This window comes from Mesorhizobium sp. ES1-1 (assembly GCF_020164785.1).
GTDB lineage: Bacteria > Pseudomonadota > Alphaproteobacteria > Rhizobiales > Rhizobiaceae > Mesorhizobium.
Window position 1 is genome coordinate 111899 of record NZ_JAIUGX010000007.1, and the last position, 55148, is coordinate 167046.

Below are 55148 nucleotides of genomic sequence, written 5' to 3' on the forward strand. Positions count from 1 at the left end.
TCCGATCATCAGATCCGCCGGACCATGGACGAACTGATGGCGCAGGCGATCGAGCAGATCAAGAACACCTGATAAGCACCACTGGACCAATCGACCGCCCGGCCTACCCGGGCGGTTTTTCTTTGCCTTCGCGGCAGTTTCCGGTTGAACTGCGCTTCCTCAATTAGGAAAGACACGGATGTCCCTCAAAACCCGCCTGGCGGCCGACGAAACGCTGCTTACCGCATGGTCCGGCGTCCCGGATGCCCTGACCGTCGAGATCGTCGCAAAGCAGGGCTTTGACGCCGTCACCCTCGACATGCAGCATGGCGGCCACCACGAGGACAGCGTCCTGCGCGGTTTGGCCCCCGTCCTTGCGGCCAACAAGCCGGCCCTGGTGCGTATCCCGGTCGGCCGCTTCGATATGGCGAGCCGCGCCCTCGATTTTGGCGCTGAGGCCGTCATTGCGCCGATGGTGAATTCGGTGGCCGATGCCAAACTCTTCGCCGCGGCCATGAAATACCCGCCGCTGGGCGAGCGCTCATGGGGCCCCACCTACGCGTTTCCGCGCCATGGCAAGGGCGACCAGGCCGAATGGCTGCGCGACAGCAACCAGCGCACCATGGCCTTCGCGATGGTCGAGACGCGTGCAGCGCTCGATGCGCTCGACGGCATCCTCGACACGCCGGGCATTGATGGCATCTTCCTTGGGCCGTCCGACTTCTCGATCGCATGGACCAATGGCGGGACTGTCAATTCGACGCTGGAAGACATGATGGAGACGGTGGCCTCGGTCGCCGCCCGCACCCGCCAAGCCGGAAAACACGCGGCGATCTATGTCGTCGAGCCGGAGATCGCCGGCCGGGTCGTGGCGATGGGCTACCGGCTGCTGGCAATGGGGTCGGAGCACGCGCTGATCGGGCTCGGCGCCAAGACGCTCATCAAGAGCGTACGCGACTCGCTCGGCTCCTGAAGCGGTTCAGGCTTTCAGGTCAGTCATGAATTTGGCGAAGGTCATCGAGCCCTCGGGCCATGGCCCGAATCCAGAATCCGCGTTGAGGTGCCCCGTTTCGCCGGCGTCGACGAACAGCGAGCCCCACGCGGCGGCAATGTCCTCGGCGACATCGAAAGCGCAGAACGGGTCGTTGCGGCTGGCGATCACCAGCGACGGGAAAGGCAGCGGGTCGCGCGGGTAGGGACCGAAGGTCATCAGATGCCTTGGCCTGATCTCGGGATTGGCGACATCCGGCGGTGCCACCAGAAATGCGCCGGCGACAGGCTTCTGGAACCGGGGAATAGCCTGTATGACGGCGGCTACGCCCAGGGAATGGGCGATAAGGACTACTGGCCGTTCCGCCTCGTTGACAGCCTTGGCGACGTTGGCGGTCCAGTCCTCGCGGACCGGTTTTGACCATTCGGCCTGCTCCACCCTGCGGGCGGTCGACAGCTTGGACTGCCAGCGGCTCTGCCAATGCTCTGGTCCCGAGTTGGTGTAGCCGGGGACGATGAGAATATCCGCGTCTTTAACTTTCATCGCGCTGAGATAGCGATCGGCGTCGCCGCGTGCAACGGCCACAATCGGCACCCCTGATCATAATAGTGAACACCATGTTCGCTTATTGCCATCTTGTGTGAACGATCTCGATGGATGATTTGTTCTAGGAGCAGAAACAGCCGTGCGAGAACCCTGATTTGGAGCTTACACGACGGACAATCATCGGCGGCGCGGGACTTCTCGCACTAGGAGTTTCACCGCTTGCCGGCCGAACGGAGCATCTGATGACTGAATTGCCTTTTGCCGCTACCACCCCTGTCAGCGTTTCCCGAGTCGGGTTGAAGGCGCGCGATGCCGAAAGCCTCGCTGCCTATTATCGCACTGTCGTCGGATTGCAGGAGCTCAGCCGCGCCGATGGCGCGATCACACTGGGCGCCGCAAACCGTCCGTTGTTGGTTCTAGAGCCGGACGCGGCCGCAAAGCCCGACGACCCGCGAAGCGCCGGGCTCTTCCACACCGCGTTCCTGCTGCCCAGTCGCGCTGATCTCGGCCGCTGGATCAATCATGCCATTGCAAACAAGATCGCCATCGAGGGCGCTTCCGATCACCTCGTCAGCGAAGCGCTGTATATGACTGATCCCGAAGGCAACGGCATTGAAATTTATGCCGACCGCAGCCCGCGCGACTGGAAGTGGAATGGCGACAAGGTGGCGATGGCGACAGAGCGGTTAAACATACCAGCAGTTGTCGGCAGCGTGCCCGCTGGTGATGCCGGGTGGCAGGGCGCTCCTGAAACCAGCATTGTCGGCCACGTCCATCTCCGCGTCGGCAGGCCGGAAGACGCCGAAGCGTGGTGGAACCGGGAGTTCGGCTTCAGCACGGTGGCCAGATATGGCGGCCAGGCCGTGTTCCTCTCATCGGGCGGTTATCACCACCACATCGGCGCCAACGCCTGGCAGAGCTCGGGCGCGGGCCGACGCGATCGAAGCCGCTCCGGGCTGGCATGGGTCGAAATGCGTTCGGACAATGTGGCTGGAGAAACGACCCGCGAGGATCCCTGGGGCACAGTGATCAGGACTGTCCCCGGCAAGGCGTGATTGCGGCTTGCTTCACAAGTGGCGGTATTGGCGAAAAGCATTCTCCCGGCAGGTGACGGGAGAGTGTAAGCTTGCGCTACGCCTCGCCGAATACCCGCCTGAAGATCGTGTCGACGTGCTTGGTGTGGTAGCCCAAGTCGAATTTCTCACGAATTTCCGCTTCCGGCAGGGCTGCGGTCACTTCCTTGTCTGCCAGCAGTTCCGCCAGAAAATCAGCGCCTTGTTCCCAGACCTTCATCGCGTTGCGCTGCACGAGGCGGTAGGAATCCTCACGCGACAGGCCGGCTTGCGTCAGCGCCAGCATGACGCGCTGCGAATGGACGAGGCCGCGGAACTTGTTCATGTTCTTCAACATGTTCTCGGGATAAACAAGCAGCTTGTCGACTACACTGGTCAGCCGGGACAGCGCGAAATCGAGCGTCACCGTCGCGTCCGGGCCGATCATGCGCTCGACCGACGAGTGCGAAATATCGCGCTCGTGCCAGAGCGCCACATTTTCCATCGCCGGCAGCGCCATCGAGCGAACCATGCGCGCAAGGCCTGTGAGATTCTCGGTCAGCACCGGATTGCGCTTGTGCGGCATTGCCGACGAGCCCTTTTGCCCGGGGGAGAAATACTCTTCCGCCTCCAGCACCTCGGTGCGCTGCAGATGCCGGATTTCGATCGCCAGCCGCTCGATGGACGAGGCTATGACGCCAAGCGTGGCGAAGAACATCGCGTGGCGGTCGCGCGGGATGACCTGGGTCGAGACCGGCTCTGGCTTCAACCCGAGCCTGGCGGCCACATGCTCCTCGACATAAGGGTCGATATTGGCAAAAGTGCCGACCGCCCCGGAAATAGCGCAGGTGGCGATGTCTTCCCTGGCGTGGACGAGCCGCTCGCGGCAGCGCGAGAATTCGGCATAGGCCTGCGCCAGCTTGACGCCGAAGGTCGTCGGCTCGGCGTGGATGCCGTGGCTGCGCCCGATGGTGACGGTGTCCTTGTGCTCGAAGGCGCGCCGCTTGAGCGCCGCGAGCAGGCCTTCGATGTCGGCGAGCAGGATGTCGCTCGCCCGTGTCAACTGCACCGCGAAGCAGGTGTCGAGAACGTCCGACGACGTCATGCCCTGATGGATGAAGCGGGCGTCCGGTCCGACGAATTCGGCAAGATGGGTGAGGAAGGCGATGACGTCATGCTTGGTGACACGCTCGATCTCGTCGATAGCGTCGACATCGAACTCCGCGGCCCCGCCCTTTTCCCAGATGGTCCTGGCGGCCTCTTTCGGGATCACGCCGAGTTCGGCCAGCGCGTCGCAGGCATGGGCCTCGATCTCGAACCAGATGCGGAACCGGGTTTCTGGCGACCAGATGGCGACCATTTCCGGCCGGGAATAACGAGGGATCATCGGTCAGTCCTGACGTGGCGAGGAGTTTGCCCGCCTCCTAACAGAGGCCGCCGAAATGCTCAACGCCACTGCACACAAACCATATGACGGTACTATGGGTAGCCAACGTCAAAGGCGGCCGGTCACCGCGATCCAGCGATAGTCAGGCCCTTCGAAGCCATATTGGCGCACCGCGATCAACACCGCATAGCCTCTGAGATTGTCCGCCGAAAACGTCTGAACCGCACCGATGCTATAGCCGTTCGGGCAATTCCGGCTCTTTGGGATAGACTTGTCCTCATGCAGCGTCTTGGTGGCGCCGCCATTCTGCGCCTCGATGCGCAGCAGCCGGAAGCCGTTGGTCTCGCCCTGGCTCTCGCAGCCGGTGCTGTTCATGGCGATTTCTTCGAGCCGAAACTCGAGTTGCGGGTCGATCGGCGGAAAAATGGGCCGTGGATTGACCGCTATCCGGTGCGGATCGGCGGAAAGCTCTGTCACCGGATTGAAACCGGCAGTGATGCCGCGATTGGCGCTCAGTTCAGCCTGGCTGACAATCGCTTCGCCTTTCTGCCGCGCTTGAAGGCGCGCGGTCTCCGGTTTGGCGTTCTCATCGTCGAGCCGGACCCTGATCGGCGTGCCCTTGAGGAAGCTGTCGTTGCTCGTGTCGATGTAATAGCGGTTGGCATAGGGAAACCCAGATCCGTCCTGGACGCCATACTCCTCGAAGGCGAAGATGCCGCCGTCGCGGCTGAAACCCAGGATTCCGAGCTGGGCGGCGTCGCCGGCGCGGGCCAAGGATGGTGTGATGATCTGCGCGAACAGGCAGAGCGCGGGCAGGAAAATCATTCGCATGGGTGGTGCTCCTCGGCGGATGTCATGATCCTAGCATGATGAATACAAAACGTATCGCAACCGAAAGACCATGCATCCAATCTGCCCGTCATTTGTTATTGTCGGCAATCCCCACTGGAGAACCACAATGACCGACACCAGCAAGATCCGTGAGCATATGGAAGTCGTCGGCGCCGATGGCGTGCATGTCGGCACTGTCGACAAGATCGACGGTGAGCGCATCAAGCTCACAAAAAAGGATAGCGGCGAGGGCTCGCATGAAGGCCATCACCATTACATTCCCTTGAGCCTGCTTGCTGAGGTGCAAGGCGACAAGGTCTGGTTGTCGGCGAACTCCGATGTCGCGGTCTCCTTCGAGGAAGAACAGTCCGACCCGACCTGACTTGGCTCAAATCCGCCGCGACGACCATACTGGGAACAGATCGTTTTCGGCGGGAGTCGCGGCGAACACGCCGCGGCTTATAGCTCGTGCCATGGTGGCTCCGGCGGCGGCATAAAGGTGGATGGCGGCGTCCGCCGTCAGTTCTATCCCGCTCATCCCTGTAGCCAACGCAAACACCAGGTCGCCATCGGCGGGTGTATGCGTTGGCCAGATCGCGCGCACGAAGCCGTCATGTGCGGAGATTGCCAGACGTTTGGCTGCCGCCTTGGTCAGAACCGCGTCCGTGGCAATAATCGCGATGGTGGTGTTGCTGCCCGAACGCGTCTCGCCGGCCATGGATTTGTCACGGTATTTCAGGGCTATGCGTCGCGAATCGCCCGGCATGGGCGAGGGATAGCCGAGGCCACCGAATTCGTCACCGATCTCGAACGGAGCCGCCCAGAAATATCGGCTTTGGCCGATGGTCACCGACCCTGTCGGGTTGACGGCCGCCAGCGCCCCGACCGTGACGCCGCTTTCCAGCATGGTCGAGGCCGAGCCCAATCCGCCTTTCAGCCCTGCAGTCAAAGCACCTGTGCCGGCTCCTATCGTCCCTAATTGGAAATCGGCGGAGGCGGTTTGCGCTGCTTCGTAGCCGAGATCACGATAGGGCGGGTAGCGACCCCAATGCTTGTCGCCGCCATTGCGCAGGTCGAACAGGATGGCCGCCGGCACGATCGGGACGCGGAAGCCGCCCACCTCGAACCCGACGCCGCGTTCACGCAACGCCGCCTGCACCCCGGACGCCCCGTCGAGGCCGAAGGCGGAACCGCCGGAAAGCACCACGGCGTGGACCGTCTCGACCGAATTGTGCGGTTCCAGCAGATCCGTTTCGCGGGTGCCTGGCGCGCCGCCGAGAATTTGCACTCCGCCCACTGCCGGTTCATCGCAAAGGACGGTCGTGACGCCGGATTTGAGCTTCGCATCGGAAGCGTTGCCCACGCGCAAGCCGGCAACGTCGGTGATCAGGTTGCGCGGGCCGGTGCGAAACATCAATTCTGTGCCAGCGGTGCGAAATGCGTGCCGTCAAACCGGAAGACGCGGTAGGGGCTCTGGCTCAGGTCGCCCTTTTCATCGAAGCGGACCGGCCCGATCGCGGTTGCGAACTCCTGACCAGTCAAGGTTTCGGCCATCGGCTTGCCGAAGGTTTCGGACAAGTCCGATGCCGCCTTGGCGATCTCGACCGCCGCATAGGCCGGCAGCGTGTAGCCGTCCGGAACGATCTTTTGCGCGGCGAAGCTCTGCAGCGCTTTCGGTTCGGCGATTTCGGCCCATTCAGGCGGTGCAATCAGCAGCGTGCCTACACTATAAGGCACCTCTCCGGCCGGGACACGCAGATTTTCGCCGCCGGCGAAGGTAATGCCGGCTCCGATTTGTGCCGCGTCTCGACCCATGATGGCGATGTCTTCGCCGTCACCGCCGGCAAAGACATGCGTCGCTCCAGCCTTCTTCAGGCGGCCCACCATGCCGATCTGGTTATCCAGCTGCGGGCGGAACGTGTCGACGAAAACCGGCTTCAACCCTGCCTGCTCGGCCGCCGCACGAAAGGTTTCGGCGATCTCGCGGCCATAAATGGTGCCGTCGTCGATGATGGCGAACAATTCCTTCCGCCACAGATGGGTGAGGATCGAGGCAACGGCGTTACGCTCATCGTCGCCTCTCGGTCCGAGGCGATAGACAGGCCACCCCGTCTTGGCTCGGCGATCGGTCAGGCTCTCGGTTCGCACGCCAACGGTGATCACCGGAATCTTGGCGTCCTTCAGGATCGGCATCGCCGCCTCAATCGCCTCGGTGCACAGGAACCCGACGACGATGTCGACCTTGGCGGCCACGAAGTCCCTGGCCGCGGCAGCGCCGCCCGCGGCCGTGCAGGCATCATCCACGGTCTTGAGGCCCACGCCGTTCGTTTGCGCTGCCAGCCCGGCTCCCGCTGAAATCTGTTCGCCCAGGAGAGCCGATGGGCCCGACAAGGGCGCGGCGACACCGACAAACTGGGCCTGGGCATGGCTGCCCCCGGCCAGAACCAGCCAGAACAGCACCGCTATCGTTCTTGTCCCAGGTCGCATTGGAGCGATGGAATCCCCTGTTCCGGCCTTATGCTCATGGCACGATTGTCGCCAAGACCTAAAGGCTGGTCGGCCTTGGCGCAACATGCGAATTCAGGGAGATGGCTAGGCTCGGCGTCGCCTTGCTTGCCGCAAGTCCCGGGGCGCAATATATGAAGACAGGGTTCTGGCTATGGAAAGTTTGCGGTGCTGAAGAAGAATGACATTGGGCCGCAGGCCTATCGCGACGCGATGAGCCATTTTGCCGGCCACGTTCATATCGTCACCACCGACGGCCCTGCGGGCAAGCGGGGGACGACCGTGATCGCGGCCTGTTCGGTGTCGGACACGCCTCCAACCATCCTGGTCTGTCTCAACCGTGAAAATCCCAGGAATGAGGCGTTTGTATCGAATGCCAGGTTTGCGCTGAATACCCTGGCTTCTGACCAGGAGCCGCTGTCGATCGGTTTCTCCGGAATCACCGGCCTGACGCTCGAGGAGCGTTTCGCGCTCGGCGAATGGGATGTGATCTCCACCGGAGCGCCGACATTGAAGGGCGCGCTCGCCGTGTTCGATTGCGAGTTGATCGACACCAAGGACCTGGCCACGCACCGTGTGCTCTTTGGCAAGGTGACAGGCCTGCGCATCGGCGATAATTTGCGGCCGCTGATTTACCATGCGCGCGCCTACCATGTGCTGGAGGGCAGGGCGCCTGCCGCCACGGAGCTAAAATGAGCGAGCTGACCCCGCGCACCGTGCCGCGGACGATAGATGATACGCTCGATCTTCTGACCGGCGCGGACTATGTGGCGGACCGGTCGCTGGCGACCGTGCTTTTCCTGTCGCTGCGCATGAAGCGCCCCCTCTTTCTGGAGGGTGAGGCAGGCGTCGGCAAGACGGAGATTGCGAAGGTGCTCGCGCGGGCGCTCGGCCGCCGGCTGATCCGCCTGCAATGCTATGAGGGCCTCGATGTCTCGTCCGCCGTCTACGAGTGGAACTATGCCGCGCAGATGATCGAGATCCGCATGGAGGAGGCCGCTGGCAAGGTCGACCGCTCCGACATGGAGCGCAATGTCTTCTCCGAGAAATACCTGATCCGCCGCCCGGTGCTAGATGCGCTGACCGGCAAGGCGGGCGCGGCTCCGGTCTTCCTGATCGATGAACTGGACCGAACCGACGAGGCATTCGAGGCGTTCCTGCTTGAGATCCTGTCCGATTTCCAGGTCACGGTGCCTGAGCTTGGCACCATCAAGGCGGAAGAGCCGCCGATCGTCATCATCACCACCAACCGCACCCGCGAAATCCATGATGCGCTGAAGCGGCGCTGCCTCTATCACTGGGTCGACTATCCCAACGCCGAGCGCGAGCTGGAGATCGTGCGCCGCAAGGTGCCGCTGGCCAATCAGCGGCTTTCGGCCGAAGTGGTTTCCTTCATTCAGAAGCTGCGCCAGATCGAGCTTTTCAAGGTGCCTGGCGTTGCCGAGACCATCGACTGGGCCGGCGCGTTGACTGAACTGGACAAGGTGGCGCTGGACCCGGAAACCGTGTCCGACACGATCGGCGTGCTGTTGAAATACCAGGACGACATTGCCCGGATCGAACAGGGCGAGGGCCGGCGCATCCTCAACGAGGTGAAGGCCGAACTCTCGGCGGCGGAATAGGGCCAGGGGTCATGCAGGTATCGCGCCCCGAACCCAAGGAAGCCCGGCCGGACGGCCGGATCGCCGACAACATCGTCTATTTTGCCCGCACCTTGCGCAAGGCCGGAATGCGGGTTGGACCCGCCTCGGTGAAGGACGCCATCGAGGCGGTGCTGACGGCGGGCATCGGCTCCCGCGACGATTTCTATTGGACATTGCATGCCGTGCTGGTCTCGCGGCACGAGGACCATGTCATTTTCGACGAGGCTTTCCGACTGTTCTGGAAGTCGCGCGAACTGATCGAGAAGATGCTGGCGATGTTTTCGCCGGTGGCGCTGGATAAGCGCGACAAGCAGAAACCACGTGCAGCCGAGAATCGCGTCAGTCAGGCCATGTTCGAGGGTCACCAGAAAAACCAGCCGGTCCAGGAGATCCCCGAGATCGAAGTGGATGCGCGTTTCACTTTCTCAGGCAACGAGGTGTTGCGGGGCAAGGATTTTGCCCAGATGAACGCGGCCGAAATCAGCGATGCCAAGCAGGCCATCGCGCGGCTGCAACTGCCATTCGACATGGTGCAGACGCGGCGCTTCAAAGCCGATGCGCATGGACGCCGCATCGATCCGCGCGCCATGATGCGTTCGGCCGCGCGAACCGGCGGCGAACTGATCCTGCCGAAATTCCGTTCGCCTCGCGAGGTTCATCCGCCGCTCGTGGTGCTGGCCGACATTTCCGGCTCGATGAGCCAGTACACGCGCATCTTCCTGCATTTCCTGCACGCACTGACGGAAAAGCGCCGACGCGTCCACACCTTCGTCTTCGGCACCAGGCTGACCAATCTGTCGCGACAGATGCGCCATCGCGACCCCGATGCGGCGCTGGCTGATTGTTCGGTGGCGGTCCGGGACTGGTCCGGCGGCACGCGCATCGGTGACACGCTGGCGGAATTCAACAGGCTTTGGTCACGGCGCGTGCTGGGCCAAGGGGCGGTGGTGCTGCTGATCACGGATGGGCTCGAACGCGACGATGTCGATGGCTTGTCGGAGGAGATGGAGCGGCTGCACAAATCCTGCCGACGCTTGATATGGCTGAACCCATTGCTGCGCTTCGACGGTTTTCAGGCCCGCGCCCGTGGCGTGAAGGCGATGCTGCCGCATGTCGATGAGTTTCGCTCGGTGCATAACCTCGCTGCCCTCGCCGATCTATGCGCATCCCTGGACAAGAAATCGGCACAGTCTGTCGATCCTCGCCGATGGATGGAAGCTGGCGCCAGGCGTGCAGCATAACCATATATCTTGCCCATTCCCATCTAGAACCAGACTCTGAGAGAAGCAGCCATGAGCGACAGTCTTTATCTTGATGAGGCCCGCGACCCGCTTGTCATAGCCGAGGGCTGGATGAAGGAGGGCAAGGACGTGGCCATTGCCACTGTGGTCGAGACCTGGGGGTCGGCGCCGCGTCCGGTCGGCAGCCATCTGGTCATCGACGCCGACGGCAATTTCCACGGCTCCGTCTCGGGTGGCTGCGTCGAGGGCGCCGTGGTGAACGAGGCCGTCGACGTGATCGACACCGGCAAGGCCAGGATGCTGGAGTTCGGTGTCGCCGATGAAACCGCCTGGCAGGTTGGCCTGTCCTGCGGCGGCCGCATCAAGGTTTACGTGGAAAGACTGGGCTGATCTGCGATGGATCCCTATGCGCTGAAAACGCTCAACGCCGAACGACGCGCCCGCCGCGCCGCGATCCTCGTTACCGATCTGGGCGACGGCCGCGACCGCGTCGTGCGTGAGGGCGATCATGTTGCCGGCGATCTCGGGCACGCGATAGCGAGGGCGTTCCGGACCGGCAATTCGGGTTCGGTCGAGGCCGAAGGCCGCACGTTCTTTCTCAACGCGCATCTGCCGCAGCCGCGCCTGGTGGTGATCGGCGCCGTCCACATCAGCCAGGGTCTGGCCCCGATGGCGAAGATCGCCGGCTATCCCGTGGAGATCATCGATCCGCGCACGGCTTTTGCCACATCGGACCGCTTTCCCGATGTCGCGTTGCATGCCGAATGGCCCGAGGACGTGTTGAAGCGCCAGCCGCTCGACAGTTACACGGCGCTCGTCGCCGTCACCCACGATCCTAAAATCGACGATTTCGCGCTGAAAGCGGCGCTCGACGCCAACTGTTTCTATGTCGGCGCGCTCGGAAGCAGAAAGACGCACGCCAAGCGCGTCGAGCGCTTGCTGGCGCTGGGCGCGAGTGCCGACCAGATAGCCCGCATCCATGCCCCCATCGGCCTAGACATCGGTGCGGCGAGCCCAGCCGAAATCGCCGTCGCCGTTCTGGCTCAGGTCGTTCAGGCCTTCCGATCTCGAGGTCTGGAAGCGAAGGGTGCCGCGGCGTGAAATTCGGACCCGTGCCGATCGAGGCGGCCGAAGGGTCGATCCTTGCGCATGCCACCACAGCCGGCGAGCAGCGCTTCCGCAAGGCGCATAGGCTCAGCGCCAATGATGTGTCGCTCCTAAGAGCGGCCGGAATTTCGCAGGTCGTTGCCGCGGTGCTGTCGGCCGACGACCTCAGCGAGGATGCCGCTGCCGAAAAGATCGCTGCAAGCATGCGGCACAGGAACATCGAGATCAAGGCGCCCGGGACCGGACGGGTCAATCTGCACGCCGGCGCGGCCGGGATTTTCACCGTCGACGCGGCGATGATCGACGCTATCAACGCGGTCGATCCGACCATCACCATTGCGACGCTGGCTCAGCATGCGCCCGTCGAGGAGGGGCAGATGGTCGCTACCGTGAAGATCATTCCCTTCGCGGTCTCATCCGCGCTGGTCGATGCAGCCATTCAAATCTGCGCCGGTGGCGAGATCTTTGCAGTCAACGCCTATCGGCCTGTACGTGTTGGCGTCATCCAGACGGTTTTGCCAGGCATCAAGCCGAGTGTTCTCGACAAGACGCTCCGTGTCACCGAGGCCCGGTTGGCGCGCTCCGGCGGCAGGCTGACGGCTGAACGCCGCACGGCGCATGAGATCGCGCCCGTGGCGGAAGCGGCGGCCGCACTGGCGCGCGACAATGACATGGTGGTGATTTTCGGTGCCTCGGCGATGAGCGATTTCGCCGATGTCGTGCCGGCGGCGATCGAAAAAGCGGGAGGAACCGTCATCCGTGCGGGCATGCCGGTCGATCCCGGCAACCTTCTGGTGCTGGGCACGCTTGACGGCAAGAGCGTCATCGGTGCGCCTGGCTGCGCCCGCAGCCCTAAGGAGAACGGCTTCGACTGGGTGCTCGATCGATTGATCGCGGGCCTGGATGTGACGGCCAAGGATATTGCCGGCATGGGGGTGGGCGGGCTTTTGATGGAAATCGCGACTAGGCCGCAGCCGCGCGAGCCATTGCCCGCCAGAACTCTGCTCAAGGTGGCAATTGTCCTGTTGGCCGCGGGCCGGTCGAGCCGCATGGGCGGGCCCAACAAATTGCTGGCGCTGTTCGACGGTGAGCCCCTGGTGCGACGGGCGGCCGAACGCGCTCTCGCCTCGCGGGCCTCCGGCACGATTGTGGTCACCGGTCACCAGCGGGAGCGGGTTCGCGAAACCCTGACGGGACTGGACGTGACCTTCGCCGACAATCCTGATTTTGCCGAGGGCCTGTCAACGTCTTTGAAGGCGGGCATTGCTTATTTGCCCCAGGACACCGCAGGCGTGATGATCCTGCTCGGCGATATGCCGGGTGTCGGATCGGACGACATCGGCAGGTTGATCGACACGTTCCGCGAGGCGGGGGGCAAGTCGGTGGTGCGCGCTTCGCATCAGGGCAAGCGAGGCAACCCTGTGATTCTGCCGCGCTCGCTGTTTCCAGCGATTGCTCACCTCGAAGGCGACACAGGTGCGCGCCATCTGGTCGAGGCGGAGGGGCTCGACGTCATCGACGTCGAAATTGGCGAGGCCGCCTCGGTCGATGTCGACACGCGAGAAGCGCTCGAAGGCGCTGGCGGCGTGCTTCAGGATTGACAAACCCTGACCGGATTAAGCAAGCCTACGGTATGGCTTATCGTTTCATTCCGCCTCGTTTTGCGCTTCTATTCCGCTCGCGGCCGATGGTAGGTGGGAGGCCATGCCGTGCGTTCCTTACTGCAGCGCTATTCGTCCTTTCCTCAGCTGCCAATGCCGACACGTCCTTGCTGAGACCGTTCAAAGACGATCTCTTCGCCTATCCGGCCGCGCTGTCATCCAATACTGGCGGCGCCTACACGGTCATCGACTACCGGGAGCCGCGCGACATCAACCAGCGCGACGAAGTGCCAGAAAAGCGCGTGCGTGCTCAGTACACCGACACCGGCGTGCGCAAGGTGCAGCAGGACCTGATGCTGAAGACCGATGTGGGCGATATAAGGCATATCACCGTGGGCAAGACGGAAGGTGCCCGCATCATCGTTCTTTATCTTCACGGGCAGGGCGGTAGCCGCAAGCAAGGCGTTGACGACTTTACATTCGGCGGCAACTTCAACCGGCTGAAGAACCTGATGGCCGGCAATGGCGGCCTCTATCTCAGTCCGGACTTTCCGGATTTCAGCGACAAGGGCGCGGCGCAGATCGCCGCGTTGATCGATCACTACGCCGGACAGTCCCCGGGCGCGAAGATCTTTGTGGCCTGCGGCTCGATGGGGGGCGCGCTCTGCTGGAAGCTCGCAGCGCGCAAGGATATGGGCAGCCGTATCGGCGGGCTGCTGCTGCTCGGTTCATTTTGGGACGACAGTTTTCTGGCAAGTCCCGCCTTCAAGCGGCGCGTCCCGGTTTTCTTCGCCCAGGGAAGCCATGACAAAGTCTTCCCCGTAGCAAACCAGGAGGCATTCTTCCGCTCCATCCTGTCCAAATCCAAGACCTACCCGACCCGTTTCGTCCGCTTTGAAACGGGCACGCATGGCACACCGATCCGCATGATCGACTGGCGCGGCACGCTGAACTGGATGCTGACCAAGACGCCTTGATCGCGGCTGGGCCCGGTCGGTTCAACCTTTACGGCGCGGTGTTGTAGTCGACCACCGTCTGCGGGTCCTGCTCGCCGTCATAGGATGCGTCGACGTCGTACTGGACCAGCGAGAAATCACCATTGCGAAACAGATAGGTTCCCGCGCTGGATGCATCGCCGACGCCACGCCATTTGTTGAAGGTGTTGATCGTGTGGGAGTCCGGATCATAGTTGGAATTGACCGCCCACCCAGTCGTTCGGAAGCCGACAACGTGCATGGACTCCACCTTGCCCTCGCTGTCGTCGTTCACGTAGCGGATATCCATCTCCGGTTCGGTGAATTGCAACTGCCTGACGCCGGATATGTCGTCGCTTAGGTAGTAGATGGAGCTTTCATTGTAGGCAGCGGCAGAACAGGAAAATTGGAATAGCCGTGTCTCCTTGTCGGGATCACCCGGCTGCCCATCCTTGTCCTTGTACTTGATCGAATAGAGCTCCGGCTCAGTGGCTAGCCGGTCCTTGTCGCACTGGCCGCCATAGGTCGCCAGAAAGGCCTTCTTGGCTTGCTCGAGTGCCGTGTCTTTTTTCGGCGGCGGTGGGCCGTCGCCGCAGCTCGACGGCAGAGATGCCTCGAAATCGGCCGTGGAAGGTTTCAACTCACCCTTTTCGATATGGATCGGATCGAATGGAGGCGCTGCCTGGATCCGCGCGTTCACCTGGCGCAGCGTGTAGCAGCCGGCGAATATTTTTTCGCCGCCAGCCTTGTCTGTGGCGCGGATCGCAACAGGGACACTGTAGTAGATGCTGCCGGCGGCGCCTTCATTCGATACCGCGCCGGTTTCCACCTCGACCTTGTCGGTACCGTCATAGCCCTTGACAAAAGCGTCGAAATCCTTCGCCGGCTTCGCCTCTCCGAAGTACCCCCATGCACGAGCGAATTCGTGCCGGTTGATGGCGCTGTAAAGCGAGCGGATAACTGCATCGGCGCTTGACCGATCGTCGATATACGGCGCTTCGGCCGCAGCGTCGGCATCCATCGCCGTGTGGCCTGATGTCGGGATGGTGAGAAGGGCTGCGGCTGCGAATAGGACGCGTCTCATCGGGTGACCTCCGCCTGATGGGTAGATTCTATCGTGCGGATTGCGGCAAGGTGGTGACGCCGCACGGGCAAGCTTGAAGAATCGGCCGCGGAGGCGCTACGTCCCCTACGCCGGCGTTCGGCCGGACGGGAGATTTGACGTGACGATATCGATGTACGAGGCATCCGTGCCTGTGTTTTCGGCAAGGCTGAAGGCACTTTCCAATGTGCTGGCGACGGCAGAACAGAATGCGCTCGAGCGCAAGATCGATCCGCAGGTGTTTTTGACATTCCGGCTGGCGCCCGACATGTATGCGTTGACCAGGCAGGTCCAGATTGCCACCGATCACGCCAAGGGCGCACCCTCGCGTCTGGCCCGTCGGGAAGTGCCGAAATACGAGGATAACGAGGCTAGCTTCGCCGATCTTCAGGCACGCATCGCCAAGACGACTACCCATCTAGAAACATTTTCGACCGCCGATTTCGACGGGTCCGACGACAGGATGATCGAGTTGAAGCTTGGCGGCCGCGAAACCACGTTGAGCGGCATGCAGTATCTGCTGCATCTCGCCATGCCCAATTTCTACTTCCACATCACGACGGCATACGACATCCTTCGCCACAACGGCGTGCCGCTCGGCAAGGCCACCTTCATCGGAGCGCGTTGAGATTTCAGTTTTTCACGATGTCCCGGACCCGTCCGGGACATCCTGGACTGGTTGCTCAACGTGTCGACATCTCGCGGGCGATGCGTGGGAAGTCCGCCGGCTTGATGCCGATGTCGGCTCGGTCGGCATTGCTCATCGAATGAAGCACGGCAAGTGCCGCTCTGTAACGCAGCTGTTCTTGTGGACGCGGTCTTGCGAACATTTCAGTGAAGAAACCCATATTGAGCCCCCGATCAGATCCTCCACGCCCGCACTATAGGTGAATCGTGACGATTGTGCAGTGCAACATAAGCATGCCAGCCATGTCCTGAGGGATGCAGAACTGCCGTGGACGAGATCCTCCACGGGTTGGCAATCCTGTCCTTGATCGCCAAAAGGTGCTGAGCCGAGACAAGAGAGAGGTGGGACAATGGTGGGTTTTGCAATCGAGGCGATACGGGGGAAATTTCCCGCTCTCGCCCTGACCGACAGCGGCCGCCGCCGAATTTATCTCGACAATCCAGCCGGCACTCAGGTGCCGCAGTCCGTGGCCGACGCGGTGTCGCGCTGCCTGCTCACAACCAATGCCAATCTCGGCGGCTACTTCGAAACCACGATCGCAGCTCAAGCCGTAGTCGACGGAGCGCATCAGGCGATGGCCGATTTTCTTGGCGCGGCGAGCCCCGAGGAAATCATCATCGGCGCCAATATGACGACGCTGACCTATCACATGTCGCGGACGCTCGGCAGGACGATGCAGCCGGGGGACGAGATTATTCTCACCCGCATGGACCATGAGGGCAATGTGTCGCCCTGGCTGCAACTCGCCGAGGATCTCGGCTTGGTCGTGCGTTGGTTGCCGTACGATGACGGGAGCTGGCAGGTCGAGGAAGCGACGCTTTCCGGCTTGCTGTCGCAGAAGACACGGCTGGTTGCGCTCAACTACGCCAGCAATCTGACCGGTTCGATCAACCGGGTGAAATCGTTGACCAAGCTCGCAAGGCAGGCCGGTGCGCTGGTCTATGTAGATGCCGTCCAGTTCGCGCCGCATGGCCTGATCGATGTGCAGGACCTCGGTTGCGATTTCCTGATCTGCTCGGCCTATAAATTCTTCGGTCCGCATCTGGGCATATTGTGGGGCCGGCGCGATGTCATCGCTGGCTTGGCACCCTACAAATGCCGCTGTTCATCCAATGGTCTGCCGGAACGGTTCGAGCTTGGCACGCCGCAGATCGAACTGATGGCCGGCCTGACGGCGGCGGTGGATTATTTCGCCGGGCTGGGGGAGGCAGCGGGTGAGAGTGGATCGCGCAGGCATAAGATCGCCAAGGCGTTCGAGGTCGCCATCGCCTATGAGAATCCGCTGGCGCAAAGGCTGATCGACGGGCTGTCCGACATTCCGGGCCTGACAGTCCACGGCATCACCGATCCGAAGCGGCTTAGCGATCGCGTGCCGACGGTCTCTTTTACCGTTGACGGCATCGTGCCCGAGACGATCGTCCGGCAGATGAACGCCGAGAACATCTTCCTCTGGTCGGGTCACAACTACGCTTGGGAGATCGTCCACCAGCTCGGCATTCCCGCCGAGCATGGCGTGGTCCGCATCGGCATCGCTCACTACAACACTTCAGCCGAGATCGAGGAGACGCTGGAGAGCGTTCACCGTGTCATCGCCATGCTCAGGCAGCAGCGTTCCTGACGCTGCTCGACCTTACCGCGCCGTGCCGGCGAAACCGGTCAGGAAGGCGGTGAGGTTGTCGCCAAGTTCATCGCAGAGATAGCCGCCTTCCTGGACGATCACTGTCGGCAGGCCGAGCTTGGCCACGGCCTCGCCGATGCGTGAGAAGCCCGGCGTCGTCACTGAAAGTCCGCCGAACGGATCGCCCTCGAAGGCGTCGAGCCCGAGCGCCACGACCAGCGCCTCGGGTGCAAAGGCTTGAATGCGCTGGGACGCCACCCTCAGAGCCTCCAGAAAGACCCCGTCGGCGGATTTGCGCGGCAGCGGCAGGTTGAAATTATACCCAAGGCCCGCGCCCTCGCCACGTTCGTCGGCGTGACCCCAGAAGAACGGGTAGAAGCGCACCGGGTCTGCATGCAGCGAGACGGTCAGCACATCGGAACGCGCATAGAAAATGCCTTGCGTGCCGTTGCCATGGTGCAAATCCACATCGAGGATCGCCACCCGTGCGGCCTGCTTGCGCAGAACTTCAGCAGCGACCGCCGAATTGTTGATGAAGCAGAACCCGCCGGCGACATCGGCAAAGGCGTGGTGGCCGGGCGGCCGGCACAGCGCATAGGCCGCCTGCGCGCCAGCTAAGACGCACTCCGCCGCGCCGACGGCGCTCCAGGCGCTCCAAAGCGCGCTCTGCCACGTATCGCTGGAGATGGGGCAAGCGGTATCGGCCATGTGATAGCCGGCTTGGCCGACCGCCGAGGCCGGATAGGAGCCGTTGCGCGCGATCGGATGGATGTTCGGGATCACTTCCGCGGAGGCGCCTTCTATGCGTTGCCAGCGCGTGAAGATATGCTCGAGAAAATCGAGATATTCCGGCGTGTGCACAGCGGCCACCGGACCAAGCCCATATTCGCGCGGACGTTCGATGGTGCAGCCGGCAGCTAACGCTCCGGCCAGTAACCTCGCGGCGCGTTCCGGCTGTTCCGGATTGGGCTGCGCCGCACCGCTGGAGAGAAAGGCCTTGGGATCGTGGCGCTTCTGTTCCTCGGCGAAGAACGCTTTCATTCCTGCTCCCCGGTGTTGGGCGCGTCGGCAAAGGCGAAGAAGGCCTCGCCGATGATCTTGTGCGTCTGCTCGTAGCTCGACCAGGCGATGCCAAGCCGACCATAGAAGGCCTTGGCGCCCTCATTGTCGGTATCGACCGAGAGCCTCAGATAGACACCGCCTTGCTTCCGGCACTCTGCCGCGACGGACCGAAGGAGACGCTCGCCGATCCTGCGGCCGCGAAACCGGTCCTCGACATAGAGGTCCTGCACATAGACGCCGGGCCGTCCCATCCAGGTGGAAAAGATCGGAAAATGCAGGCACAGGCCGGCGAATTCCCCGTCCACCTCTGCGATCAGGGTGGAGAAGGCCGGCTTTTCGCCAAAGCCGTAGGTTCTGAGATCGTCGGCCGTCGAGATGATCTCTTGCGGCGCGCCGATATGCGTGCCGAGCTTCAGGATCGCAGCGTGGATCGTTTCCACGTCTTCGATCCGGCCCGGGCGAAGGACGATTGTGACAGCGGTCATCGCCGGATCCGCGCCAAAGCTGCGGTGGGCACGTTGGCGCAGGCGATGACCTTTCGCGGCGCCGTTCTTTTAACCATGGGCGTCAACCGGCAGGTCGAGCTCGGATGCCAGTACCTCCAGCGAGTCGCCGATGATGGAAACGATCTCGCCGACCTGTTCGCCGGTCACGATCATCGGCGGCGCAACCATGAAATTATCGCTGTCGACGCCGCCCTTGACCCTGCGGCCGTAGATGATCAGCCCGCGCTCGTAAGCGAGGTCGAGCAACCGCTGCGTGGCTTTCTTGTCCTGGTCGATGGGCCGCAGCGTATCGGGGTCGGCAACCATCTCGACGCCGGTGAGCAATCCCTTGCCGCGGACGTCGGCCATGAATGGGAAGCGCTTGGCCAACCCCTTGAGCCCGTCCATCAGCACGTCGCCCATGGCCGCCGCATTGGCGATCAGGTCGAGGCGGTCCATTTCGCCGAGCACGGCAAGGCCGGCGGCGCAGGCAAGTGGGTTGCCTGCATAAGTGTGGCCGTGCTGGAAGCCACCTGAGGCGAGCAACGGCTCTACCAGGCGCATGGGGGCGGCGAGGGCGCCGAGCGGCGCGTAGCCCGAACCCAGACCCTTCGACAGGGCGACGATGTCGGGTTTGCAGTTCCAGTGGTCTCCGCCGAGGAACTTGCCGGTGCGTCCGGCACCGCTCATCACTTCGTCATGGATCAGCAGGATGCCGTAGCGGTCGCAGATCTCGCGAATGCGCGGATAATAGCTGTCCGGCGCCACCAGTGCCGCGGTCGCCGCGCCCCCGATCGGCTCCATGATGAAAGCGACCACGCTCTCCGGACCTTCGGCGAGGATCGTGTCCTCCAGCATGTCGGCATAGCGCACGCCGCGCTGTTCCATGGACAAATTATCGCGGTCGCGCCATGCGGTCGGCGCGGGCACCGTAGGCATCGGCCGCATCATCGGCTCGAAGGTTTCGGTCAGCGCGTCGTCGCCGGTGATGGACAGCGAACCCAGCGTGCCGCCATGATAGGAGGGAAAGCGCGTGATCACCTTCCAGCGGTTGGCTTGGCCGGTGGCCACCGCCCACTGCCGGGCCAGCTTTATGCAGGATTCCGTCGCCTCGGAGCCGCCCGAAACGAAGAAGATGCGGTCCATGCCTTCGGGGAGCTTCCCTGCCAGTTCGCGCGCGAGCTCTTCCGCCGGTTCGTTCTCGAAATGCAGTCGGTAGGCGAAGGTGGCTCGGTCCATCTGCTTTTTCATGGCGTCGAGCACGTTGCGGTTTGAATGGCCGATATTGGCGACCATCGGCCCGCTCGATCCATCGATGAAACGGCGGCCGTCCTGCGTCCACATATAGATGCCTTCGGCGCGGTCGATGAGCGGCCGGCGCAGGCTGGAAAGGTAGAACAGGTGCGATTGACGCCTTGCTTCGGGGTCTTGAGCGGCGGTCTGGACTGTCGACATGTCAGGACTTTCCGAGGTAGCGATCTAGGACATTCTGGGTGACGCGTTCGACCATGGAATCCTGCCGCAGCAGACCGGCGACCCATTCGCAGCTTCCGGCATGGAAAACCTCGCCCTTGCCGCGCGGAAAATTGACGATCATGCCATTGCCGCGTTTGACCTTTTCCAGATTGGCGTCGGTCGCCTCGCCGAACAACGTCTCGGCGGTGAAGCGGCCGTCCTCGTCGGTGAGGAACTGGTCCTCGATCGGGATATCGGCGCTTTCCTCGACCTGTGACGCCATGCCGACCGCAAGGACCTGCAGGCCCTTGGGTGCGCCGCTGTCCGCCGTCGCGTAGGGCAGGCCGCCGCGTATTTCGAAGTCGAGCCCGTCGACTTCATAGCCATAGACATGGCTGTCGGCCCCAAGCAGGTCGCCATAATAGATGCCCGTTCCGGCGAAAGCCCAGTGCTCGGGCCGGTAGACGGGGAAGCCCCGTACGCCGCGCGGCGCGCAGCCGCCCCAGCCGGCATAGACGCCGCGGGTGGCGTTCAACCCGAAGGTCGCCGAACCGGGTCGGCCGATCTCGGGCGCTTCCCAGGAATTGGTGGCTCGGGTCACGTCGCCTCCCTGGAGATAGGCCGGATCTTCCTGGCGCGCGCGATATTTGTAGCAGACCTGCCGGCGGCCTTCGTCCTCCAGCCGGGTCTGCCACATGAAATTGCCGGCGAAGCGGGCCGCATGGCCGCCGCGCTCGACATAATTGTCGACCGCGTCACGCATTTCCCAGGTCCAGTATTCATCATGGCCGACGAAGACTGCGCAATCATAGCCATCGAGGATGTCAGGCGAATAGTGCAGATCGTGCTGGCTGGCGAGATCGACGCCATAGCCCGCCTGTTCGGCGAACCGGAAAAAGTGGCTGTCGTAGCTCGCCCAGCCGGACGAGGCGTATTTTTTCGAATGGCCGGTGGCGAGCGCCCATTCCATGTGCGGGTAGCGCGGCACCGTCTTGGGCCGCACGGCGACTTCAAGCGGTACGCGCGGCGCATCCTTCGGCAGCACGACGAAGCCGCGGCACCAGGGGCGCTGCGTCGAGACGATGGGCGAGTACTGGTCGCGGTTCGGTCCGGTGATGCCCTGATAGTGGTTCGAGCCGCCCCAGGTGTTGTAGGCGAGCCAGGTGCCCGTCGCCGCCACCTGCAGCACGCGGCCGGGCTTCTTGCCAGGCTCGGGCGCGACAATGACGATATGGTGGCATTGGATCGGCTTGCCGTCCCGTCCATCAGCGGTCAACGTCACCCGGTAGGCGCCCGAGGGCCAGTCGTTCGCGATACCGAATTCGCACGACGCTTCCCAGCCGCAACCTTGCACCGAGCATTGGTCCGGACTGTCTTGCCAGCGCGCCGCAATGCCCGACCTCTCCAACACGTTCGTTTCGGTGCCGCCATCGCGAATGATCGTCATGCTGAAAGATGGAGCCGTCGAACTGACGTGCAACGTCACCGTCTCGCCGGCGCGATAGGAGAAGCGATCGCTGTAGCACCAGATTTCGCCACGCTCCCCGTCCATGCCCGGCCATTCATAGTAGTGACCGCGCACCGCGTGGCGGCGCTGCTCGGGCGTCAGTCCGAAATCGGGGAACTCGGTCGGCTGATGGTTCATGGACACCGGAAAGGTTGAGGCGAGCCATTTCGGCGATCTGGAGGCCGAGCGTCAAATGGAAACGATCATGCCAGCATTCGTTAGCCGCGCCCTTGGTGCATGTGCATAAACGGACTATCTCAGGCAAGGCGCCATTTCGCGCGCGGGGAGTGGGCATGCTCAGAGTGCAGAAGGTCAAGGTCGAGGACATCTATGTGCCGACCGCGCGCAAGAAGACTTTGCATCCCGAGACGGTGCGCCACCTGGCAGAGGACATTCTGGAAAACGGCATGAAGACGCCGATCCAGGTCCGTCATGACGGCAAGCGTCATGTCCTCGTCGAGGGGCTGCATCGGCTTGAGGCCGCAAAGTGGCTGGGCGAAAGCGAGATCGAGGCCTATCTGGTGCAGGCCAAGCGGCATTGACGCCATACCGGGGCGAAGCCGGTCAACCCCTTGACGATCTGGGGCCATGGTCCGCTGTCTCTCAGGAAATCCTTGACCCTCGTGGCGGCCTGAGATGCTTGATGCCGCTCATCTCAACGAAAGTCGTCGCTGAATCCCAGAGATAATCGCCATACAGGAACGGCTCGAACGGCTTCGCGTCGCTCAAGGGCAGCGGCGCGATCTCGGCGTCGACGCGCGGCTCATGGAAGAACGGGATGGAGAATCGCGCTGTCTTCGGCGCGATCACCCGGTGACGCGTCGCCCGCACGCGCCCGCCGGTCCAGCGCTCCAGCAACTGGCCGAAATTGACCGCCAGCGTGCCGTCGGCCGGCGGCACATCGATCCATTCGCCCGCGAGGTTCCTGGCCTGCAAGCCTTCGACGCCGTCCTGCGCCAGCAAGGTGACGAAGCCGGAATCGGCATGTTCCCGCCCAATGATGGTGCGCGTCTCGCCCTTGTGGACAACCGTGAAGTCCGGCCCGCTGATATCGATGCCGGCCTTGGGGTCGCGCAGCGGATAGCGGATCAGCCGCAGCGTCGAGATGCCGTGCTCGAAATAGGGTTCGAAGACCGTCTCCGGCAGACCGAGACCGCGCGCGATCGACCGCATCAGCGCGTTGCCCACCGTTCGCATCGCGCGATAGTAGTCCGCTGCGGCCGCGCGCCATCCGGGCACGGTAGCTTCGGCCGGCAAAGGTGTCGGCTCGCAAAGCGGGTCGTCCGCAACCGAAACTCGCGCCGCGTCGGCGAGGTCCGGGCCTATGTCGATCCCTTCCTTGTAGGAGACGGCCGCAGGTTGCAGCGGGAACCAACCGCGATAGACGTTGCTGTTCGAACTGTCGAAGTTCCAACGCAGCAGCTTCTGCTTCTCGGCGTCGGGGAGGGCGAAGATGCCGAGCAGTTGCGCCCGCTTGGCCGCGGTCAGCCATTCGTCGCCGGGAAAACACCGCACCGCCATGAAGCCGATGCCGGAGGCGGCAGCCATGACGGCGGCGTCGGTACGGTCTCGGGCAGGCGAGCGCGGGCCGAACAGCGGCGCAATGTCGATGGTTTCGATGCCCTGCGTCATGCTTGATCCGCCCCATCACCATAATCGATGACATTGTATCAAAGCTTTTCAATTGACCCAATCGGCTGTCCCGATACCCTGGCTGTCTCAGTCTCCAGACACGGATCCGGACGATGGCGAGATATCAAGGCGGCTGCCTGTGCGGAGCGGTGCGGTACCGCGCCGACGCGGCGCCGATCAACGAACGTATATGTCATTGCCGTCTCTGCCAGAAGGCAATCGGCGCCGCTTTCAACGCGCGTGTGCTGTTTCGCATCGACGATGTCACGATCGAGGGTGCCTTGGCGACGGTCGATTCCTCTCCGGATCTCAAGCGCGGCTTCTGCTCAAGCTGCGGCACGACGATGTTTTCGTGCCGCGAGTCGGCGGGCATCATCGGCATTACCACGGGTTCGCTCGACGACCCCTCGCTCTTCAGGCCGCAGATGCATATCTACACCGCCTCGAAGCAGCCTTGGGTGACGCTGGACGACGGTCTCCCGCAATATGAAGGCGCGCCGCCGCCGGTCTAGTTACCGCCCGAGGGGCGGTGGGCGGATGACCAAGAATTGATCCAAATCGTCACGAGATGGCCGGCAAAGCGTCATTGGCGGGCCATCATTGTCGTCCTAATTGTGCCGGCGGGCAGTTTCGAGGAGACGACTGATGAACGACAGAATCAGCACCCTGGACGAGCTTCTGAGCGATCCGATGGTTCAGCTTGTGATGGAGCGCGATCATGTCCGCCCAGAACAGGTCCGCATGCTGCTCGAGCGGGCTCGCCCGCGCAATGCTGGTGAGCCGGTCGTACCGCCGGCGCATGTTGTCGCCCGGACATGCCAGAAAGTCTGGCTCTGCCGGTAACCGCATCGCGATTTGCAGATGAATTGTGCTCAGCCATGACGCCGGGTTGACTGTCGGTATTAGCGCCGGTGTGAGCGCCCGGTCGTCACACCGCGAAATGGGCTATACCGGACGTTGAACTCGACTCCGGGACGCGCATGGATCTCTTCAGCCTTCTGCAATCGCTCTCTGTGCTTTTCGCGTTAGCCAAGGGCGCGATGCCGCCGGCTGCGGCACTGGCCACCGGATTTGGCCAATGGGCCATCTCGCTGCCGCCATGCCGAACCACCAGTTTCGAGGCCGCAAGCTATGTCGTCTGCGAGGTCGACCCGAAACTGTACTCGATCGAGCTGTTCTGGAAAGACCCGACGGGCAAGCCGTACCAGTCGCTGCATGCACTGCATGCCGCGCAACAGACCTCCGGGCGTCGCATGCTGCTTGCCATCAACGCCGGCATGTATCACCCCAACCTCGATCCGGTGGGGCTCTACGTCGAGCGCGGTCGCGAAATGACATCGGCGAAGACGGGATCGGGAAGCGGCAATTTTTCCCTGTTGCCGAACGGCATCTTCGCAATCGGCAACAAGGCCGCCGTGCGCGAGACCAGCGATTTTCTCAAGAGTCGCCCCCAGGTCGACTACGCCACGCAGTCCGGGCCGATGCTGGTGATCGACGGCCGGTTGCATCCGAAGTTCCTTGCCGATGGCACCTCGCGCAAGATCCGTGACGGCGTTGGTGTACGAGGTGACGGTGTCGCGGTCTTCGCGATTTCGAACGACGAGGTGACCTTCCACACCTTCGCCCGACTTTTTCGCGACGCGCTCGGTTGCGACAATGCTTTGTTTCTCGATGGCTCGATATCGAGCCTATTGGCGCCCGGCATCGGCCGCAACGATGACTACTGGAACCTCGGGCCGATGATCGGCGTGTTCAGGAAGGGCGGCTAAAGCCGGGCTGCGCTTGCCGGCTCGGTTCACGCCAGCCGGCTATCACGCGTCCCCTCCGCTTCTCTCCGAGATAACCTTTGATTCAAACTTTATTGGTAATTTCCCGTTCATAACTCGATCTGGTTTGTCCGTCGGCTGTCGATTTTGCCCTCGGTCTGTTGTGTTTGAGTACAGGTCCAGATGCGGATACCGGGCGTCATCAGTTTCTTGATCGCATCGCTTTGCCTTGCGGGCTGCACGTCGACGGCAGGTGTCGACGCGCTGGATTTGCAGAAGCCGTCAGGTGAAACCACCAGTTCCGTGGTGCGTCCGCCGGCCTCTATAGCCTCGGCCCCAACCACCAAGAGGATCCCCAGGAGCGCGGGCAGACTGGCGTCCCGGACCGACGACCCGGAACCGGTGGCCGAGAACGCGAGGCCGTTCGGCCTGGCGGAGGAGGAGACGGTGATGTTGGGCGACCAGGAAGCGCCCGACGCCGCGCCCCAGCTTGAGCCCGCCGCGCTGGTCTCGCCATCGAAGCTGCTGAACCGCAACGCACCGCCCATGTTCGCCGGGTCGATCATGCGCTACGGCTTTCGTGATGCCAAGCCGATCAATTTCGGCAAGGCATCACCCCGCCGCCTCGCGGTCCATGGCGTCGACGTCTCGCGTTGGCAGGGCAACGTCAACTGGGGAAAACTGCGCGCCCAGGGCGCCAATTTCGCGTATATCAAGGCGACGGATGGCGGCGATCACCTCGATCCTATGTTCATGAAGAATTGGCGCGATGCCGACGCCGCCGGGCTGAAGCGCGGCGCCTATCACTTCTTCTACTGGTGCCGCACCGCGGGCGAACAGGCTGACTGGTTCATCCGCAACGTGCCCAGGATGCCGGGCGCGCTGCCTCCGGTCATCGATGTCGAGTGGAACGGTGAGTCCAGCTGCAAGCGCCGGCCTTCTCGCGAAAAGGTGGTCGAGAAGATGCAGGTGTTCATGGACAAGCTGGAGCGCCATTACGGCCAGCGCCCCATCATCTACACCGCACCGGACTTCTACCGCGACAATCTCCAGGGCGAATTCCTCGACTACCCGTTCTGGCTGCGCGCCGTGGCGCAACATCCGTCAAAGGTCTATCCGGGCCGCAAATGGCTGTTCTGGCAATATTCCGGCTCCGGCCTGTCGCACGGTGTCAGCGGTCGCATCGACCTCAACGTGTTCCATGGCGACGAGCGGCAATGGCGCGCCTGGGCCGGCGGCCAGCAGCTGCTCGCGTCGGATCAGTAGGCTCCCGGACGGGTCCAGCGCGCTGCGACCGCCCTATCTCGAATAGCGGCGGCGGGATTCGTCGAACGTGGCGAAGGCCAGAACACCCGAAAACGACGCGAAGCTGACCAGTACCGCGGTGATTACCATAAGATCGTAAGTCGCCATTCTCGTTCTCCTTGGTCGATAGCCGAGAAGACAAGACGAGCGGCGGGAGCGCCTTGATCTGGGTCAACCAGCTCCGCCAGGCGGCGCGCGAAATCTCTTAGTTGCCGGGATGGGTTGGAACGGCATTCGAGAATGCCGAGACCTGCGGGGCCCTGGCGGCGTCGCAAGTCGGCGAGTGCGTATTCCCGCCCGGTTACAGTCCGGTGGGGCAGGGCTCAAAAGGTGACGAGATCGGTGTGGCCGAAGCCCTTCGAATAGTCGAGCACCGAAATTACTGAGGGCATCACGCGGAAGATGCGGACCTGTTCCGGCGTCGGCATCGCGAACGGCATCGACGTCTGCGGCGGATATTTTGTCGGCAGCAAGCCAAGGACCTTCTCTGCCTCCGCCCTGTCGGTGACGGGCAGTGCGCGTCCGGCCATGGAAAGGCCGGTGATCTCCATCACCTGGGGCGGATCATTGTCGATGGTCAGCGACAGCCGGTCGTCCAGCGCCAGGTTGGCAGCCTTCTGGCTGTCCAGGCCGCAGAGGAAGTAGAGCGAAAGGCCATCATTGGCATAACCCACCGTCGTCGCCTGCGGCCATCCATCCGGCCGCAACGTGGCGACCGTCATGATCCGATGCTGGTCAAGCAGCGTCTGGATCTTGTCCTTGATTTCGGCGTCCATCGATTTCTCCCGGGCGGTGTGCTGACAGGACAACGGTATGGGATTGTGGCTGGCACGGCTTTGATGTCCGTCAACATCGCCAGTGGCGCACCTCGCGGTTCTCTTGCCGAAGCAAGGTGGAGGCCAGACACACGAAAGCCTTGTCGTAGAAGAGCTTGCACGCTGCCCTTAATGCAAATCGGCCCGATCTTACGACCGGGCCGATGATGTCGCGTTTCAGCCGCTCAAACTTCTCAGCTGCACCCGCTCGTCGAACCACACGTATCGCACTTCTCGCAGGTGCCGTTCCGCACCATGGTGAAGTTGTGGCATTCCGAGCATTCGTTGCCGGTGTAGCCCTGCATCAGCGATTGCTGGCGCCTTGTCGCGGCAAGCGCCTTCGCCTCGGCGGCCTCGCTGGCGGCGGCGTCGGTGAACAGGGTCGAGGCGCCCGAAGCCTCGTTAACGGCTTCCTCGTGGACGATGTCCTCGACCAGTTCCTTGGCCCGCTCCTCATAGTCGCGCTTGTAGGCGCTGGCCTCGTCGCTGGCCGGCTTCAGCGCCAGCACGTTGGAGCCGGAAAAGGCTGTCGTCACGGTCCGGCCGGGGGCAGGGGTGGCCGAAGCACCGGCGAAGCCCTTCGGCTCCGAGCCGGCGCCCGAGACCAGCTTGACCGGCGAGGCGCCGCGCATCAGGCCCTTCGAGAAAGGCGTCGCCTTGCCTTCGGTGATGCCGCGGCCGAGCGCCGTCTTGTCGAAGTCAGACTGGTCGACATGGGCGAGGTCGTGGCGGCCGAGATAGGAGACGGCAAGTTCGCGGAACACATAGTCGAGGATCGACGTGGCGTTCTTGATCGCGTCATTGCCCTGCACCATGCCGGCCGGCTCGAACTTGGTGAAGGTGAAGGCCTCGACATACTCATCGAGCGGCACGCCGTACTGCAGGCCGAGCGAGATGGCGATGGCGAAATTGTTCATCATCGCACGGAAGGCAGCGCCCTCCTTGTGCATGTCGATGAAGATCTCGCCGATACGGCCGTCATCGAATTCGCCGGTGCGCAGATAGACCTTGTGGCCGCCGACAACCGCCTTCTGGGTATAGCCCTTGCGGCGGTTCGGCAGTTTCTCGCGATCGCGGTAGAGCCGCTCGACGACGCGCTCGACGATCTTCTCCGTCACCTGCACCGCGCGCTGCGCGGCCGGCGCGGCGATCAGCTGCTCGATGGCTTCGTCCTCATCGTCCTCGGCATCGGCGAGCAGCGACGAGTTCAGCGGCTGCGACAGCTTCGAACCGTCCCGATAGAGCGCGTTGGCCTTCAGCGCCAGCTTCCATGACAGCATGTAGGCGCCCTTGGCGTCTTCCACCGTCGCGTCGTTGGGCATGTTGATGGTCTTGGAGATGGCGCCCGAGATGAAGGGCTGCGCTGCCGCCATCATCATGATGTGGCTGTTGATCGACAGCGAACGCTTGCCGATCTTCCCGCACGGGCTGGCGCAGTCGAACACCGCGATGTGCTCCGGCTTCAGGAAGGGCGCGCCTTCAAGCGTCATCGCTCCGCAGACATGGATGTTGGCGGCTTCGATGTCCTTCCTGGAGAAGCCCAGCGCCGGCAGGATCTCGAACGAAAAATCGTTGAGCTGCTCGTCAGTGAAACCGAAATTCTCCTTCACCCAGTCGGCGCCAAGCGTCCACTGGTTGAAGACGAACTTGATGTCGAAGGCCGACTTCAGCGCCGCGTTGAGCGCCGCGATCTTCTCGTCGGTGAAGCCCTTTGCCTTGAGCGAGCCGGGGTTGACGCCGGGCGCCTGGTTCAGATTGCCGTGGCCGACTGCGTAGGCCTCCATCTCGGCGATCTGGGCTTCCGTGTAGCCGAGCGTGCGCAGCGCTTCCGGAACGGCGCGGTTGATGATCTTGAAGTAGCCGCCGCCGGCCAGCTTCTTGAACTTCACCAGGGCGAAGTCGGGCTCGATGCCGGTGGTGTCGCAATCCATGACCAGGCCGATCGTGCCGGTCGGCGCGATGACGGTCGCCTGTGCGTTGCGATAGCCATGCTCCTCGCCAAGCTCGATGGCGCGGTCCCAGGCGGCCTTGGCATGTGTCGCCAGTTCCTGCTGCTTGAGGTCGGAGGCGACCAGCGGCACGGGATTGACCGCCAGCTTCTCGTAGCCCTGCGTTTCGCCATAGGCGGCGCGGCGATGGTTGCGCATGACGCGCAGCATGTTCTGGGCATTACGGTCGTAGTCGGCGAAGGCGCCGAGTTCACCGGCCATCTCGGCCGAGGTGGCATAGGCCACGCCGGTCATGATCGCGGTCAGCGCGGCGCAGATCGCGCGGCCTTCATCCGAGTCATAGGGAATGCCCGAGGTCATCAGCAGGCCGCCAATATTGGCATAGCCCAGGCCGAGCGTGCGGTATTCGTATGACTGCTTGGCGATCTCCTTCGACGGGAACTGCGCCATCATCACCGAGATTTCGAGCACGATCGTCCACAGCCGAACCGTGTGCTCATAGGCCGCGATATCGATCGTGCCGTCGGCGTTGCGGTAGGGCAGCAGGTTGATCGAGGCGAGGTTGCAGGCCGTGTCGTCCAGGAACATGTATTCCGAGCACGGGTTGGACGCCCGGATCGCACCGGCCGAGGCGCAGGTGTGCCAGTCGTTCATCGTCGTGTTGAAATGCAGGCCCGGATCGGCCGAGGCCCAGGCGGCGTAGCCGATCTTTTCCCAGAGGTCGCGGGCCTTGAGAGTCTTCATGACCTTGCCGTCCTTGCGGGCGGTGAGGTGCCAGTCGGCGTCGTCTTCGACGGCACGCAGGAAATTGTCCTTCAGCGACACCGAATTGTTGGAGTTCTGGCCCGAAACAGTGAGGTAGGCATCCGAGTCCCAGTCGGTGTCGTAGGTCTTGAACGACATCGAGCTGTAGCCCTGCCTGGCGAACTGGATGACGCGGTAGATATAGTTCTCGGGCACCGCGTCCTTCTTGGCTGCCTTGATCTCGCGCTTTAGCGCGGTGTTGATCGACGGGTCGAAGCAATCCTCGCCATTGCCTTCGCAATTGACGCAGGCCTTCATGATCGCCTCGAGATGCTTCTTGACGATCTTCGAGCCGGTCACCAGCGAGGCGACCTTCTGCTCTTCATTGACCTTCCAGTCGATGAATTCCTCGATATCGGGGTGGTCGGCGTCGACGATGACCATCTTGGCGGCGCGGCGCGTCGTGCCGCCCGACTTGATGGCGCCCGCGGCGCGGTCGCCGATTTTGAGGAAGCTCATCAGACCGGACGAACGGCCGCCGCCGGACAGCTTTTCGCCTTCGCCGCGCAGCATGGAGAAGTTGGAGCCGGTGCCCGAACCGTATTTGAACAGGCGCGCCTCGCGCACCCACAGATCCATGATGCCGCCCTCGTTGACGAGGTCGTCCTGCACGCCCTGGATGAAGCAGGCATGCGGCTGCGGGTGCTCGTAGGAGGATTTGGACTTGGTCAGCTTGCCGGTGAACGGGTCGACATAGAAGTGACCCTGGCTCGGCCCGTCAATGCCATAGGCCCAGTGCAGGCCGGTGTTGAACCATTGCGGCGAATTCGGCGCCACGCGTTGCGTGGCCAGCATGTAGGCAAGCTCGTCGCGGAAGGCGCGTGCGTCATCTTCCGATCCCTTGAAGTAGCCGCCCTTCCAGCCCCAGTAGGTCCAGGTGCCGGCCAGCCGGTCGAAGACCTGGCGGGCATCGATCTCGGATCCGTAGCGCTCGGCTTCCGGAAGCTTGGCGAGTTCGGCCTCGTCGGCGACGGACCGCCACAGGAAGGACGGGACGTCATTCTCCTCGACCTTCTTCAGGCGCGCCGGAACGCCCGCCTTGCGGAAATACTTCTGCGCCAGGATGTCGGCGGCGACCTGCGAGAACTGCGCCGGCACATCGATGTTGTCCAAGCGGAACACCACCGAGCCATCGGGATTCTTGATCTCGGACAGCGCCTTGCGAAATTCGATCTCCGCGTAAGCTGACTGCCCTGGCTTGGTGAAACGACGCTCGATGCGCATTGGTCCGATCCCTTTTGTCTATATATAGCGCGTTTCCCCAGGGATTTCCGCCCCAATGTGAAACACGCAAGTCCGCAGTCCGCCGGCATCCGAAGACAGCCGGCTCTCCATCTCGCGGTCTTCCGCGGCGCCTGCTGCTCAAGCTCCCTTCGAAGCCTTCCGCTCAGCACGCCGACGGACCCGCAGGTCCCTCAAAGCTGATTTTTTCGATTCCCTCGCTGGAGGGAAATTCACATTATCTAGCGCCGAACCTACCTGCAAACACTAAATATAGTATTAACAGACAATTTATTCCAGTCCGACAAGTCTCCCTTTCTCGGTTCCCGGGCGCGCGATCTCCACGCCTCCGCCAGCCTCATGGACAGGCGGAAATGCGAGACGGGACGCACATAATCCGGGAAAAGACCGGGCTCAAAACTATCCGGCCGCACTCTCAACAGGAGCACATGGCCTATAAAAGGCGACTCGTTTTGCGCCGTCAAGGATTCGTTTGCGAAGCTTTTGTGACCCCAACATCTTGTGTGTCACATATGTGGATAACGGGGATAGACTCACTCCCGATCGATCCCGGGGCAGGCGTTCGAAGCCCGACAGCAAACTGGCACCCACAGCTTGAGGCGGTCAGCCGTAATGCAATTTTGGCTTGGGCTCGCGTCCGATAAATTTGACCCCCATCCGGTCGTTGCGCCGCCAGCGCACCTCGCATCGGTAGCTGGTGCGATCGAGCGGCACGTAGAGAAGGAACTGGTCCGGGATGCTGGCCTCGACAGGGATCTTCAACTCTGCACCATTCTCATGCTGATTGCGCAGCATGCAGCCGATCTCGGAGTCCTTGAGACCGGTGATGATCGTTCCGCCCTTGAGGACGCGCGAACGGTGGTCGCGCTCGGGCGTCTCTGCCTGAAAGGTGTTCGCGGGGTCAGCCATAGGTGCACCGCCAATATTGTCTAACCCTACCGCCCAACCATTATCAAACCGTTCATGCTGAAATAGCCGTTCAGACGGTTCCGTCGGCGCCCCGACGCAGTCGGACGCAGGATCCGGTCACGAAAATCCATGTGGGTCGGCGCAGAAATAGGCGACGATCTGGCAAAGATCCGGCTCATTGAGCATGCGCACGGCATCCGAGGATCGCACCCATTTGCGGGTGCGCGCCCGTTTTTCCTTCCACTGGTCCGCCACCTTTTCCACCAGCAGCGGAAACACCAGCACTTCGCAAGGTACTTCTTCGCCCGAGGATAGGACCTTGGCATAAAAGTAGCGGCCGGCTTCAAGGGGCGAGATCGTTCCGCGCAGTCCCGCTTCTTCCGCGGCCTCGCGCGCCGCCGCTTCGCAAAGCGGTTCCTTGGCTTCCGGCCAACCCTTGGGGAGCACCCAACGGCCGGTGTCGCGGCTGGTGATCAGCATGATTTCGATGCCGTCCCCCGTGTCTCTCCAGGGCAGGGCGGCCACCTGCAGACGGCACGGCGCAGTGCCGAAGAGCCGCCGGACCCTTTCGGCAAGATGATTATGCGTCGTTGGCCTCGTCAACATCGGAGAAGCTAGCCCCAGCCTCCAGAATCGTTTGCCGTCTCACGAATCTTAAGGTCAATTGTCGACAATAAAAGTAAAAACTTCGTCCAGCCGGGCCAGATCCCGGAAACGCTCTCGATTTCGCGAATTGAGCGCCGGCCTGGGTGGGTCCTTCTTCGATGACAGCGAAGCGCCTTTGACGGCGAGGCCGCGACTCAGCCGGCGTGGTCGTCGGCGATCGGCTTCTGATAGGCGAACCCCATGTCCCAGGGGAAATAGATCCAGGTATCCTGGCTGACCTCGGTGACGAACGTATCGACCAGCGGCCGGCCCTTCGGTTTGGCGTAGACGGTGGCGAAATGCGCCTTGGGCAGCATTGCCCTGACGATGCCGGCGGTCTTTCCGGTGTCGGTGAGATCGTCGATGATCAGCACATCGGCGCCGTTCTCGGCCAGCAACTCCGGCGCCACCCCTTTGAGAACCTGCAATTGCGACTGGGTCGTATAGTCGTGGTAGGAGGCGACGCTGACCGTCTCGATGACGCGGATGCCGAGTTCGCGCGAAATGATCGCCGCGGGCACCAGGCCGCCACGGGCGATGCAGACAATGGCTTTCCATTGCCCCCTGTTGGCGCTGGCAAGCCGCCAGGCGAGCGCACGGGCATCACGATGGAACTGGTCCCAGGAGACCGGAAAGGCTTTTTCGGGAAGAGACATGTCATGGCTCCGCGGCGCGCGGGCGTCGCGCACGAGCCCGCAGGGGAATGCGCGCGGAATTAACTGGAAAGCCCGACACTTGGCAAGGGCGGGCGAGCGATCGTCCCGGAGCTCAGCGCGACAGGAAGGCTGCCACCGGAACCGTCCGCAGAACCGTGCGCGTCACGCCGCCAAAAAGCAGCTGGCGCAGCCATGAGTGGCTGTAGGCGCCCAGAACCAGGAGATCGGCGCCGCTTTCCGCTATCCTGGTCTGAATGACGTCGTCGACGGAGATGCCTTCCGATTTGAGCACCGAAACGCTGACCGTGGCGCCATGCCGGGAGAGGGCGGACGCGATTTCGGCGCCGGCGGCCTCCGGGCTGTCGTCGAGAGATTCGGGCGGATCGATAACCAATATGTCGGTCTTCTCGGCTTCAATGATGAAGGGCAGTGCGTCGAAAGCGGCGCGAGCCGCCTCCTTGCTGCCATTCCAGGCAAGCAGCACATGCTTGAAGCTGGTGACGAGCGGTCCTGAATGCGGCACAACCAGCACCGGCCTGCCGGCGTCATACACAAGCGTATCGACGTCGGCACTTGGATCGCCGCTCGACTCGCGTTGGGCGGCGATGATCAGGTCGGCTGTGCGGACGCTGGATATGCCGGTCAAGGCGCTGTCACCGGAGAAGCTCTCGAGGCTGCGCCATTCGAACGACAGTCCGGAATTCTCGATATGCCGCAGGAACGTCGCCTCAAGCTTGTCGGCGCGCTCCCGGCTCATTTCAGCCGACACCTGCAGGAATTCGGTGTCGGGAAAGCCAGTGGCCGAGGTGTAGGGCACCGGCAGCGCTTCGGCGTGGATACCGATCAGATGGCTCTGGAACCGTGCGGCGAGGGGGATGGCGCAGTCGAGAACGCGCTCAGCGTCCTGCTCGTTCTGCAGAATGGCAACGATGGTTTTGAATTGCATGACACCCCTCGGTTCACGAGTGATCTTACTCGCAGGAAGAAAACGTGCCGGCACCGTGCCTGGTTCCGGTGTCGACGGTCAACCTGCGGTGGCGGCGACGCGCGCGACCATCGCCTCGACATCGGCGCGCGCGGCCTCCAGTGCCTCCTGGCTCCGTGCGCGCACGACCAGTTCGGTCCAGAACTTGCCGTCGGCGAATTTTGGGTAGGAGCCGATAATGGTGTCTGGATGAGCTTTCTGAATATCGCCCAGCGGTCTGCCGATCAGGCCTTCGCCGAACGGACATTGTACCGTGGCCGACAGCATTTTGGTGCCGGTCTTTAGGGTCGGCAAGACATTGTCGAGCATGGCCTGGAAGATCGACGGCACGCCGGCCATGACGTGGACGTTGCCTATGCGGAAGCCCGGCGCGATGGACACCGGATTGTCGATATGGTCGGCGCCACGCGGCATGCGCGCCATGCGCTTGCGGGCCTCGGTGTATTCTATGCCGCGCGCGGCATAGCTCGCTTCCAGCATCGCGTAGGCCTTGGCGTCGTATTCGCACGGTACGCCGAAGGCCTTGGAAATCGAATCCGCAGTGATGTCATCATGGGTCGGACCGATGCCGCCGGTGGTGAACACATAGGTGTAACGGGCGCGCAGCGCATTCACCGCCGCGACGATCTCGTCTTCGTCGTCGGGGACTATCCGCACTTCCTTCAGGTCGATGCCGATCGCCGTCATGATATCGGCCAGATGGCCGATGTTCTTGTCCTTGGTGCGGCCCGAGAGAATCTCGTCACCGATGACGAGCATGGCGGCGGTAACGATTTCGGTCATGGAAGGCTCCGGCAAGACGGTGCCCTGAGATAGCGCGGCGCGGTCGCCGCCGCAATGCCGGCCGAGCGGTGAACAATCTGTGCCCATATGCGGAGTATCCTTCGGGCCTCCATGCCCCTAGATAGTTCCATTCCGGTGGCCTCGGGCTCTGGGCTTTTCAATCAAGGAGATGGAAATGGCGAAGGTACTTGTTCTCTACTACTCGAGTTGGGGCCACATGGAACAGATGGCCAAGGCCGCTGCAGAAGGGGCCCGCGAGGCCGGCGCCGAGGTGACCATCAAGCGCGTTGCCGAACTGGTGCCGGAAGAGGTCGCCAAGGCCGCCCACTACAAACTGGACCAGGAGGCCGCGATCGCCGATCCGCTCGAGCTTGGCGAATACGACGCCATCATCGTCGGCGCCTCGACGCGCTATGGCGCCATGGCGGCCCAGCTGAAGAACTTCTTCGACCAGACCGGGCCGCTATGGGCCAAGGGCGCACTCGTGAACAAGGTTGGCTCGGTCATGGTATCGACCGCGACACAGCATGGCGGCGCCGAGCTCGCGCTCATCAGCACGCAAGCCATGCTGCAGCATCACGGCCTGATCATCGTGCCGCTGTCCTACGCATATCAGGGCCAGATGGGCAATGATGTCGTGCGTGGCGGCGCGCCCTACGGCATGACGACGACCAGCGACAGCGACGGTTCGCGCCAGCCTTCGGCGCAGGAACTCGAAGGCGCGAAATTCCAGGGCAAACGCGTTGCCGAGATCACTATCAAGCTACACGGCTGATCTCAAAATGTGGTGACGCGGCGGTTTGATAACACCGACCGTCAACGAAAAGGGCGGCCTCGGGGCCGCCCTTTTCGCGTTAAGCTCGCTAGGCGAAATGAGTGGACCGGAGCCAGGTTTGCAGGCTCCGGACGGCCGTGGAACTCAGTCGGAAACTTCTGTCTGTGGCCGGTCCCGGCCGTCCGCGAGTTCTTCGTGCCATTTACCGTCGGCATCCTCGTACTGGATACCGTCGGTCGCGCCGGCGACCTGTTGCTCTGCCGAAGCGATCTCGGCCGCGCGCAATGCGTCTTGATGCGTGGGGAATGTTTCCGAGAATGTCGCGCCGACCTTGTAGGCCCATCCGCCGTCATGCTCGACGATCTTGTAAGTCAGCTTCGCCATGAAAAGTCTCCGGTTCTAAAGCCCGGCCTGCTCAATGCAGCCGGTCGTCGCGCAGTTTGTCGTCCGGCACCAGGACTTCCGACTCCTTCGCGGCTTCGATCAGTGCCCGGCGCGCATCCGCTGTCGAACGATAACCTTCCAGCACTTTGAGGCAAGTGTCGAGAGCGTCGCGATGGCGAGGGCCGCGATTGAGCGGCCACACCGTCATGAGACACTCGGCGGCCTCCTGGGTGTCGCGGATATGGCGGTATTTGCCGACGTGGCCGAGTTCGACGACGACAGGCGCTTCAAAGGGTTTGTTGTCCATCATGGCCGCAACGCAAAGCAGCCAATTTGGTTGCAAAAGTGTCCGTCAGCCTGCGCCCAAAGGTCGCGACGTAGGCGGGAAGAGCTTCAGCGTTTGGCCGATGCATATCCCCTGTCCCAGCTCGGACCAGCCAAGCTGGCCTCAATAGCCGCAGTCGTTGCTGATCCAGCGCGCATTCGCCCAGCCGGTTCTGCCGCCGATCTCGACCTGGTACCAGTTTCCGCGCCGGTCGAAAATCTCGGTCTGATCGCCATTGAAAAGTTGACCGATCATCCGCGACGACGAGTTCGGCCGTGCCCGCACCGCGAGAAAGCCGCTGCCGGTGGCCAGATTGTAGCGGCCGGACAGGCCGTGCACCGTGCCTTCGCAATATTGCGAGCTGGCCGGCGTGGCCGCGCCCGCCGCGGCCTTACCCAACCTAACAGCTTGGTGAGGGAATTGGAGCGGGCTATTGCAATTGCCGGGGAGGGAGGCACCGCCCCGGTGTCGGGAAAGAACCTCAGCCTGCCGCCTTTATCCAGTGCTCCATCGTCGTGACGGCTCTCGCCAGCTGCGGCGCCGGCTGGATCGGCTCCCCCAGCGTGGCCGCGGCACGCCAGCCCCATCGCGGATCGGCCAGGAAGGCTCGGGCGACAGCCACGATATCGGCGCGGCCTTCGGCGACGATCGCCTCGGCCTGCTTCGGATTGTCGATGAGGCCGACGGCCCGTGTCGGAATGCCGGCACCCTTGCGCACCTCTTCCGCCAGATGCACCTGGTAGCCGGGGCCGCTGGGCAACTTCTGCAAAGGAGAATTGCCGCCGCTCGAGCAGCAGAGATAGGCGACGCCGACATCCCTAAGTGCCTTCGCCACCTCGATCGCGTCGGCGACATCGAAGCCGCCATCGACCCAGTCCTTCACCGACAGCCTTGCGCCAAGCATCAGCCTTGGCGCTGCCTTCTTCACCGCCTTGGCGATCTCGACGACGAGGCGCATGCGGTTTTCGATCGATCCGCCCCAGCGATCGGCGCGCTGATTGGACAAGGGCGAAAGGAATTGGAAAATCAGATAGCCATGCGCGGCATGCAGTTCGATGAAGTCGAAGCCGGCGCGTTCGGCCCGCCTGGCCGCATCGGCGAAACGCTCTATCAACTGCAGGATCTCGTCTTCCTCCAGCGGATGCGGCACGTTCCAGCCTGTGTCATAGGCGATGGCTGAGGCCGAAACCGTCTGCCAGGGGTCCTCGTCAGGCCGCAGCGGGCCGCCGCCATCCCATGGTTTCCGGTTCGAGGCCTTGCGTCCGGCATGCGCGAGCTGCGTGCCGAACTTCGTGCCGGGGGCGGCGACGCGCCTGGCGGCGTCCAGCGTGCGTCGGGCGGCTGCTTCATTGTCGTCGGAGTAGAGGCCGAGGCAGCCATGCGTGATGCGTCCGCGCCGCTCGACGTCCGTCATCTCGACCGTGACCATGCCGGCGCCGGACATGGCAAGGTTCATCCAGTGATAGAGGTGCCAGTCGCTGGCCGAGCCGTCATCGGCCGAATACTGGCACATTGGCGCGACAGCGATGCGATTGGGAAAGTCGAGGCCGTCGAGTGTGATCGGCTGGAAAAGCGCTGCTGTCATGAAAGGGCTCCGGGAAATGATCAGGCTATCTAGGTTGTGGCTCGTATATGCGCCAGACACGAGAGGGTGAAACCTCGTTTTGGACCGATTGCCCACATTGCGCAAATGTCGGTTCGCGGCTACGCCTCGGGTCGGGCCCAGGGAGTTCATGATGGAAGATCGCATCCGTATCCGCTCGGAGGAAATCCTTTCCGACGACTGGGCTGTCCTGAAGAAAACCGTCCTCGATTACCGCCGGCGCGACGGCCAATGGGAAACGCAGATCCGCCAGACCTATGATCGCGGCGACGGCGCGGTGATCCTGCCTTACGATCCGGCGCGTTCGACCGTGCTTCTGGTCCGCCAGTTCCGCTATCCCGCCTATGTCACCGGCCACCGCGAGCCCCTTATAGAGGCCTGCGCCGGGCTGCTCGACGAAAACGATCCCGAGACAGCCATTCGCAAGGAGGCCGAAGAGGAACTCGGCTACCGGCTGCGGGACATCGAGCGGTTGTTTTCGCCCTATATGAGTCCGGGCAGCGTCACCGAGCGGCTCTGGTTTTTCGTCGCCCGCTATTCGCCGGCGGACCGCATCTCGGCCGGCGGCGGCGCGCCAGAGGAGGGCGAGGACATCGAGGTGCTGGAAATGCCGCTCGACGAGGCGCTGGCCGGCATTGCCGACGGCCGCATCATCGACGCCAAGACCATCATCCTGATCCAGCACCTGAAGCTGAACCCGATGCGGGTCTGACCGAAGCGACCTGCACTCCTCCGATCTAAAGGATTGTTTGGCTGTGCTGGTGCGGACGACGGGAATCGAACCCGTACGATCAGAGATCGAGGGATTTTAAGTCCCTTGCGTCTACCAATTCCGCCACGTCCGCAGGTAGCAATTACAAGCACTTATGAGATTTAAGGTCCAGCCCTGAACCTGCACTTGGCACCGGATTGGCACCGAAGGCCGTTTTATTGTTCTGCCCCGTTCTCATCGCCGCTTCTATCGCAGCTGCCGCGCCATCGTCCGACCGCTTGAAAAGGTGAGCGTAGACCGACAGCGTGACCACGGGTGACGCATGCCCCAGACGACGGCTAATTGCAACCACGTCGAGCCCGCCAGCGATGAGGGCGCAAGCGTGGGTGTGTCTCAGGTCGTGAAACCGGACCTTGGGAATATCGATTACAGCTGGCGCGCCATCCTCGGCCGGCCTCCTCAAGCGGTCCACTGCATCGCGCCAAGCGCCTGAAACGCGAGAAGGCGCGATAGCTCTGCCGTCGGGCCAGCAAGAGACTAGCGCATCCTTGCGGGGCTTCCCCAGCCCCGAAGCAAGACGCTGTTGGAGCTGCTGCTTCCGGTGCACTTTGAGCGTGCACAGTCTGCTCGCAGTCTACCACAATCCCACCCCGTCCTCGTTGAGCCTTGAGGCGACCGCCTTCGCGGCATCGTCCCCGCGCCGGCGGAAGGTCGAATATGCCCAGCAGCGGCGCTCTGCCGTTCATGGCCAGCGGTCGAGCTGGTGCTCGCCGGGGTTAGTCACTTGCAGCCGGCGAGTGGTTGACAGCCTCCGCAGGCGCGATGCAGTTTCTGCAGGCTTATGGAAAAGTGAGGAGCATCCATGAAGAAGACTTATGAGAAGCCGACACTGAACAAACGCGATCGTCTCGGATCAATCGCAGCGCAGCTTATCCCTATCTCTGGTGGGCTGCAGGAAGTGCCTTCCGGCGGCGCCTAAGCACTCTCCGTTGAGAAGCAAAGCCCGCTGGCTCGGCCGGCGGGCTTTTGCCTTTTGGCAGCGGGCCTGTTCAACGAACCCGCTGGCCGGCTCGCCACGCGGTCCGGTCCTGACCTATTGGCCACTTGTGGTCTACCATGGGTCTCCTTTGCTCTTGATCAAAGCGGTGGCCCGGGTGGGATGCAGCCGACTTGCTCCCGCAGTTAAACCCGGAACCATTTGGCGCAACCGGTTGAATCGCGACCCTTTTTTTGTGACCCGTGAAACACATGGCGGGCGATCGATTCAGGGCACCTGACGTGGGAGCGCACACATGTTGAGCAACATGGGAGGAGGTCACTCCCAGGTTTATCCGCGGGCGTTGTGTGAGCGTGTTGTCGATCAGATCAAAGCCGAGGCGCAGATCGTTGGAACCCGCATTGATGAAGCTACCCTCGCGACGATCGTCCTGAGCCTTTGCAAAAATCTGAAGACGCCCTTCGAGGAGAACCTCCTCATCCTAGCCAGAGTTCGGCGGCCCGAATACACACGGCTTTGAGAGCTTCCGATTGGTGCTATCGTTTGGGCCGATTGAGCCCTTTGGGTTGCGGCTGATCGAGGACAGGCTGGGCTTCCCTCAGCGCCTTGAGGCGAGCCGTCTTGGCAATGCGCTCAGCCTGCTCCTTGGCCTGAATTTCCTTGGATGCCTTATCGGCGCCGGCCCGTAGTTTGACCATGTCGCGTACAATTCTCGTCATCCGTTATCTTCCTCCTTGATTCAGAGCTTTTGCCGGGATTATTGACTCGTGACTGTCGTTTTCGCAACGTAGATATCCACGTCGTGAGTTGTGTTGTTGGCGGAGGATCCGGGAGAATTCCCTGCTTTCGCCCGGCGGGTGAGACACTCCATGGCCAAGTTGAAAGCCCTCATTCTTGAGGATGAAGCCCTGATCGCCCTGGACGTTGAACAGCATCTGCGAGAATGCGGCTTCAGCGTCACATTGGTCACGTCATGCGAGGCTGCCGATCATTTCCTTTCCGAGCAGGACGCCGACGTGGCGATTGTCGATCTGAAGCTGACTGACGGATATTGCCACCGAGTTGCGCGCGTACTGATCGATCGATCCATCCCGTTCATCGTGCATTCTGGCAGCGACGAAATAGATGAGCCAGGTCAGGAGATATTTCGGAGAGGAAGGTTGTTTCGCAAGCCGGCCGATACGAAGGAACTTGCCGCCGTTGCTCTATCGATAGCCACGGGCGCCAACACATCCACAATAGGAACCATGGGGCTTGGCGGTAGTTAGCTCTGCACCACGGAGTTCGACGATGCCGCGCTATCACTTCCACGTCGATGACGGTACACTCCTAGCCGATAATGAAGGAACTGAACTTCCAGACCTCCAGGCTGCGCGAGCCGAGGCAGTTAGCGCGGCGGGTGAGTTGCTGAGGGATTTGGACGGCGCCCTATGGGAAGGCGATAAGACGTGGATTATGCATGTCACGGACCAAGACGACATCCTGCTTTTCACCTTGAGCTTCAGCGCGAAAGTTTCTGCTGGAAAAGCTGTTTTCCTGCCTGAGGACAAGCGTCGAATTGACTGATGTTAGGGAAACGACGCTTGACGACAAAAACCTTTGAGGCATGTGTTGGTTTGAGAGAATTAGCGCGCTGAAAAATATCGAACGAGTAGCGGATCGTATCAAATGAAGAAGCACTATACCAAACCTCTTACCAAGCGCGAGAGGCTCTCGGTCGTGACGGCACTCGGCAACGGATCCTTCACTATCGGGGAGCCGCCTTCAACCGACGGCTGACCAAACTGATTCAAGGGTTCCAGTGGCAAAATCGAGGAGCATCCATAAGAAGCACTACACGAAGCCTGCGCTCATCAAGCGCGAACGTCTCGGGCTGTCACTGCACAGACGTCAGGCTCATTCATTCCAGTTCCCCCGCCGCCGTTTCCCGGTGCGGTGATCCTCAGACCTGATCCGTCGAGGGATTTTGACAACTAAGCCCGCTGGCTTTGGTCGGCGGGCTTTTCGTTTGAGCCTCTAGCTCCTTTCGTCTCAGCCTCTAGCTTCAGAGGCTTTTGGACCTGAGTGGCATGATATCGAACCTGGCGAAGATCGGCGGACCAAGGTCAGATTGCTTCGTCATCGCCGTCGAACCTGCCTCGCCGGTAAAAGTCCCGGCAAGGTTCAGGCACACACTGATGGACTGCAATCTTGCGATCAGTGCATGCGTTGAGCCCGACCTGATCGGCCTACAGAGGAATCAGTGCGGCCCATTTTGGGTCGGCATCACCAGCTCAAAAACCGTTTCGCTCTGGTCCGATGAAACGTTCAGCACGCCGCGGTGGGCTCTCGCAATCTGAGAGGCGATGTACAGCCCCAACCCTAATCCTTGAAGGCTAGCCCGCACTTCACCTCGGTAAAACGGCTGGAAGAGACGGTCCATGACGTCCGGCGGTATGGGGTCGCCCGCGTTTGAAACCGCCAAGTGCAGTGTTCCCGATCTTGTGATGGCTTTCACGATTATCGGCGCCTCGTTCGTGCCGTGCGTCAAAGCGTTGCCGACAAGATTGGAGAGCAGCTGCGCAATTCCCCCTTGTCGCAGTCGACCGAACCGGAAATTTCGTAACGCTCCTCGATAACACGGTCGGGATACGCGAGCCGCAACTCTCCCACAACTTGACTGAGCGTCGGTACAAGCGGACGGCCACTTTCAATTTTCACCTGTAGACCCCCGCCGAGCCTGGTTTGAGCGAGGTCGAGTACATCGCCAATCAAAACCTTCATACGGGCAGTGCTGCGCTGCATCATCGCAATGAGCATTGGAGTATCTTCAGTCCAGCCGAAACGCTCGAGGCGTCTCAGTCCAGCGTCAACACCGGCAAGTGGATTGCGCAGATCGTGACCGAGTACAGCTATGAATTGCTCGAGCCGCTCCGAACCTTTTCGCTCTAATTCGAAACCACGCTGTGCTGTGGCGCGCGCTTCAACCAGTTCCCGCTCGTAGCGTCGGCGATCGGCCGCTTGCATGATGGTAAGACGAGTGAACAGGAGTGTCCCGTCCTCGCGCCGGCGCTCAACAGCATTTGCCAACACCGGGAATTTCTTGCCCTTCGCGGTAATTAGGTCGAGTGCCACTTCGTTGAAAAAGCCCTGCATGCGCAGGAGGGGCGCAATATGCGTCTCATAGAAGATGGCGCCGGCAATGTTCAGGATTTCGCGCAGGCGCTTCCCGAGCAGGTCTGCCTGGGAGATGCCGATCCAATTCGATAAGGTCAGGTTCGATTTTACGATGAGACCGTCAGGGCCGAGAGAAACGTAACCGCACGGCGCGTTCTCATAGAGGTCTTCGAGATCTTCCCCCACAGCTCACACGAAGCCGCGTATCGCTGAAATCACTTGTTCTGGGGCGCTAAGATTCGGGCAATGACCAGCAGCGTCCAGCAGCATTATTGCGCTATCACTAAGGTGCTCGAGCACATATCGCCCGACCTGCTCACACGCGATGATGTCGTCCTTGCACTGCAGAACTAATGTTCGTGTCTTGACCCTCGCCAGATCCTGGCGATTGTCTGACGAAAAAGTGACCCTGGCAAACTGCTTGGCTATCTCCGGATCCGTTCGACAGAACGAGTTCGACAATTCCTCAGCAAGTTCCGGCCTGTCAGGATTGCCCATGATTGCCGGCGCCATGGCTGCCGACCATCCAAGGTGATTGTCATCCAGCGAAGCCAAAAGTTCTTCGATCTGCGCGGCCGTGAAACCGCCCTCATATGCCCCGTCGTTGATATAACGGGGCGAGGGACCGACCATAACGAGCTTTTCAAACATGTCCGGAGCCATGATCGAAGCGAGGGCGCCGATCATCGCACTGACCGAGTGACCGACGAACACCGCGTTTTTCAGTCCAAGTTCGTGCCCGATTTCCACTACGTCGGCTGCATAGCCATGAAGAGACGCATATTTGGCCGGATCGTAGGCCGACAAATCAGAATGTCCTGCACCGACGTGATCGAAAAGAATGGTGCGGAAATCGTGCTCAAACGCGGGAGCAACAAAGCGCCACATGTTTTGGTCGCAGCCAAATCCGTGAGCAAACATCATGGCGCGAGTGCCGGTGCCGGCTTGCTAGACGTTATTTCGCGTCAGGAAGGACAAGCGACGGCTCCGACTTAAACTCCGCCTAGTTACTGCGCGCCTGGGAGAAGGGCAATCTCAAAAAGCGGGTTGTCGTGTGCCTCATTGGTCCGACCCGGTTACGACGCTGCGGAGGTATCGTGTCGCATGTAAGGCGCAAATCGTACAGCAGTCCGCAAATCCTATCGGGCGTCGAGACACACCCAATCGTGTCATTGCCGAGGGCGTTGAGACGATGAAGTACGCAAACGACAGTCGAAGATCTGCAGTTTCTGCAAACGAACAGCGTTTTTGGCCGGAGCCGGCACACGCTGGTTCATCCTCAAATCAAAGTCTACCAAATTTATAGAATTAACAAAAAGCGGCTGCCGACGGGTCGTAGGCGACATATGATTTCCACCACTCAGTGCCGAAACGGATAGCGTTTCCTTTGTTCTGGGCTTCCGCGATGCGACGCTCTGGCCACCAAGAAGAGAGGTGGAAATGAGCGCTTCTGTAGACGCACAAAGTATTCCTGTGCTGGATTTTTCCCGTTATGACGCCGACCCCGCATCAAGGGTCGCATTCCTGGAGGAATTGCGTCTAGCGGCGCGGGATGTGGGTTTCTTCTATTTGGCGGGCCATGGCATCCCGCAATCGTTGATCGACGATGTGCTTCATGCGTCGCGTCAGTTCTTTGCATTGCCGGAAGAAGCCAAGCTCCAGATCGAAATGGTGAACTCACCGCATTTTCGCGGCTATAACCGGGTCGGGCAGGAATTGACGAAAGGCCAGCGCGACTGGCGCGAGCAGATCGACATCGGCTCAGAGGCACCGGCGCTGCCCCGTGATAAGGACCTGCCAGGCTGGACACGGTTGCAGGGGCCCAACCAATGGCCTGACGCGCTGCCGGAACTGAAGCCGCTGTTGCTCGAATGGCAGGAACAGTTGACCGATCTGTCGACTCGCCTGCTGAAGGCGTTCGCCGCTGTCCTGGAGCAGGACGAGGACGCGTTCGAGACGATTTACGCCGGCACGCCAAACCACCTCATCAAGATCATCCGCTACCCGGGCCGGGATTCCACCGAAAGCGAGCAGGGCGTTGGCGCGCATAAGGACAGCGGTTTCCTGACGCTTCTGCTGCAGGAAAAGCAGAGGGGCCTGCAGGTCGAAGCTGCGGATGGCGAGTGGATAGACGCTGAGCCGCGTGCTGGCACCTTTGTCGTCAACATCGGCGAGTTGCTCGAGATGGCGACCGACGGCTACTTAAAGGCCACTGTGCATCGGGTGGTGACGCCACCGGCCGGCACCGACCGGCTGTCCGTCGCCTTTTTCCTCGGCGCACCCTTTGACGCCGAAATTCCACTTCTGGACCTCGCGCCGCACCTGAAGGCGCAGGCGAACGGCGTTACCCGCGATCCTCAGAATCCGCTCTACCGCAACTCTGGACAGAACGCGCTGAAAAGCCGGCTGCGTTCACATCCTGATGTCGCGCGGCGCCATCATGCCGATCTGCTCTCCACCCAGGCTCGCGCCGAAGTCGCGCCTTTCGCTTGACGGCCGCAAAACAAGAGGAGGAACGACTGATGACGCTGGAACATCTATCGCCTGAAACGCTCGCCCTGCATGGTGGCTCCTGGCGAGCTGATCCCACGACCGGCGCTGTTGCGGTGCCGATCTATCAGACCACATCCTACCAGTTCCAGGACACTGATCATGCCGACCGGCTGTTTGCGCTCGATGAAGTCGGTCACATTTATACGCGCGTCTCGAACCCGACGCAGGATGCCCTTGAGACCCGCATAGCTGCGCTGGAAGGCGGTGCTGCCGCGCTGCTGCTTTCCTCTGGTCAAGCGGCTTCCGCCTATTCGGTACTGAATCTGGCCGGCGCCGGCGACAATATCGTCTCAGCCACCGATCTCTATGGAGGCACCTGGGCCCTGTTCGCCGCGACGCTCAAGCATCTCGGCGTCGAAGTAAGGTTCGTCGATCCTTCAGACCCGGAGAACTTCCGGCGCGCCACCGACGCGCGCACACGCGCCTACTATGCGGAATCGCTACCCAATCCGAAGCTGCAGGTCTTTTCGATCAAGGAAGTGGCCGACATCGGCCGATCCCTCGGCGTGCCCTTGATCGTCGATAACACTGCGGCGCCGCTCAGCATCCGGCCGTTCGATCATGGTGCGGCGGTCGTCGTCTACTCGGCGACCAAATACATTGGCGGCCATGGCACGTCGATCGGCGGCATCGTCATCGATGGCGGAAACTTCCCTTGGGAAGAGCATGCCGAACGCTTTCCGACGCTGAATCAGCCGGACCCAAGCTACCATGGGAAGGTCTGGGTCGAGGCGGCCAAGCCGCTCGGCCCGGTGGCCTACGTGTTGCGCATCCGCACTGTCCTTCTGCGCGACGTCGGTGCCGCGATCAGTCCTTTCAACGCCTTCCAGTTGCTGCAGGGCCTCGAAACGCTGCCGCTGCGCATCCGCCAGCACAACGAGAACGCCATCAAAGTGGCGGAGTTTCTGCGGGATCATCCAAAGGTCGCAAATGTCATCTTCCCTCGCTACCAGACCGGCGATAGCAAGCGGCGTGCCGATGCCTATCTCCGGAAGGGCAGCTACGGCGCGCTCGTCGGCTTCGAATTGAAGGATGGCCGCGAGGCCGGACGTTCCTTCATCAATGGACTGAAGCTGCTCTATCACGTTGCCAACATCGGCGACGCGCGCTCCCTGGCCATCCATCCGTCGACCACGACCCACTCTCAGCTTTCGCCTGAAGAGCAACTCGCGACGGGAGTAACCCCCGGCTATGTCAGGCTTTCCATTGGCATAGAGCATCCAGACGACATCATTCGAGATCTCGAACAGGCGCTCGATCAGGTCGTAGGCGACAGCGAACTCAGGGCTGCCTAGCCCGTTCGCCAATTACAAATTCATTCGCAGGAGGGGAATATGACCACAGGCAAAAAAAACACATCAACGATTTCACGGCGTGGCGTGCTGCGGGCTGCAGGCGCGCTGGGGGTTGGCGCTGCTGCTGTAGGCTTGCTGGCCCGGCCGACAAGCTACGCAATTGCCGGTAACGCCACGAAGGTCAGGCTGTCGTGGACTGAATTCGCGGCTTGCCATTCGCCGATCGCCTTCGCGTTATCGAAGGGCATCTACGCCAAGCATGATCTCGACATCGATCTCTACTACCAAGGCGCCAGCGGCCAGACCCTGATCCAGTCGATCGCCACCAACAAGACGGATGCCGGTGCCGGCCTGCTGTACGATTGGGTCAAGCCGCTGGAGCAGGGGCTCGACGTCAAGCTCTTCGTCGGCTCGCATGGCGGCTGCACGAGGCTGCTGGCCTCCAAGGCCTCCGGGGTCACCACGCTCGAAGGCCTCAGGGGCAAGACCATCGTCTCCTACGACGTCGCCAGCCCGCCGAAGCATTCTTTCCAGGTCGCACTGGCCAAGGCCGGCCTCGATCCCAACAACGACGTCAACTGGACCAACGTGCCTTTCGACCTCGTCGGCGAGGCTGTCGGAAAGGGCCAGGCCGACGCCTTGGCGCATCTCGATCCATGGGCCTATGCCCACAAGAAGAAGTTCGATCTCGTCGAGGTCGCCAATACGCAGACCGGCTCGTTCGAGGGCGCTGTCTGCTGCGTCCTCGGCGTCAACTCGGCCTTCCTCGACGCCAACAAGGATGCCATCCGCCGCCTGGCAGAGGCCGATATCGAGATCCACGAATATGCATCGGCGCATCCCGATGAGGTTGCCAAATGGTTCGTCGACAATCTCAACCCGGGTTTCCCCTTCGAGGATATCCGCGACGAGATTTCCTCATGGGTGCTGCACAACCACCCGGTCGGCAAGGACTTACGCGATCAGGTCCAGCATGCCGCCGCCGACCTTTCACTGATCAAGGTGCTTGATCCGACGACCGACCCGGCCGAACTGGCCGGACGGGTGACCGTCGACATCCTCGCCTGACGGTCAAAATGACGAGTGCGGCAGTCGACAAGGACGCGGGCAGAAAGAGTGTTTCGTCTGCTTTTGCTAGGCCCGTGTGGAAGCACGGGCTCTACGCGGCGGCGGCCTGGCTCCTTGCTGCCATCGTCACCGCGGCGTTTCCCGACGTCGTGCCGTGGGGCAGCCGCGATGTCTTTGTCGGATTGCTTTTAGGCGGAGGGGCGGTGCTGGCGGGCCTTGCCTTCAGCGTCGAGAAGCTTGGCGGATTGGGCCGCGGTCTGATCCACTACGGTCCCTGGCTGATCGCCCTTGGCCTTTGGTTCGCATTGTGGGAATTGATCACGGCCAAGCTCGGCTGGATGCCGAAACCGTTCTTCTCGCCGCCGCACGGCCTGCTGCATGTCTACATTGTCGACTGGCAGCGCATCCTCATCTGCATCGCCTACACGGCGCGGCTGTGGACGATTGGATTCTTCAGCGGCATCATTATCGGATTCACCGGTGGGGTCGCGCTCGGCTGGTCGAAGACCTTCGCCTATTGGGGCATGCCGGTGCTGAGACTGATCGGCCCGGTGCCGGCGAGCGCCTGGATCCCGGCTACGTTCTTCCTGTTCCCGACCACATTCCAGGCCAGCCTGTTCCTGGTCGCGCTTGCCTCCGGCATACCGGTTGCGATCCTCACCGCCTCCGGCGTCAATTCGGTGAACCGCGCCTTCTACGACGTGGCGCGGACGCTGGGCGCCAACAATCGCTACCTGGTTCTCCGCGTGGCGATACCCGCCGCCTTGCCGCACGTCTTCATCGGCCTGTTCATGGGGTTGTATTACTCGTTCGCCGTCCTGGTGGTCGCCGAAATGCTCGGCGCGAAATACGGCCTTGGCTGGTACCTTCAGTTCCAGACCGCCTATTCGGCCTATGCAAATGTCTACGCCATGCTGATCATCATGGCCTTGCTCTGCTCGGGTCTGGTCAAGCTGTTGTTCGTGATACGCGACCGGCTGCTCGGATGGCAGAAGGGGGTTGTGCAATGGTAGCCACCACCCTGCGCGCCGCGTCCGCAAACGCCGCCGGCCTTGCCATCGACTTCCAAACGGTCTCGCATCAATACGATCTGGACGGGCAGCCCTTGCCCGTCTTGCGGCAAATCGACCTGAACGTGGGGCCGGGCGAGTTCATCGCATTGCTCGGTCCGTCCGGCTGCGGCAAGTCGACCTTGCTGAGGCTGGCGGCAGGCTTGGAACGACCGACCACCGGCGACGTGCTGGAGGACGGGACAAGCATCGCCAGCCCGGATCCGTCGCGCGTGCTGGTGTTCCAGGATCCGACCTTGTTTCCGTGGCGGACCGTCCGCGACAATGTCGCCATCGGGCCGGAAGCGCGCGGCGTGCTGGCCGGCAGTCAGAAGCGGATCGACGATGCGCTTCGCTTGGTCAAGCTCGAGGCTTTCGCCTCGGCTTTTCCGCATCAGCTGTCAGGAGGCATGGCGCAACGGGCTGCACTTGCACGTGCTTTGGTAAACGATCCCCATCTGCTGCTGCTCGATGAGCCGCTGGGACGTCTGGACTCGCTCACCAGGCTGACCATGCAGGAGGAAATCCTGTCGCTCTGGCGGCATGCTGGATACACGGTCATTCTTGTCACCCATGATGTCGAGGAGGCTCTGCTTTTGTCGCAGCGCGTCATCATTCTGAGCGAGCGCCCGGCCCGCATCAAGTCCGAGGTCGTGGTCGACCTGCCATATCCGCGTCGGCGCGACGACCCGCGGATCGTCGCCCAGCGTCAGACCATCCTCGAGTTTCTCGGGTTCTCGGCATGACAAGAAATGTCTCGGCATCGATCTGGAGGTTGTTGTCGCTGCGTTGGCTGGAAGCAGCGGGGATCGCACTGACGCTGGTCGCGCTGGCCTGGTGGGCAATCGTCTACGCGCAGGTCATGTCCAACACCGGCTTTCCGATCGAACGCACGCTGCCGTGCCTGCTGCAAACGTCCGACCGCTGCTCGCTTGCCATGTCGCTGTGCAAGAATTGGCATTTTCTCGGCATCACGCGCTACTCGCCGGAGTTGCTGTGGGCCGGGGCGATCGTTTCCAGTCTTGCGCTTCTTCTGGGAAGCTTCACTCAAACTCCAAAGCAGAGAGAAAAGAAGGACCCTGACCATGCCTAGAGTTGTCCCCGTGCTCGATCTCAGCCGTCTCGAACAAGGTGCTTCCGAGTCCCGCACTTTTCTTCTGGATTTGCGCACGGCGGCCCGGGACGTTGGCTTCTTCTATCTCAGCGGTCATGGAATTTCAGCCTCCGATATTGATGAGGTGATTGGTGCTTCCCGTCGCTTCTTCGCGTTGCCCGCGGCCGACAAGTTGGCCATCGAAATGGTCAAATCCTCGCAGTTTCGGGGCTATACGCGCGCCGGCGGCGAACTGACCAAGGGCGCTGCCGACTGGCGTGAACAACTTGATATCGGCGTCGAGCGTCAGCCCATACCGCAACGGCCGGGGGTCGCACCCTGGACCAGGCTGCAAGGGCCCAATCAGTGGCCGTCGGCACTGCCGGATCTCAAACCGGCGCTGCTTGCATGGCAGGCAAAGGCGACGGGGGTGGCGATCCGGCTGCTCAAGGCCTTTGCGTTGTCGCTTGATCAGCCCGAGAGCGCCTTCGACGCGATCTACCAGGACTCGCCTAATCATCGCATGAAGATTGTGCGCTACCCCGGTCGCGATGCAACGGACGGCGACCAAGGCGTCGGCGCGCACAAGGATGGCGGCTTCCTGACCCTGCTGTTGCAGGACGACAACAAGGGCCTTCAGGTGGAATATGACGGGAGCTGGGTCGATGTTGAACCCATCCCTGGAACGCTGGTCGTTAATATTGGCGAACTGCTCGAACTGGCGTCCAACGGATATCTGCGCGCGACAGTTCATCGTGTGGTGACGCCGCCGGCCGGCGTCGAGCGGATTTCCGTTCCTTTCTTCTTCAGCGCGCGGCTGGACGCCACCATACCTTTGCTCAGCCTGCCCGAGGAACTGGCGGCCGAGGCGCGCGGGCCGGCAAGCGATCCGGACAACCCGTTGTTCCGCGACGTCGGCACCAATGTTCTGAAGAGCCGCCTGCGCTCCCACCCCGACGTGGCGCGTCGGCATTATGCGGATCTGCTGGAAACCGGAGCGGCGGGCTCGTAAGGCTGGCCGAGGGCGCGAATTTTGCTGTTTGGCGGTTTTTTGGAATGTCGTTCGTCGCTAGCGTCACGAAATAGGCCTAGAAAGGTAAAATCGTTCGGCGGTTTCCTCCCATTCCGCTGAACGGTGTTCCCCTCTGAAGGTTTTGTACCTTCTTTTGGCCGGGCCGCATTTCGAGCCCGGCCATTTTTTGTCCGCCGCTTACCGTCGAGAATTCTGCTCGCTCCTCGTCGCCGGATTTCGCCTCCATGAGCCATTTGCACACAAGGTGATTGGCATTCGCCGCAATGGCCTTTTTCGAGGCAAACTGCTTTCCCGATAAGCAAGAAATTGGAAGGCCGTTCCTTAGTCTATAAATTTATAGGGTTAACTTCGAGGCAGTCGAACAGGGCGGGGGACCTTCCGCCATCGGCACAGTGATAAACCTCAGGAGTTGACTGACATGACGATTGCAAAGCGCCCTGGCGCCCGCTGGCGGACGGCATTGGCGACGACGCTGGTAGTGGCGGCGGGATTGTTCTCCACCGCGACCTTTGCCGGACCGACGCTCGACAAGATCAAGCAGCGCGGCTCCATCAAGGTCGGCGTCGGCACGACGCCCGGCTTCTTCTCACCGGACAGCAACGGCCGCTGGCAAGGCTTTTTCGTAGACTATGGCCGCGCCCTGTCTATCACCGTGTTTGGGGATCCGGATAAGGTGGAGTTCACAAATTCCTCGCCGCAGCAGCGTCTACCAGCTCTCCAGGCAGGTGAATTCGACGTGCTGCTGTCTGGCGTGACGGTGACAATCACGCGGGCCTTTCAGCTAGGCTTTCATTTCGGCCCGACCATCTTCTACGACGGCCAAGGCATCCTGGTCCGCAAGGACCTCGGCGTGACCAAGGCGGCCGAACTCGATGGCGCCACCATCGGCGTGCAGAGCGGCACTACCGGCGAACTGAACATCGCCGACTTCTTCCGCAAGACAGGCAAGAAGTTCACGCCCGTGACGATCGAGGACACAGGCGAGTTCATCAACGCGCTGGAGACAGGCCGTGTCGATGCCATCACGCAGGATTCGTCCGATCTCGTCGGCAAGCGCACGCAACTGAAGAAGCCGGATGATTATATCATCCTGCCGGAGCGACTGTCGAAGGAACCGCTAGCGCCCGCGATCGCGGGCGGCGATGACCGCTGGCTCGAGATCGTCAACTGGACAGTCAACGCCACCATTCAGGCCGAGGAGTGGGGCATCACCAGCAAGAACATTGACGAGTTTCTAAAGTCGCCTGACCCTGCGATCCAGCGCTTCCTGGGCGTCGATCCGTCTCTTGCGCAGGCGATCGGGCTCGATCCGAAATGGGCCTATAACATCATCAAGACCGTAGGCAATTACGGTGAGATCTACGAAAGGAACCTGAAGCCGCTTGGTTGGGAGCGTGGCTACAACAGCCTGTGGGTCAATGGCGGCCTGCTCTATTCGCCGCCATTCCGCTAAGACCCTCAACCAATGTCATCGATTGTCGAAGCCGTGCCGGGTCCAGTTGGACCCGGCATTTTGCGCAAGATGTCGCTCTGGTGGGGAAACTGGCCGCTGACGCAGGTCGCCGTGATCGCGGCGGTCATCGCCCTTTTCTGGCTGCTTGGCCACAACACGGCGGAGACGATGGCGCGTATCGGCATCGCCCCGGGTTTCGACTTCCTCGGCCGGCCGGCCAATTTCGAGATCGGTGAGACGCCGATCGCGTTTAGGGCCGGCGATCCCTATGCACGCGCAATCCTGGCCGGTCTCTTGAACACGCTGCGGGCGGCGGCACTTGGCTGCGTGCTGGCGACAATTCTCGGCGTCATCCTCGGAGTTGCCGGCCTTTCCGGCAATCTGCTACTGGCGGCGCTGGTGCGCTGGTACGTCGAGATCGTTCGCAACACGCCGCTTCTGCTTCAGCTGTTCTTCTGGATATCGCTGGCAAAATCGTTTCCGTCGCCCCGGCAGGCGCTGTCGGCATTCGGCAGTTTTTTCCTCACCAACCGCGGCGTGTTCGTTCCGGGGCTCGGCTTCCACAATGTATCCGCGCCGACCGTATGGGTTCTCGCCGGTCTCGCCATTGCCTATCTAGCCTTCGTTGCCTGGGCGCGAGGCAAACGCAGTCTGCCCGCCAGGCGTCTGGGTCTCGCAACTGCATTGCTGGTGGGCGGCATCGTGCTTGCCTTTCCGCTGACCGGCGCCGGCGCTACTTGGGAACTACCGGCGCTTGCCGGGTTCAACATTCGCGGTGGCTACAACCTGACTCCGGAATTCGCCGCGCTCCTGGCCGGCCTGGTGGTGAAGTTTTCGGCCGCCATCGCCGAGATTGTGCGGGCCGGCATCCAGTCCGTCGACCGTGGGCAATGGGAGGCGTCGAGAGCGCTCGGCCTGCACAGAGGCCAGATCATGCGCCTCGTTGTACTGCCGCAGGCATTGCGCGTCATCACACCACTGACGACGTCCAGCTATCTGGACCTGACCAAAGATTCGAGCCTCGCCGTCGCCATCGGTTACCCGGACCTCGTCAGCATCATCAACACCACGGCCAACACGACCGGACAATCGCTGGAAGCGCTGACGATGCTGATCGCCATCTATCTGGCCATCAACCTGTCCGTCTCGGTGGCCATGAACGTTTATAACAGGCGTGTCGCTCTCAGGGGAAACGGGCGGGCATGACCATCTCCGAGGTTCTCGACTCACGCACATGGCGATCGTCCGCTACGCTGCAAATGTTGAAAATTGGGCTTTTCGGCACGCCGCTCAATTCGATCATCACCATGGCGACCGTAGCCTTGCTAGGCTGGATCGTACCGCCGCTAGTGCGCTGGGGCGTATTCGACGCGACATGGACAGGCACGTCGGCCGACTGCGCGGCTGCCTCCGGCGCCTGTTGGGCGTTTGTGGGCGCAAAATTCCGTTTCATCCTGTTCGCCTTCTACCCGCCGGCGCTGCAATGGCGCCCGGCGATCGTCATGGCGCTGTTGCTGGGGCTGCTCATTGTCACCGCGCAGCCGCGTTTCTGGCGCAAGGGACTGCTCGTTGCCTGGTTCGTCGTGGTCGCTGCCAGTTGGATCCTGATGTCCGGCACGCTGACGCCGCCCGCCGTCCCTTCGAACCAATGGGGCGGCCTGGCCGTCACCCTGTTCGTCTGGTCGGTCTGCTTCGGCCTTGCCACCCCGCTGGCGATCCTGCTGGCGCTGGCGCGGCGCTCCAGTATGGGCGGACTGCGCGTGCTCGCGGTCGCCTTCATTGAACTGATGCGCGGTACGCCGATGGTGGCCATCCTGTATGTAGCGATGCTCATCCTGCCGATGGCTATTCCCAATGGCCAACTGATCGACAAGAACGTACGGGCAATGATCATGATCACGCTGTTCTGGTCGGCCTATGTCGCCGAAGTCGTTCGCGCTGGCCTCCAGGCGATCCCATCTGGCCAGCAGGAAGCCGCAACGGCGCTTGGGCTCGGTTACTGGCGGACAATGCAGCTCATTGTGCTGCCGCAGGCGCTGCGTCTGGTTATTCCCGGCATGGTCAATCTGGCGATCGGTTTCCTACTGGCGACATCGCTGCTGGCCGTCATCGGCATTTTCGACCTGCTCAATGCCGCAAGGTCATCTGCCACCGATCCGCAGTGGCTCGGCTACTACAACGAGGCCTATCTCTTCGCCGCGCTGATCTATTTCCTGCTGTGCTTCGGAGGATCGCGTTACAGCCTGTGGCTGGAGAAATATTTGCGCCGGTCAGAACGTATCTGAATAACGAGCATTCTGCGGCCGCGACCTGCCGGGCGCTGTGCCATTTCGAGGGTCGGCGGAGAAAGCCGATGCTGTTGTCGGGGCAAAGGAGGACATCTTTCC

General features: G+C 61.9%; 58 protein-coding genes, 1 tRNA gene and 3 pseudogenes (1 of these 62 cut by a window edge). 34 read left to right on the forward strand and 28 right to left on the reverse strand.

Annotated features, from left to right (window positions below):
• Nucleotides 1-72 carry the final stretch of a DUF1476 domain-containing protein gene (locus tag LB513_RS13830; protein WP_224664070.1) on the forward strand. The gene continues 249 nt to the left of window position 1, outside the view, so the window shows 72 of its 321 coding nt (coding positions 250-321); the start codon falls outside the window, past its left edge; its stop codon occupies nt 70-72.
• A gap of 106 nt (nt 73-178) precedes the next feature.
• Entirely contained in the window at nt 179-952 is a 774-nt protein-coding gene (locus LB513_RS13835; protein ID WP_224664071.1) for an HpcH/HpaI aldolase family protein, read from the forward strand.
• A 6-nt stretch (nt 953-958) separates the two neighbouring features.
• On the opposite strand, the gene LB513_RS13840 is transcribed toward LB513_RS13835, so the two are convergent.
• Nucleotides 959-1513 (reverse strand): RBBP9/YdeN family alpha/beta hydrolase, encoded by a 555-nt coding sequence (locus tag LB513_RS13840; RefSeq protein WP_224664248.1) that lies wholly within the window; start codon nt 1511-1513, stop codon nt 959-961.
• A gap of 245 nt (nt 1514-1758) precedes the next feature.
• Here LB513_RS13840 and LB513_RS13845 point away from each other — a divergent pair, with 245 nt between their 5' ends.
• Entirely contained in the window at nt 1759-2571 is an 813-nt protein-coding gene (locus LB513_RS13845; protein ID WP_224664072.1) for a VOC family protein, read from the forward strand.
• 76 nt (nt 2572-2647) lie between these two features.
• Here the strand turns inward: LB513_RS13845 and purB are convergent, their stop codons facing one another.
• Nucleotides 2648-3955 carry an adenylosuccinate lyase gene (purB, locus tag LB513_RS13850; RefSeq protein WP_224664073.1) on the reverse strand — a complete coding sequence of 436 codons (1308 nt, stop codon included), beginning with the start codon at nt 3953-3955 and terminating at the stop codon, nt 2648-2650.
• Between the two features lie 108 nt (nt 3956-4063).
• Nucleotides 4064-4786 carry a DUF2259 domain-containing protein gene (locus LB513_RS13855; protein ID WP_224664074.1) on the reverse strand — a complete coding sequence of 241 codons (723 nt, stop codon included), beginning with the start codon at nt 4784-4786 and terminating at the stop codon, nt 4064-4066.
• Between the two features lie 127 nt (nt 4787-4913).
• Between LB513_RS13855 and LB513_RS13860 the strand changes: the two genes are divergently transcribed.
• Nucleotides 4914-5168, forward strand: a complete 255-nt coding sequence (locus LB513_RS13860; RefSeq protein WP_224664075.1) for a DUF2171 domain-containing protein — start codon at nt 4914-4916, stop codon at nt 5166-5168.
• Nucleotides 5169-5174: 6 nt separating this feature from the next.
• On the opposite strand, the gene LB513_RS13865 is transcribed toward LB513_RS13860, so the two are convergent.
• Nucleotides 5175-6200 carry a P1 family peptidase gene (locus LB513_RS13865; RefSeq protein ID WP_224664076.1) on the reverse strand — a complete coding sequence of 342 codons (1026 nt, stop codon included), beginning with the start codon at nt 6198-6200 and terminating at the stop codon, nt 5175-5177.
• Nucleotides 6200-7273 carry a branched-chain amino acid ABC transporter substrate-binding protein gene (locus LB513_RS13870; RefSeq protein ID WP_224664077.1) on the reverse strand — a complete coding sequence of 358 codons (1074 nt, stop codon included), beginning with the start codon at nt 7271-7273 and terminating at the stop codon, nt 6200-6202. The genes LB513_RS13865 and LB513_RS13870 overlap by 1 nt, the downstream gene beginning before the upstream one ends.
• Before the next feature lie 186 nt (nt 7274-7459).
• On the opposite strand from LB513_RS13870, the gene LB513_RS13875 reads away from it, so the two are divergent.
• From LB513_RS13875 to LB513_RS13905, 7 genes are all read left to right on the forward strand, one after another.
• Nucleotides 7460-7987 carry a flavin reductase gene (locus tag LB513_RS13875; protein WP_224664078.1) on the forward strand — a complete coding sequence of 176 codons (528 nt, stop codon included), beginning with the start codon at nt 7460-7462 and terminating at the stop codon, nt 7985-7987.
• On the forward strand, nt 7984-8913 hold the full coding sequence (locus LB513_RS13880) for an AAA family ATPase (protein ID WP_224664079.1): 930 nt from the start codon (nt 7984-7986) through the stop codon (nt 8911-8913). Before LB513_RS13875 ends, LB513_RS13880 begins: the two co-directional genes overlap by 4 nt.
• An 11-nt stretch (nt 8914-8924) precedes the next feature.
• On the forward strand, nt 8925-10175 hold the full coding sequence (locus LB513_RS13885) for a vWA domain-containing protein (RefSeq protein ID WP_224664080.1): 1251 nt from the start codon (nt 8925-8927) through the stop codon (nt 10173-10175).
• A gap of 51 nt (nt 10176-10226) precedes the next feature.
• Nucleotides 10227-10565 (forward strand): XdhC family protein, encoded by a 339-nt coding sequence (locus LB513_RS13890; RefSeq protein ID WP_224664081.1) that lies wholly within the window; start codon nt 10227-10229, stop codon nt 10563-10565.
• A 6-nt stretch (nt 10566-10571) separates the two neighbouring features.
• On the forward strand, nt 10572-11276 hold the full coding sequence (locus tag LB513_RS13895) for an XdhC family protein (RefSeq protein WP_224664082.1): 705 nt from the start codon (nt 10572-10574) through the stop codon (nt 11274-11276).
• On the forward strand, nt 11273-12883 hold the full coding sequence (locus tag LB513_RS13900) for an NTP transferase domain-containing protein (protein WP_224664083.1): 1611 nt from the start codon (nt 11273-11275) through the stop codon (nt 12881-12883). The genes LB513_RS13895 and LB513_RS13900 overlap by 4 nt, the downstream gene beginning before the upstream one ends.
• Nucleotides 12884-12969: 86 nt before the next feature.
• Nucleotides 12970-13860 (forward strand): alpha/beta hydrolase family protein, encoded by an 891-nt coding sequence (locus LB513_RS13905; protein WP_224664249.1) that lies wholly within the window; start codon nt 12970-12972, stop codon nt 13858-13860.
• Between the two features lie 28 nt (nt 13861-13888).
• On the opposite strand, the gene LB513_RS13910 is transcribed toward LB513_RS13905, so the two are convergent.
• On the reverse strand, nt 13889-14941 hold the full coding sequence (locus LB513_RS13910) for a DUF1176 domain-containing protein (RefSeq protein ID WP_224664084.1): 1053 nt from the start codon (nt 14939-14941) through the stop codon (nt 13889-13891).
• A gap of 139 nt (nt 14942-15080) precedes the next feature.
• Between LB513_RS13910 and LB513_RS13915 the strand changes: the two genes are divergently transcribed.
• A complete protein-coding gene (locus LB513_RS13915) occupies nt 15081-15587 on the forward strand; it encodes a DUF1993 family protein (RefSeq protein ID WP_224664085.1) in 507 nt (168 codons plus the stop codon).
• A 55-nt stretch (nt 15588-15642) separates the two neighbouring features.
• Here the strand turns inward: LB513_RS13915 and LB513_RS13920 are convergent, their stop codons facing one another.
• Entirely contained in the window at nt 15643-15807 is a 165-nt protein-coding gene (locus LB513_RS13920; RefSeq protein ID WP_224664086.1) for a hypothetical protein, read from the reverse strand.
• A gap of 189 nt (nt 15808-15996) precedes the next feature.
• On the opposite strand from LB513_RS13920, the gene LB513_RS13925 reads away from it, so the two are divergent.
• Nucleotides 15997-17265 carry a cysteine desulfurase-like protein gene (locus LB513_RS13925; RefSeq protein ID WP_224664087.1) on the forward strand — a complete coding sequence of 423 codons (1269 nt, stop codon included), beginning with the start codon at nt 15997-15999 and terminating at the stop codon, nt 17263-17265.
• Nucleotides 17266-17277: 12 nt separating this feature from the next.
• Here LB513_RS13925 and LB513_RS13930 read toward each other — a convergent pair whose 3' ends face one another.
• From LB513_RS13930 to LB513_RS13945, 4 genes are all read right to left on the reverse strand, one after another.
• The gene (locus tag LB513_RS13930) at nt 17278-18306 is read right to left on the reverse strand and encodes a histone deacetylase family protein (RefSeq protein WP_224664088.1); all 1029 of its coding nucleotides are present in this window, start codon (nt 18304-18306) and stop codon (nt 17278-17280) included.
• A complete protein-coding gene (locus LB513_RS13935) occupies nt 18303-18812 on the reverse strand; it encodes a GNAT family N-acetyltransferase (protein ID WP_224664089.1) in 510 nt (169 codons plus the stop codon). The genes LB513_RS13930 and LB513_RS13935 overlap by 4 nt, the downstream gene beginning before the upstream one ends.
• Nucleotides 18813-18881: 69 nt before the next feature.
• Entirely contained in the window at nt 18882-20267 is a 1386-nt protein-coding gene (locus LB513_RS13940) for an aspartate aminotransferase family protein (RefSeq protein ID WP_224664090.1), read from the reverse strand.
• A 1-nt stretch (nt 20268) separates the two neighbouring features.
• A complete protein-coding gene (locus tag LB513_RS13945) occupies nt 20269-21912 on the reverse strand; it encodes a N,N-dimethylformamidase beta subunit family domain-containing protein (protein ID WP_224664091.1) in 1644 nt (547 codons plus the stop codon).
• A 155-nt stretch (nt 21913-22067) separates the two neighbouring features.
• Here LB513_RS13945 and LB513_RS13950 point away from each other — a divergent pair, with 155 nt between their 5' ends.
• A complete protein-coding gene (locus LB513_RS13950) occupies nt 22068-22316 on the forward strand; it encodes a ParB N-terminal domain-containing protein (RefSeq protein WP_224664092.1) in 249 nt (82 codons plus the stop codon).
• Between the two features lie 61 nt (nt 22317-22377).
• Here the strand turns inward: LB513_RS13950 and LB513_RS13955 are convergent, their stop codons facing one another.
• Entirely contained in the window at nt 22378-23406 is a 1029-nt protein-coding gene (locus LB513_RS13955) for an isopenicillin N synthase family dioxygenase (protein ID WP_224664093.1), read from the reverse strand.
• A gap of 113 nt (nt 23407-23519) precedes the next feature.
• Here LB513_RS13955 and LB513_RS13960 point away from each other — a divergent pair, with 113 nt between their 5' ends.
• From LB513_RS13960 to LB513_RS13975, 5 genes and pseudogenes are all read left to right on the forward strand, one after another.
• Nucleotides 23520-23918: a GFA family protein gene (locus LB513_RS13960; protein WP_224664094.1), complete on the forward strand. Its 399-nt coding sequence runs from the start codon at nt 23520-23522 to the stop codon at nt 23916-23918.
• A 133-nt stretch (nt 23919-24051) separates the two neighbouring features.
• Nucleotides 24052-24249, forward strand: coding sequence for a hypothetical protein (locus LB513_RS13965; protein ID WP_224664095.1), 198 nt, complete (start codon nt 24052-24054; stop codon nt 24247-24249).
• A gap of 137 nt (nt 24250-24386) precedes the next feature.
• Nucleotides 24387-25175: a phosphodiester glycosidase family protein gene (locus LB513_RS13970; RefSeq protein ID WP_224664096.1), complete on the forward strand. Its 789-nt coding sequence runs from the start codon at nt 24387-24389 to the stop codon at nt 25173-25175.
• A 180-nt stretch (nt 25176-25355) separates the two neighbouring features.
• A pseudogene (locus LB513_RS25315) lies at nt 25356-25509 on the forward strand (muramidase); the annotation flags it as partial.
• A gap of 71 nt (nt 25510-25580) precedes the next feature.
• Nucleotides 25581-26438, forward strand: a pseudogene (locus tag LB513_RS13975) (GH25 family lysozyme); the annotation flags it as partial.
• Nucleotides 26439-26800: 362 nt separating this feature from the next.
• Here LB513_RS13975 and LB513_RS13980 read toward each other — a convergent pair.
• From LB513_RS13980 to LB513_RS14010, 7 genes are all read right to left on the reverse strand, one after another.
• Complete coding sequence (locus LB513_RS13980) at nt 26801-27253, reverse strand: pyridoxamine 5'-phosphate oxidase family protein (RefSeq protein WP_224664098.1); 453 nt, start codon at nt 27251-27253, stop codon at nt 26801-26803.
• A 233-nt stretch (nt 27254-27486) separates the two neighbouring features.
• The gene (locus LB513_RS13985) at nt 27487-31269 is read right to left on the reverse strand and encodes a vitamin B12-dependent ribonucleotide reductase (RefSeq protein WP_224664099.1); all 3783 of its coding nucleotides are present in this window, start codon (nt 31267-31269) and stop codon (nt 27487-27489) included.
• A gap of 621 nt (nt 31270-31890) precedes the next feature.
• Complete coding sequence (locus LB513_RS13990; protein WP_224664100.1) at nt 31891-32196, reverse strand: PilZ domain-containing protein; 306 nt, start codon at nt 32194-32196, stop codon at nt 31891-31893.
• 117 nt (nt 32197-32313) lie between these two features.
• The gene (locus LB513_RS13995; RefSeq protein ID WP_224664101.1) at nt 32314-32802 is read right to left on the reverse strand and encodes an NUDIX hydrolase; all 489 of its coding nucleotides are present in this window, start codon (nt 32800-32802) and stop codon (nt 32314-32316) included.
• A gap of 194 nt (nt 32803-32996) precedes the next feature.
• The gene (gene gpt / locus LB513_RS14000; protein WP_224664102.1) at nt 32997-33497 is read right to left on the reverse strand and encodes a xanthine phosphoribosyltransferase; all 501 of its coding nucleotides are present in this window, start codon (nt 33495-33497) and stop codon (nt 32997-32999) included.
• A 112-nt stretch (nt 33498-33609) separates the two neighbouring features.
• Nucleotides 33610-34443 (reverse strand): universal stress protein, encoded by an 834-nt coding sequence (locus LB513_RS14005; RefSeq protein ID WP_224664103.1) that lies wholly within the window; start codon nt 34441-34443, stop codon nt 33610-33612.
• A 78-nt stretch (nt 34444-34521) separates the two neighbouring features.
• On the reverse strand, nt 34522-35265 hold the full coding sequence (locus LB513_RS14010; RefSeq protein ID WP_224664104.1) for a competence/damage-inducible protein A: 744 nt from the start codon (nt 35263-35265) through the stop codon (nt 34522-34524).
• A 175-nt stretch (nt 35266-35440) separates the two neighbouring features.
• Here LB513_RS14010 and wrbA point away from each other — a divergent pair, with 175 nt between their 5' ends.
• Entirely contained in the window at nt 35441-36040 is a 600-nt protein-coding gene (gene wrbA, locus LB513_RS14015) for an NAD(P)H:quinone oxidoreductase type IV (RefSeq protein WP_224664105.1), read from the forward strand.
• Between the two features lie 144 nt (nt 36041-36184).
• On the opposite strand, the gene LB513_RS14020 is transcribed toward wrbA, so the two are convergent.
• The 4 genes from LB513_RS14020 to LB513_RS14035 form a co-directional block, all read right to left on the reverse strand.
• Nucleotides 36185-36424, reverse strand: a complete 240-nt coding sequence (locus LB513_RS14020; protein ID WP_024504403.1) for a DUF2188 domain-containing protein — start codon at nt 36422-36424, stop codon at nt 36185-36187.
• Between the two features lie 31 nt (nt 36425-36455).
• Nucleotides 36456-36734, reverse strand: a complete 279-nt coding sequence (locus LB513_RS14025; RefSeq protein WP_224664106.1) for a DUF982 domain-containing protein — start codon at nt 36732-36734, stop codon at nt 36456-36458.
• 138 nt (nt 36735-36872) lie between these two features.
• Nucleotides 36873-37148 carry an SH3 domain-containing protein gene (locus LB513_RS14030; RefSeq protein WP_224664107.1) on the reverse strand — a complete coding sequence of 92 codons (276 nt, stop codon included), beginning with the start codon at nt 37146-37148 and terminating at the stop codon, nt 36873-36875.
• Between the two features lie 82 nt (nt 37149-37230).
• Nucleotides 37231-38334, reverse strand: a complete 1104-nt coding sequence (locus LB513_RS14035) for an NADH:flavin oxidoreductase/NADH oxidase (RefSeq protein WP_224664108.1) — start codon at nt 38332-38334, stop codon at nt 37231-37233.
• 151 nt (nt 38335-38485) lie between these two features.
• Between LB513_RS14035 and LB513_RS14040 the strand changes: the two genes are divergently transcribed.
• On the forward strand, nt 38486-39064 hold the full coding sequence (locus tag LB513_RS14040; RefSeq protein WP_224664109.1) for an NUDIX domain-containing protein: 579 nt from the start codon (nt 38486-38488) through the stop codon (nt 39062-39064).
• A 47-nt stretch (nt 39065-39111) separates the two neighbouring features.
• On the opposite strand, the gene LB513_RS14045 is transcribed toward LB513_RS14040, so the two are convergent.
• A tRNA-Leu gene (locus LB513_RS14045) sits at nt 39112-39197 on the reverse strand.
• Between the two features lie 9 nt (nt 39198-39206).
• Nucleotides 39207-39671 carry a tyrosine-type recombinase/integrase gene (locus LB513_RS14050; protein ID WP_224664110.1) on the reverse strand — a complete coding sequence of 155 codons (465 nt, stop codon included), beginning with the start codon at nt 39669-39671 and terminating at the stop codon, nt 39207-39209.
• 685 nt (nt 39672-40356) lie between these two features.
• Between LB513_RS14050 and LB513_RS14055 the strand changes: the two genes are divergently transcribed.
• Nucleotides 40357-40581 carry a hypothetical protein gene (locus LB513_RS14055; RefSeq protein WP_224664111.1) on the forward strand — a complete coding sequence of 75 codons (225 nt, stop codon included), beginning with the start codon at nt 40357-40359 and terminating at the stop codon, nt 40579-40581.
• A 16-nt stretch (nt 40582-40597) separates the two neighbouring features.
• Here the strand turns inward: LB513_RS14055 and LB513_RS14060 are convergent, their stop codons facing one another.
• The gene (locus LB513_RS14060; RefSeq protein ID WP_224664112.1) at nt 40598-40780 is read right to left on the reverse strand and encodes a hypothetical protein; all 183 of its coding nucleotides are present in this window, start codon (nt 40778-40780) and stop codon (nt 40598-40600) included.
• 150 nt (nt 40781-40930) lie between these two features.
• Between LB513_RS14060 and LB513_RS14065 the strand changes: the two genes are divergently transcribed.
• Both LB513_RS14065 and LB513_RS14070 read left to right on the forward strand, forming a co-directional pair.
• The gene (locus LB513_RS14065; RefSeq protein WP_224664113.1) at nt 40931-41329 is read left to right on the forward strand and encodes a response regulator; all 399 of its coding nucleotides are present in this window, start codon (nt 40931-40933) and stop codon (nt 41327-41329) included.
• Nucleotides 41330-41351: 22 nt separating this feature from the next.
• On the forward strand, nt 41352-41627 hold the full coding sequence (locus LB513_RS14070) for a DUF6894 family protein (RefSeq protein ID WP_224664114.1): 276 nt from the start codon (nt 41352-41354) through the stop codon (nt 41625-41627).
• A gap of 673 nt (nt 41628-42300) precedes the next feature.
• On the opposite strand, the pseudogene LB513_RS14075 reads toward LB513_RS14070, so the two are convergent.
• Together LB513_RS14075 and LB513_RS14080 are read right to left on the reverse strand one after the other, a co-directional pair.
• Nucleotides 42301-43403, reverse strand: a pseudogene (locus tag LB513_RS14075) (PAS domain-containing sensor histidine kinase).
• Nucleotides 43404-43406: 3 nt separating this feature from the next.
• The gene (locus LB513_RS14080) at nt 43407-44141 is read right to left on the reverse strand and encodes an alpha/beta fold hydrolase (RefSeq protein WP_224664115.1); all 735 of its coding nucleotides are present in this window, start codon (nt 44139-44141) and stop codon (nt 43407-43409) included.
• Nucleotides 44142-44657: 516 nt separating this feature from the next.
• Here LB513_RS14080 and LB513_RS14085 point away from each other — a divergent pair.
• The 10 genes from LB513_RS14085 to LB513_RS14130 all read left to right on the forward strand — a co-directional run bounded on the left by LB513_RS14085 (nt 44658) and on the right by LB513_RS14130 (nt 55046).
• Complete coding sequence (locus tag LB513_RS14085) at nt 44658-45710, forward strand: isopenicillin N synthase family dioxygenase (protein ID WP_224664116.1); 1053 nt, start codon at nt 44658-44660, stop codon at nt 45708-45710.
• A 29-nt stretch (nt 45711-45739) separates the two neighbouring features.
• Nucleotides 45740-47065 (forward strand): O-acetylhomoserine aminocarboxypropyltransferase/cysteine synthase family protein, encoded by a 1326-nt coding sequence (locus LB513_RS14090; RefSeq protein ID WP_224664117.1) that lies wholly within the window; start codon nt 45740-45742, stop codon nt 47063-47065.
• A gap of 39 nt (nt 47066-47104) precedes the next feature.
• The gene (locus tag LB513_RS14095; RefSeq protein WP_224664118.1) at nt 47105-48133 is read left to right on the forward strand and encodes an ABC transporter substrate-binding protein; all 1029 of its coding nucleotides are present in this window, start codon (nt 47105-47107) and stop codon (nt 48131-48133) included.
• A gap of 8 nt (nt 48134-48141) precedes the next feature.
• The gene (locus LB513_RS14100; RefSeq protein WP_224664119.1) at nt 48142-49146 is read left to right on the forward strand and encodes an ABC transporter permease; all 1005 of its coding nucleotides are present in this window, start codon (nt 48142-48144) and stop codon (nt 49144-49146) included.
• Entirely contained in the window at nt 49140-49928 is a 789-nt protein-coding gene (locus LB513_RS14105) for an ABC transporter ATP-binding protein (protein WP_224664120.1), read from the forward strand. Before LB513_RS14100 ends, LB513_RS14105 begins: the two co-directional genes overlap by 7 nt.
• A complete protein-coding gene (locus LB513_RS14110; protein ID WP_224664121.1) occupies nt 49925-50275 on the forward strand; it encodes a hypothetical protein in 351 nt (116 codons plus the stop codon). The genes LB513_RS14105 and LB513_RS14110 overlap by 4 nt, the downstream gene beginning before the upstream one ends.
• A complete protein-coding gene (locus tag LB513_RS14115) occupies nt 50268-51287 on the forward strand; it encodes an isopenicillin N synthase family dioxygenase (protein ID WP_224664250.1) in 1020 nt (339 codons plus the stop codon). Before LB513_RS14110 ends, LB513_RS14115 begins: the two co-directional genes overlap by 8 nt.
• Nucleotides 51288-51726: 439 nt before the next feature.
• Nucleotides 51727-52761, forward strand: coding sequence for an amino acid ABC transporter substrate-binding protein (locus LB513_RS14120; RefSeq protein ID WP_224664122.1), 1035 nt, complete (start codon nt 51727-51729; stop codon nt 52759-52761).
• A gap of 12 nt (nt 52762-52773) precedes the next feature.
• Nucleotides 52774-53967 (forward strand): amino acid ABC transporter permease, encoded by a 1194-nt coding sequence (locus LB513_RS14125; RefSeq protein ID WP_224664123.1) that lies wholly within the window; start codon nt 52774-52776, stop codon nt 53965-53967.
• A complete protein-coding gene (locus LB513_RS14130; protein ID WP_224664124.1) occupies nt 53964-55046 on the forward strand; it encodes an amino acid ABC transporter permease in 1083 nt (360 codons plus the stop codon). The genes LB513_RS14125 and LB513_RS14130 overlap by 4 nt, the downstream gene beginning before the upstream one ends.
• Nucleotides 55047-55148 lie beyond the last annotated feature (102 nt).

Bases quoted from the DNA above. Each gene is read 5' to 3' on its own strand.
- LB513_RS13885 (WP_224664080.1), top strand. From the start codon at position 8,925: ATGCAGGTATCGCGCCCCGAACCCAAGGAAGCCCGGCCGGACGGCCGG.
- LB513_RS14130 (WP_224664124.1), top strand. From the start codon at position 53,964: ATGACCATCTCCGAGGTTCTCGACTCACGCACATGGCGATCGTCCGCT.
- LB513_RS13835 (WP_224664071.1), top strand. From the start codon at position 179: ATGTCCCTCAAAACCCGCCTGGCGGCCGACGAAACGCTGCTTACCGCA.
- LB513_RS13995 (WP_224664101.1), bottom strand. From the start codon at position 32,802: ATGTTGACGAGGCCAACGACGCATAATCATCTTGCCGAAAGGGTCCGG.
- LB513_RS13965 (WP_224664095.1), top strand. From the start codon at position 24,052: ATGAACGACAGAATCAGCACCCTGGACGAGCTTCTGAGCGATCCGATG.
- LB513_RS13840 (WP_224664248.1), bottom strand. From the start codon at position 1,513: ATGAAAGTTAAAGACGCGGATATTCTCATCGTCCCCGGCTACACCAAC.
- LB513_RS13970 (WP_224664096.1), top strand. From the start codon at position 24,387: ATGGATCTCTTCAGCCTTCTGCAATCGCTCTCTGTGCTTTTCGCGTTA.
- LB513_RS13960 (WP_224664094.1), top strand. From the start codon at position 23,520: ATGGCGAGATATCAAGGCGGCTGCCTGTGCGGAGCGGTGCGGTACCGC.
- LB513_RS14005 (WP_224664103.1), bottom strand. From the start codon at position 34,443: ATGCAATTCAAAACCATCGTTGCCATTCTGCAGAACGAGCAGGACGCT.
- LB513_RS13910 (WP_224664084.1), bottom strand. From the start codon at position 14,941: ATGAGACGCGTCCTATTCGCAGCCGCAGCCCTTCTCACCATCCCGACA.
- LB513_RS13860 (WP_224664075.1), top strand. From the start codon at position 4,914: ATGACCGACACCAGCAAGATCCGTGAGCATATGGAAGTCGTCGGCGCC.
- LB513_RS14120 (WP_224664122.1), top strand. From the start codon at position 51,727: ATGACGATTGCAAAGCGCCCTGGCGCCCGCTGGCGGACGGCATTGGCG.
- LB513_RS14125 (WP_224664123.1), top strand. From the start codon at position 52,774: ATGTCATCGATTGTCGAAGCCGTGCCGGGTCCAGTTGGACCCGGCATT.
- LB513_RS13920 (WP_224664086.1), bottom strand. From the start codon at position 15,807: ATGGGTTTCTTCACTGAAATGTTCGCAAGACCGCGTCCACAAGAACAG.
- LB513_RS14035 (WP_224664108.1), bottom strand. From the start codon at position 38,334: ATGACAGCAGCGCTTTTCCAGCCGATCACACTCGACGGCCTCGACTTT.
- LB513_RS13945 (WP_224664091.1), bottom strand. From the start codon at position 21,912: ATGAACCATCAGCCGACCGAGTTCCCCGATTTCGGACTGACGCCCGAG.
- LB513_RS14100 (WP_224664119.1), top strand. From the start codon at position 48,142: ATGACGAGTGCGGCAGTCGACAAGGACGCGGGCAGAAAGAGTGTTTCG.
- wrbA (WP_224664105.1), top strand. From the start codon at position 35,441: ATGGCGAAGGTACTTGTTCTCTACTACTCGAGTTGGGGCCACATGGAA.
- LB513_RS13990 (WP_224664100.1), bottom strand. From the start codon at position 32,196: ATGGCTGACCCCGCGAACACCTTTCAGGCAGAGACGCCCGAGCGCGAC.
- LB513_RS14080 (WP_224664115.1), bottom strand. From the start codon at position 44,141: ATGATGTTTGCTCACGGATTTGGCTGCGACCAAAACATGTGGCGCTTT.
- LB513_RS14060 (WP_224664112.1), bottom strand. From the start codon at position 40,780: ATGACGAGAATTGTACGCGACATGGTCAAACTACGGGCCGGCGCCGAT.
- LB513_RS13845 (WP_224664072.1), top strand. From the start codon at position 1,759: ATGACTGAATTGCCTTTTGCCGCTACCACCCCTGTCAGCGTTTCCCGA.
- LB513_RS13895 (WP_224664082.1), top strand. From the start codon at position 10,572: ATGGATCCCTATGCGCTGAAAACGCTCAACGCCGAACGACGCGCCCGC.
- LB513_RS13855 (WP_224664074.1), bottom strand. From the start codon at position 4,786: ATGCGAATGATTTTCCTGCCCGCGCTCTGCCTGTTCGCGCAGATCATC.
- LB513_RS14010 (WP_224664104.1), bottom strand. From the start codon at position 35,265: ATGACCGAAATCGTTACCGCCGCCATGCTCGTCATCGGTGACGAGATT.
- purB (WP_224664073.1), bottom strand. From the start codon at position 3,955: ATGATCCCTCGTTATTCCCGGCCGGAAATGGTCGCCATCTGGTCGCCA.
- LB513_RS14115 (WP_224664250.1), top strand. From the start codon at position 50,268: ATGCCTAGAGTTGTCCCCGTGCTCGATCTCAGCCGTCTCGAACAAGGT.
- LB513_RS13890 (WP_224664081.1), top strand. From the start codon at position 10,227: ATGAGCGACAGTCTTTATCTTGATGAGGCCCGCGACCCGCTTGTCATA.
- LB513_RS14065 (WP_224664113.1), top strand. From the start codon at position 40,931: ATGGCCAAGTTGAAAGCCCTCATTCTTGAGGATGAAGCCCTGATCGCC.
- LB513_RS14020 (WP_024504403.1), bottom strand. From the start codon at position 36,424: ATGGCGAAGCTGACTTACAAGATCGTCGAGCATGACGGCGGATGGGCC.
- LB513_RS14090 (WP_224664117.1), top strand. From the start codon at position 45,740: ATGACGCTGGAACATCTATCGCCTGAAACGCTCGCCCTGCATGGTGGC.
- LB513_RS13865 (WP_224664076.1), bottom strand. From the start codon at position 6,200: ATGTTTCGCACCGGCCCGCGCAACCTGATCACCGACGTTGCCGGCTTG.
- LB513_RS13935 (WP_224664089.1), bottom strand. From the start codon at position 18,812: ATGACCGCTGTCACAATCGTCCTTCGCCCGGGCCGGATCGAAGACGTG.
- LB513_RS13880 (WP_224664079.1), top strand. From the start codon at position 7,984: ATGAGCGAGCTGACCCCGCGCACCGTGCCGCGGACGATAGATGATACG.
- LB513_RS14025 (WP_224664106.1), bottom strand. From the start codon at position 36,734: ATGATGGACAACAAACCCTTTGAAGCGCCTGTCGTCGTCGAACTCGGC.
- LB513_RS14110 (WP_224664121.1), top strand. From the start codon at position 49,925: ATGACAAGAAATGTCTCGGCATCGATCTGGAGGTTGTTGTCGCTGCGT.
- LB513_RS14040 (WP_224664109.1), top strand. From the start codon at position 38,486: ATGGAAGATCGCATCCGTATCCGCTCGGAGGAAATCCTTTCCGACGAC.
- LB513_RS13985 (WP_224664099.1), bottom strand. From the start codon at position 31,269: ATGCGCATCGAGCGTCGTTTCACCAAGCCAGGGCAGTCAGCTTACGCG.
- LB513_RS14105 (WP_224664120.1), top strand. From the start codon at position 49,140: ATGGTAGCCACCACCCTGCGCGCCGCGTCCGCAAACGCCGCCGGCCTT.
- LB513_RS13925 (WP_224664087.1), top strand. From the start codon at position 15,997: ATGGTGGGTTTTGCAATCGAGGCGATACGGGGGAAATTTCCCGCTCTC.
- LB513_RS13980 (WP_224664098.1), bottom strand. From the start codon at position 27,253: ATGGACGCCGAAATCAAGGACAAGATCCAGACGCTGCTTGACCAGCAT.
- LB513_RS13930 (WP_224664088.1), bottom strand. From the start codon at position 18,306: ATGAAAGCGTTCTTCGCCGAGGAACAGAAGCGCCACGATCCCAAGGCC.
- LB513_RS14055 (WP_224664111.1), top strand. From the start codon at position 40,357: ATGTTGAGCAACATGGGAGGAGGTCACTCCCAGGTTTATCCGCGGGCG.
- LB513_RS14070 (WP_224664114.1), top strand. From the start codon at position 41,352: ATGCCGCGCTATCACTTCCACGTCGATGACGGTACACTCCTAGCCGAT.
- LB513_RS14085 (WP_224664116.1), top strand. From the start codon at position 44,658: ATGAGCGCTTCTGTAGACGCACAAAGTATTCCTGTGCTGGATTTTTCC.
- gpt (WP_224664102.1), bottom strand. From the start codon at position 33,497: ATGTCTCTTCCCGAAAAAGCCTTTCCGGTCTCCTGGGACCAGTTCCAT.
- LB513_RS13955 (WP_224664093.1), bottom strand. From the start codon at position 23,406: ATGACGCAGGGCATCGAAACCATCGACATTGCGCCGCTGTTCGGCCCG.
- LB513_RS13905 (WP_224664249.1), top strand. From the start codon at position 12,970: ATGGTAGGTGGGAGGCCATGCCGTGCGTTCCTTACTGCAGCGCTATTC.
- LB513_RS13940 (WP_224664090.1), bottom strand. From the start codon at position 20,267: ATGTCGACAGTCCAGACCGCCGCTCAAGACCCCGAAGCAAGGCGTCAA.
- LB513_RS14095 (WP_224664118.1), top strand. From the start codon at position 47,105: ATGACCACAGGCAAAAAAAACACATCAACGATTTCACGGCGTGGCGTG.
- LB513_RS13870 (WP_224664077.1), bottom strand. From the start codon at position 7,273: ATGCGACCTGGGACAAGAACGATAGCGGTGCTGTTCTGGCTGGTTCTG.
- LB513_RS13950 (WP_224664092.1), top strand. From the start codon at position 22,068: ATGCTCAGAGTGCAGAAGGTCAAGGTCGAGGACATCTATGTGCCGACC.